The organism is Caballeronia zhejiangensis, from assembly GCF_022879815.1.
In the GTDB taxonomy this organism is placed as follows: Bacteria; Pseudomonadota; Gammaproteobacteria; order Burkholderiales; family Burkholderiaceae; genus Caballeronia; species Caballeronia zhejiangensis.
In genome coordinates this window covers 1,976,763-2,033,113 of the sequence record NZ_CP084283.1, presented here as the reverse complement: position 1 = coordinate 2,033,113, position 56,351 = coordinate 1,976,763, and the positions used below count along the sequence as shown (strand labels likewise).

Below are 56,351 nucleotides of genomic sequence, written 5' to 3'. Positions count from 1 at the left end.
CCACGATCGGTCTGCTCAACATCGGCGAAGAAGTCATCAAGGGCAACGAAACGATCAAGCGCGCGGGCGAACTGCTGCGCGCGAGCACGCTCAACTTCTACGGCAACGTGGAAGGCAACGACATCTATAAAGGTACGACCGATGTCGTCGTGTGCGACGGCTTCGTCGGCAATGTCGCGCTGAAGACCTCCGAAGGTCTCGCGAAAATGCTCGCCGACATGATCAAGGAAGAGTTCAGCCGCAACTTCGCCTCGAAGTTGATGGCGCTCGTCGCGCTGCCCGTGCTGAAGCGTTTCAAGAGGCGTGTCGATCCGGCGCAATATAACGGCGCGGCCTTGCTCGGCCTGCGCGGGCTCGTAATCAAAAGTCACGGTTCGGCCGAGGCCTTCGGGTTTGAGTGGGCCATCAAACGCGGGTATGATGCCGTCAAAAATGGCGTGCTCGAACGCCTGGTGCGCGCGATGGAAGAAAACGCTCCCGCCGCGCGCGAGGCGGACGCGAACGGTCCCGCGTCGGCGGCCGCGGATCAATCGATCCAGCAGGCCGCTTCACAGCTGAACCCACAGCCAAACTCGCAGCCGAACCCGCCGGGCGAGTCCGGTACTGCGCTACATTCGAAGGCATAATGGCTCAATCCAATCTTTACTCTCGCGTGCTGGGCACCGGCAGCTATCTGCCGTCCGAGCGTGTCACGAATCAGGACTTGGCGGACCGTCTCGCGAAGCAGGGCGTCGAGACCAATGACGAATGGATCGTCGCGCGCACCGGCATTCACGCGCGACATTTCGCAGCACCGGATCAAACCACGAGCGATCTCGCGCTGATCGCTTCGCAGAAGGCGATCGAGGCGGCGGGCATCGATCCGCAATCGATCGATCTGATCATCGTCGCGACTTCCACGCCTGACTTCGTGTTCCCGAGCACGGCGTGCCTGTTGCAAAACAAGCTCGGCATCAAGAACAACGGCGCGGCCTTCGACGTGCAGGCGGTGTGCTCCGGCTTCGCCTACGGCGTCGCGACGGCGGACAGCTTCATTCGCAGCGGCCTGAACCGCACGGCGCTCGTCGTCGGCGCGGAGACGTTCTCGCGCATTCTCGATTTCAACGATCGCACCACGTGCGTGCTGTTCGGCGACGGCGCGGGCGCGGTCATCCTCCAGGCGTCCGATGAGCCGGGCGTGCTGTCGAGCGCGCTGCACGCGGACGGCAGCTATTCGGACATTCTCTGCACGCCGGGCAACGTGAACGGCGGCGTGGTTCAGGGCAGCGCGTTCCTGCACATGGACGGGCAAGCGGTGTTCAAGCTCGCGGTCAACGTGCTCGAAAAGGTCGCGCTCGAAGCGCTCGACAAGGCGAAGCTCACGCCTGAAGACATCGACTGGCTGATTCCGCATCAGGCCAACATCCGCATCATGCAAAGCACGGCGCGCAAGCTGCATCTGCCGCCGGAGCGCATGGTCGTGACGGTCGGCGAGCATGGCAACACGTCGGCGGCATCGATTCCGCTCGCGCTCGACGTCGCGGTGCGCGACGGCCGCATCAAGCGCGGCGACAACATTCTCATCGAAGGCGTGGGCGGCGGCTTCACGTGGGGCGCGTCGGTCATCCGCTACTGATTCGCCGATCAGATCCCTCTACCCAATTCGTAACTGATCCCTCTTCATCGCTGACCCCGCGCGCTCCTCCAGCGCGCGGTCCATGAGGACATCGCGGATCATTCCAATCAACGAGGACGATATGAAATTTGCGTTCGTTTTCCCCGGACAAGGCTCGCAGTCCATCGGCATGCTCAACGCATTCGCCGATCACGCGATCGTGCGCGAGACCGTGCAGCAGGCTTCCGACGCGCTCGGCCAGGATCTCGGCAAGCTGATCGCCGAAGGCCCGGCAGAAGAGCTGAACCTGACGACGAACACGCAGCCCGTCATGCTGACGGCCGCGTATGCGATTTATCGCGTGTGGGAAAAGGAAACGGGCCTGAAGCCTGCGCTCGTCGCTGGTCACAGCCTCGGTGAATACACCGCGCTCGTCGCGGCGGGCGCGCTCGCGTTCGCGGACGCCGTGCCGCTCGTGCGTTTTCGCGCGCAGGCGATGCAGAACGCGGTGCCGGTCGGCGAAGGCGGCATGGCCGCGATCCTCGGCCTCGACGACGACACCGTGCGCGCCGTGTGCGCTGAAGCCTCGTCGGCGGGCGTCGTCGAAGCGGTGAACTTCAATGCGCCGGCGCAGGTGGTCATCGCCGGTTCGAAGGCGGCCGTCGAGAAAGCGTGCGAGCTGGCGAAGGCGAAGGGCGCGAAGCGTGCGCTGCCGCTGCCTGTGTCCGCGCCGTTCCACTCTTCGCTGCTCAAGCCCGCATCGGATCAGTTGCGCGACTATCTCGCCAAGGTCGAAGTGAAGGCGCCGCAGATTCCGCTGATCAATAACGTCGATGTCGCGATCGTCTCCGATCCCGCCGCGATCAAGGACGCGCTGGTGCGTCAGGCCGCCGGTCCAGTGCGCTGGGTGGAGTGCGTGCAGGCGATGGCGAAAGACGGCATCACGCACGTCATCGAATGCGGTCCGGGCAAGGTGCTCGCGGGCCTGACGAAGCGTATCGACGGTAATCTCGTCGGCGGCTCGATCTTCGATCCGGCATCGCTCGAAGAAACGCGCAAACTGATCGCTGGCTAAGGACGAACAACATGAATCTGCAAAACCAGGTAGCAATCGTCACGGGCGCGTCGCGTGGCATCGGACGCGCGATCGCGCTCGAACTCGCGAAGCAGGGCGCGACGGTCATCGGCACGGCGACGAGCGAAAGCGGTGCTGCGAGCATCATCGAAGCGTTGCAGCAAGCGGGCGGCAAGGGCCGTGGCGCGGTGCTGAACGTGAACGACGCCGCCGCGGCGGATGCGTTCATCGACGGCATCGTCAAGGAATTCGGCGGGCTGAACGTGCTCGTCAACAATGCGGGCATCACGAAGGATCAGCTCGCGATGCGGATGAAGGACGACGAGTTCGACGCCGTCATCGATACGAACTTGCGCGCGGTGTTCCGTCTTTCGCGCGCGGTGCTGCGCCCGATGATGAAGGCGCGCGGCGGCCGCATCATCAACATCACGTCGGTGGTGGGTTCGTCGGGCAATCCTGGCCAGGCCAACTACGCGGCGGCAAAGGCCGGCGTCGCCGGCATGACGCGCGCGCTCGCGCGTGAGATCGGCAGCCGCGGCATCACCGTGAACTGCATCGCGCCCGGTTTCATCGACACCGACATGACCAAGGTCCTGCCGGAAGAGCAGCGCACCGCGCTCACCGCGTCTATCCCACTTGGCCGACTGGGCGCGCCCGAAGATATCGCGCATGCTGTGGCATTCCTGGCCTCGCCGTTCGCCGGTTACATCACCGGCACGACGCTGCATGTGAACGGCGGCATGTACATGTAAGGCCTTAATAGGCATTTCGCAGAATTTCGCTTAATATCCGCGCCGGAACGGGCGCGCAAAATGCTCGAAGGAGCAACGTGCGTACCGCTTTCGCGCGGCAGTGAAGAATCGATGCAATGCCGGCCGCCGCCCTCTTGATGAAGGGCAGGACACGGTGGAGCATGGAACTGACGCGTCGTATTTTGCGGGTCCAAACCTGATAAAATGCGCGCACTTGTATTTTTGAACTTTTTTCCCCTCGGAGGGCTGCATGGACAACATCGAACAGCGCGTGAAGAAGATCGTCGCCGAACAACTGGGCGTGGCGGAAGCCGAAATCAAGAACGAAGCTTCGTTCGTGAACGATCTGGGCGCTGACTCGCTCGATACGGTCGAACTCGTCATGGCGCTGGAAGACGAATTCGGCATGGAAATTCCCGATGAAGAGGCCGAAAAGATCACCACGGTTCAGCAAGCGATCGACTACGCGCGCGCCAACGTCAAGGCCTAAGGCCGGACGCGCCAGCGACTCATCGTCAATCAGCTCGATGCATCGTCGCTGCAAACCGATTTGACAGCCACAGGGCACACAGGGCGGTTTCCTGTGGCCGCTGTGGCTTTTGTTTTTCGTCATTTTATGGATAAGGGGTTACCGTGAGCCGTCGTCGAGTTGTTGTTACAGGCCTTGGGCTCGTATCGCCTGTCGGCAATACTGTTGCCGACGGCTGGGCCAATCTGGTCGCGGGCAAGTCGGGCATCGCCAATATCACGAAGTTCGACGCGACGAACTTTTCCACGCGTTTCGCCGGTGAGGTGAAGGGCTTCAATATCGAAGACTACATGCCCGCCAAAGAGGCGCGCCATATGGATACGTTCATCCATTATGGTTTCGCCGCGGGCGTGCAGGCCATGCAGGACAGCGGCCTCGAAATCACCGATGAAAACTCGGAGCGCGTGGGCGTCGTGGTCGGCTCGGGCATCGGCGGTCTGCCGATGATCGAAGTCACGCAAACCGAACTGCTCAATCGCGGCCCGCGCCGTATTTCGCCGTTCTTCGTGCCGGCGTCGATCATCAACATGATCTCCGGCCATCTTTCGATCCGCTTCGGTCTGAAAGGCCCGAATCTGTCGATGGTCACGGCCTGCACCACCGGCCTGCACTGCATCGGCGAGGCGTCGCGACTGATCGAATACGGCGACGCGGACGTCATGATCGCGGGCGGCGCGGAAGCCACGGTTTCCCCGCTCGGCATCGGCGGTTTCGCGGCAGCGCGCGCGCTCTCGCAGCGCAATGACGATCCCGCGACGGCGAGCCGTCCGTGGGACACCGACCGCGACGGTTTCGTTCTCGGCGAAGGCGCGGGCGTGATGGTGCTCGAAGAGTACGAGCACGCGAAGAAGCGCGGCGCGAAGATCTACGCGGAAGTGCTCGGCTACGGCATGAGCGGCGACGCGTATCACATGACCGCGCCGCCGGAAGACGGCGACGGCGGCCGCCGCGCGATGGTCAACGCGATGAAGAACGCGCGCATCAATCCCGATGAAGTGAACTACGTCAACGCGCACGGCACGTCGACGCCGCTCGGCGACATCGCGGAGACGATCGGCATCACGCGTGCGCTCGGCGATCAGGCGAAGAAGGTCGTCGTGAACTCCACCAAGTCGATGACCGGCCACCTGCTGGGCGGCGCGGGCGGCCTGGAGTCGGTGTTCACCGTGCTGGCGATCCACAATCAGGTGTCGCCGCCGACCATCAACATCTTCAATCAGGATCCGAAGTGCGACCTGGACTACTGCGCGAACACCGCGCGGGAGATGAAGATCGACGTGGCGGTCAAGAACTCGTTCGGCTTCGGCGGCACGAACGGCTCGCTCGTCTTCAAGCGCCACTGAGCTCGGCGCGCTCGTCATCGCGGGGATCCATATGGCGAGCGTGTGTGTGAATCGGCCGCATCGTGACGCAGGCGTCGCGATGCGGCCGTCGCGTTTCTTGCGGGGCGCAATGCTCGGCTTCGTAGCCGTTGCGGGAGCGTCGGTGTTCCAGTGCGTTTTCGCGCATGCGGAGCACGCGGGGCACGCCGCCGTGGCTTGCGCGGCGGCGCTGGCGGTGCTCGGGCTGGCGTCGTACCGGTGGATGAACGCCCAGCCATCGGCGATTGGCCTTCTTTCCGACGGCATCACGATCTGGAACCGAAGCGGCGAGATGCGCCACACGAGCATCGCTGGGTGCGCGCAATGGAGCGGACGCCTCATCGCGTTGACGCTTTGCGATACGCGCGGGCGGCGCGAAACGCTCGTCGTCGCGGCCGATTCCGTCGATGCCGACACCTTCCGCCAGCTCTCGGTCCAGGCTCGCCGCGCCGCAGCGTCCCACCTGTAACGACTGTAACGGCGCATGAGCGTTCCGGTAGCCTTACAGGCGGTAACGCTACAATAGCCGTCCGCGCAACTTCCCCAAGCTAATCGGATTTCCCAGGTGAGTGAAAAAGAAATCGACCAATTGCTGGTCGAACGTGTCCAGAAGGGTGACAAGGCCGCGTTCGAACTGCTGGTCGCCAAATACCACCGCAAGATCATTCGACTGATCTCGCGCCTCGTGCGCGACCCCGCCGAGGTCGAGGACGTCGCCCAGGACGCCTTCATCAAGGCCTACCGCGCGCTGCCGCAGTTTCGCGGCGAATCGGCGTTTTACACCTGGCTTTACCGCATTGCTGTCAATACGGCAAAAAACTATCTTGCAACTCAGGGCCGCCGCGCTCCCACTTCTACCGAAGCCGATGCAGAAGAAGCGGAAACTTTCTCCGACGCGGACCAACTAAGGGATATCAACACGCCCGAGTCGATGTTGATGAGCAAGCAGATCGCTCAGACTGTCAACGCCGCGATGGCGTTGCTGCCCGAGGAATTGCGCACCGCCATCACGCTTCGGGAGATTGAAGGACTGAGCTACGAGGAAATCGCCGAAATGATGGATTGCCCGATCGGCACCGTCAGATCGAGAATTTTTCGTGCTCGCGAAGCCATTGCGGCAAAATTGCGTCCGTTGTTGGACACTCCCGAAGGCAAACGCTGGTAGGCGGCGAAAACCCTCGGGGCAGGGACGCGATATCTGGGTTGGTGGTGTCACAACGGGGTGTGGTCAAAGATGGGGAGCATCATGGGGTCGGTCTCGGTGCAGAATCAAACACAGGCGGGTTCGCGCGGCGAGCGCATGTCGGCTTTCGTCGACGGCGAAGCGCTCGGCGAAATTCACAGCATCAGCCAGTTTCTCGCGGATCTGAAAGGCGACGAACGCGCGGCGTGGTCGGAATATCACCTGATCGGCGACGCCTTGCGCTCCGACGATCTCGCGGTCAGCCCGGCGCGCAGCAGCGCGTTCATGGCCGCATTCTCCGAACGTTTCGAAGCTGAGGCGCACGTACTCGCGCCGGCTGCATTGCCGGGCGTGACGACGAAAGCGCGGGGCGGCATGTTGCGCCGTCGCGTGATGCCGGCCTTCGCGGTTGCCGCGGCGGCCGCTACGCTGACATGGATCGTCGTGCCGCAGCTGCAAGGCGTCGATCGCAACTCGGGCGCGCAGGTGGCGAGCGTCGCGCCGGCGGATTCGTCGATGCAGCGGGTGGCGCTCGCGTCGGTGCCCGCGGTGACCACGCGTACGCCGATCGTCGAAGCGAACATCATCCGCGACGCGAATCTCGATCAGTATCTCGAAGCGCATCAGCAGTTCTCCCAGCAGCCCGCGATGCCCGGTTCGATGCCCCTGATTCGCGCGGCGGCTATAACGCAAGGCCAATAATTTGATGCTGAGTGTGCGGTTGAATAAAACAAGATATTGGGGGCGGCTGCCGGCATTGATGCTCTGCGCAGCCGCGTTGTTGACGGCGGCAACGAGCTCGTTCGCTCAGGGAGACGATCCCGCCACCGCCCGCAAGACAGCCGCCACTCTGCTCAACCGCATCCACGAAGCGGCCCAGCAGCAGAATTACGAGGGCACGTTCGTCTACCAGCGTGGCGCGACGGTGCAGTCGTCGCGCATTACGCACGTCGCCACGCGCGGTGACGGCGAATACGAATCGCTCGAAAGTCTCGACGGCGCGCCGCGCAAGATGCTGCGTCACGACGACGACATGTTCACCTTCGTGCCGGAGCGTCATCTGCTCGTGGTCGAGCATCGGCAGAACCGGGATTCGTTCCCGGCGCTGTTGTCGACGAGTGGCGATCAGGTGCTTTCCGTCTACGATCCGAAGCTGTTGGGCACGGACCGCGTCGCGGGGATCGAAAGCCAGGTGCTGGAGCTCGATCCGAAAGATTCCTATCGTTTTGCCTACAAGCTGTGGGCCGATGCGAAAACCGGCTTGCTGCTGCGCGCGCAAACGCTCGATCCGGACGGGCAAGTCCTCGAGCAGCTTTCTTTCTCTCAGGTACGTATTGGCGGGCCGATCGACAAGGCGCCGATCGCGAACGGCATTCGCAACACGTCGGGCTGGACCGTCGTGCGGCCGCCCGTGCAGCCGGTCGACATGGAAGCGCAGGGCTGGCAACTGACGCCGACTATCGCGGGCTTTCGCAAGATTCGCGAGTTGCGCCGTCCGATGGCGTCGAGCCAGCAAGGCCAGCCGCCGATTCCGGTCGATCAGGCCGTGTTCTCCGACGGTCTCGCGACGATCTCGGTTTTCGTCGAGCCGGTGGAGAAAAATACGCGCAAGGAAGGCGCGGGCAATAGCGGAGCGACGCACGTTCTGGTGAAGCGCCGCGGGGATTTCTGGATCACCTTGCTGGGTGAAGTGCCGCAAGCCACATTGCAGCAATTTGCTTCTACCATAGAATACAAGCCTTCCAAGTAATCCAGATCCCGGCCTCCAACCTATGAGCAACTTCTCGCTGCGCAAGTTCATCGCGGCCGCGGCGCTCGCCGTGTGCCTGCCGTTCGTATCGCAATCTGCGTCAGCGGTGCCCACGGTGAACCTGCCGGACTTCACGACGCTCGTCGACAAGGTGGGGCCCTCGGTCGTGAACATTCGCACGACCTCGCGCGTCGGTTCGGGCAGCGATCTGCGCGGCCTGCCGCCCGGTCTCGATGAAGGCGACATGTCGGAATTCTTCCGACGCTTCTTCGGCATTCCGATGCCGGGTCAGCCGCCTCGTGGAGGTGGCGGCGGAAATAACGGCGGCGGAAGTCAGGGCGATCAGGGCAAGGGCGGCAGCCGCAACGCGCCCGACGACAACCAGGACAACTCGGAGCAGAGCAGTGGCGTCGGCTCGGGCTTCATCCTGTCGACCGATGGCTACGTGATGACCAACGCACACGTCGTCGACGATGCCGACACCATCTACGTCACACTCACGGACAAGCGCGAATTCAAGGCGCGTCTCGTCGGCGTCGACGAGCGCACGGACGTCGCCGTCGTGAAGATCAGCGCATCGAACCTGCCGGCGATCACCATCGGCGATTCGAACAAGGTGCGCGTCGGCGAGTGGGTGCTCGCAATCGGTTCGCCGTTCGGCCTCGACAACACCGTGACCGCGGGCATCGTCAGCGCGAAGGGGCGCGATACGGGCGATTACCTTCCGTTCATCCAGACCGATGTCGCCGTGAATCCGGGCAACTCGGGCGGTCCGCTCATCAACATGGCGGGCGAGGTGATCGGTATCAATTCGCAGATTTACAGCCGCACGGGCGGTTTCATGGGCATCTCGTTCGCGATTCCGATCGACGAAGCCATGCGCGTCGCCGATCAGCTGAAGACGTCGGGCAAGGTGGTGCGCGGGCGCATCGCGGTGGCGATCGGCGAAGTGACGAAGGACGTCGCGGATTCGCTGGGCTTGCCGAAAGCGCAAGGCGCGCTCGTGTCGAGCGTCGAATCGGGCGGGCCGGCCGACAAGGCCGGCGTGCAGCCAGGCGACATCATCCTCAAGTTCAACGGTCAGAACGTCGAGACCGCGACCGATCTCCCGCGCATGGTCGGCGATACGAAGCCCGGCACGAAGACCACGCTCACGATCTGGCGCAAGGGCCAGACGCGCGATCTGTCGATCACGGTCGCCGAAATGCAGCCGGACAAGGTCGCGAAGACCGAGCAGAAGAAACCGCCGCAGCCGAAGGAGCGCGCGAGCAATTCGCTCGGCATGGCGGTGAGCGACATTCCGGCAGATCAAAAGAAGGCGCTCAAGCTGTCGAGCGGCGTTCAGGTCGATGCCGTCGAGGGACCGGCGGCACGCGCGGGCTTCCAGAAGGGCGACATCATCATGCGTATCGGCGATACGGATATCACGAGCGCCAAGCAGTTCCAGGAAGTCGCGCAGGGCCTCGACGCGAGCAAGATGGTCGCGATTCTCGTGCGTCGCGGCGACAACACGCAGTTCGTGCCGGTGCGCCCGCGCGTGCCGGCGCAGAAATAAGCGCGATGACGTCGAAGCCAGGTGCGGCCTTTATTCTGTACGGGCGCGCCTGGTGTCATCTGTGCGAGGACATGCGGGCCGAACTCGAGCCGATCGCCGCGCAACACGGCATTCCGATCGAATGGATCGACATCGACGAAGATCCGCTGCTCGAAGCGCGCTACGACGAACGCGTGCCGGTTCTGGCGCTCGATGGCGTCGAGCTGTGCCAGTACCGGCTCGACGCCGACGCGGTACACGCAGCGCTGCTCGCGCGCGGTCGGTGAGGGCGGCGCAGGCGAAATCCGCCGGGGCACCCCCGTTTTCGGCTAAAATGCTCAAGTTTTCCCCAAATTTTCAAGGCGTGCTCCGCGTTGGTGAGGGCGCGCCTTTTTCGCTTTTTTTGGCACGATCGGCACTGAATGGATCATATTCGTAACTTCTCGATCATCGCGCACATCGACCACGGCAAGTCGACGCTCGCTGACCGCATCATCCAGTTGTGCGGCGGCCTGTCCGACCGTGAGATGGAAGCGCAGGTGCTCGATTCGATGGACCTCGAGCGCGAACGTGGCATCACGATCAAGGCGCAGACCGCGGCGCTGACCTATAAGGCGCGCGACGGCCGCGTCTATAACCTCAACCTCATCGATACGCCGGGGCACGTCGACTTCTCCTACGAAGTCAGCCGCTCGCTCTCCGCGTGCGAAGGCGCGCTGCTCGTCGTCGATGCGTCGCAGGGCGTCGAAGCGCAGACGGTGGCGAACTGCTACACGGCCATCGAACTCGGCGTCGAAGTCGTGCCGGTGCTCAACAAGATCGATCTGCCGGCCGCGAACCCCGAAAACGCGATCGCGGAAATTGAGGACGTGATCGGCATTCAGGCCGCGGACGCCGTCCATTGCAGCGCGAAGACGGGTCTCGGCGTCGAGGACGTGCTCGAGTCGCTGATCGCGAAAGTGCCGCCGCCCGAGGGCGATCCGGACGCGCCGCTGCAGGCGCTCATCATCGACTCGTGGTTCGACAACTACGTCGGCGTCGTGATGCTGGTGCGTATCGTCAACGGCACGCTCAAGCCGAAGGACAAGATCAAGATGATGGCGACCGGCGCGCAATACCCGGTCGAGCATGTCGGCGTGTTCGCGCCGAAGTCCACGAATCTCGCGCAATTGTCGGCGGGGCAGGTGGGCTTCGTGATCGCGGGCATCAAGGAACTGACGGCCGCGAAAGTGGGCGATACCGTCACGGTCGCGAGCCGTCCGGCCACCGAGCCGCTGCCGGGCTTCAAGGAAGTGAAGCCGCAGGTGTTCGCGGGGCTCTATCCGGTCGAGGCGAATCAGTACGACGCGCTGCGCGAATCGCTCGAAAAGCTGAAGCTCAACGACGCGTCGCTGCAGTTCGAGCCGGAAGTGTCGCAGGCGCTCGGCTTCGGTTTCCGTTGCGGCTTCCTCGGCCTTCTGCACATGGAAATCGTGCAGGAGCGTCTCGAGCGCGAATTCGACATGGACCTCATCACCACCGCGCCGACGGTGATCTACGAGGTCGAGCAGCGCGACGGCACGACCATCATGGTCGAGAATCCGGCGAAAATGCCGGAGCCGCAGAAGATCGAGGAAGTGCGCGAGCCGATCGTCACCGTGAATCTGTATATGCCGCAGGAATATGTCGGCTCGGTCATCACGCTGTGTACGGCCAAGCGCGGCTCGCAGATCAACATGCAGTATCACGGCCGTCAGGTGCAGCTGACCTACGAAATCCCGATGGCGGAAATCGTGCTCGACTTCTTCGACCGCCTGAAGTCGACGTCGCGCGGCTATGCGTCGATGGACTACGAGTTCAAGGAATATCGCGCGGCGGATGTCGTCAAGGTCGACATGCTCATCAACGGCGACAAGGTCGATGCGCTGTCGGTCATCGTGCACCGTTCGCAGAGCCAGCATCGCGGCCGCGAAGTGGCGTCGAAGATGCGCGAACTGATTCCGCGTCAGATGTACGACGTGGCGATCCAGGCGACCATCGGCTCGAACATCATCGCGCGCGAGAACATCAAGGCGCTGCGCAAGAACGTGCTCGCGAAGTGCTACGGCGGCGACATCTCGCGCAAGAAGAAGCTGCTCGAGAAGCAGAAGGCCGGCAAGAAGCGCATGAAGCAGGTCGGCTCTGTCGAAATCCCGCAAGAGGCTTTCCTGGCGATTCTGCGCGTCGACGAGTAACGCGCGCACGGCGAAGCAAACAACGATAACAACCGGAAGCGATTGATGAATTTCGCATTGATTCTTTTGATCCTCGTCGTATTGACGGGTATTGCCTGGGTGCTCGACAAGCTGGTGTTTCTGCCGCAACGGCGCCGCGCCGCCGATGCCGCGGTGGCCGAGTTCGATCGCCAACAGGAGCGCGTCGGCGAGCGTTTCGCCGATGAAAACGCCCCGCAGACGCGCGCCCGCCTGCACGACGACAAGCTGCGCCAGCCGTGGTGGCTCGAATACACGGCGAGCTTCTTCCCGGTGATTCTCGCGGTATTCGTCGTGCGCTCGTTCATCATCGAGCCGTTCAAGATTCCGTCCGGCTCGATGGTGCCGACGCTGCTCGTCGGCGACTTCATCCTCGTGAACAAGTACGAATACGGCCTGCGCATGCCGATCACGAACACGAAGATGACCAACGGCAGCCCGCTCAAGCGCGGCGATGTCGTCGTGTTCCGGTATCCGAAGGACGAATCGGTCGACTACATCAAGCGCGTGATCGGCCTGCCGGGCGATACCGTCGCGTACGAAGACAAGAAGCTCACGATCAACGGCAAGCCGGTGCCGGAGACGCCGCTGCCCGATTATTTCGACGACGAGCGCATCGGTTACGCGAAGCAGTTCGAGGAAGATCTCGACGGCCGCAAGAACGCGATCCTGAACAATCCGCAAGTGCCGCCGTTCATCGTCGGCGCGGACGATTTCCCGTTCCGCGACAACTGCAATTACAACGCTCAGGGCGTGACGTGCAAAGTCCCGCCGGGCAACTACTTCATGATGGGCGACAACCGCGACAACAGCGCGGACAGCCGCTACTGGGGCTTCGTGCCGGACAAGAACATCGTCGGGCGCGCCTTCTTCATCTGGATGAACTTCAGCAATCTCAAGCGCATCGGCGCTTTCCAGTGAACACACATCACGCCGGCTCGTCTCCTGAGACAGCCGGCGTTGCTCATTCTTAAAACAAGCTTCGAAACGGCGTGAAGAAGCGCGGCTAACACCGTCTCGCCACGCGTTTTCCGGCGCGGTCCGGCGGAATCGTCCGCCCGCGCGCCCGCGTTATACTCTCTCCATGCCATCTTCTCCGTTGGAAAGCCGGCTGCGGTACGAATTTCGCAATGCGGAATTGCTGCGCCAGGCGATGACCCACCGCAGTCACAGCGCCACGCACAATGAACGGCTCGAATTTCTCGGCGATTCCGTTCTAAATTGCGTGGTGGCCGCGCTTTTGTTCCAACGATTCAGCAAACTCGACGAAGGCGACCTGTCGCGCGTGCGCGCGAATCTGGTCAAACAGCAGTCGCTTTACGAAATCGCGCAGGCGTTGAACGTGTCCGAAGGCTTGCGGCTCGGCGAAGGCGAATTGCGCAGCGGCGGCTTTCGCCGTCCGTCGATTCTCGCCGACACGCTCGAAGCGATCTTCGGCGCCATCTTCCTCGACGGCGGTTTCGACGCCGCTTTCACCGTCATCAAGCGGCTGTACACGCCGGTGCTCGATCACATCGATCCGCGCACCATCGGCAAGGATGCGAAGACGCTTCTGCAGGAATATCTCCAGGGCCACAAGATCGCGTTGCCGACTTACACCGTTATCGCAACGCACGGCGCCGCGCACAATCAGCAGTTCGAAGTCGAATGCACGGTGCCGAAACTCGACGTGAAAGTGTCCGGTTCCGGCGCGAGCCGCCGCGCCGCCGAGCAGGCTGCCGCGAAGAAGGCGCTCGACGAAGTGATGGCCGCTGCACCGACGCTCGGCATGAAGCCGAAGCGCAAGGGCGCGCGCGCGGCGAAACAGGTCGAGCCCGAAGTGGTGCCCGGCGTCACCGGCATTCAGGCGGCGCTCGATCTGCGGTCGCCCGATCGTCGCGAGCGTCAACATGCACCGCACGGCACGCAGCAGGCGCCGCAGGAACGCCCGGCCACCGCGCCGCTCGCCGTGATTCGCGCGACGCACGTCGAGCCGTCGGCGGGCGCTTACGCAGCCGCCGACAAGCCCGAACGCGCCGTCATTCACCGGCCGGAGAAAGCGGCGAAAAGCGATGCGACGCAAACGTCCGAACGCAGCGCGAATGCGGACAAGCCCGCGCCGTCCGACGAACGCGACGACGACGCCGGCACGCGCAACAGCGCCGCCGCGGATGCGCCCGCGGGCCGCGTCGTGCGCGCCGCCGACGCCGGTCACTGACGCGCGCATCGAGCGCACATCGCGCCCCCGCGCCCCAACGACTTCTTGCCGCACACATCTATGAACGCTCCTACTTCTTCCGGTTTCCGCTGCGGCATGGTCGCGATCGTCGGCCGTCCCAACGTCGGCAAGTCGACGCTGATGAACGCGCTCGTCGGCCAGAAGGTGAGCATCACCTCGCGCAAGGCGCAGACGACGCGCCACCGCATCACCGGCATCAACACGTTCGACGACGCGCAGTACATTTTCGTCGACACGCCCGGTTTCCAGACACGTCACAGCGGCGCGCTGAATCGCTCGCTGAACCGCGCGGTGACGTCGACGCTCACGTCCGTCGATGCGATTCTCTTCGTGATCGAAGCGGGCCGCTTCGGTCCGGACGACCAGAAGGTGCTCGATTTGATCCCGACCGGCACGCCGACTTTGCTGATCGCAAACAAGCTGGATCGCGTCGGCGACAAGAGTTCGCTCTTTCCCTTCATGCAGCAGATGTCGGCCTTGCGGGACTTCCGCGAGATCGTGCCGCTGTCGGCGAAAAACGTCGACGACATCAAGCGCCTCTTGTCGGTCGTGAAGCCGTATCTGCCGGAAGGCGAGCCGATCTACGGCGAGGACGATCTGACCGATCGCAGCGAACGCTTCCTCGCCGCCGAAATCCTGCGCGAGAAGGTGTTCCGCTGGACCGGCGACGAACTGCCGTACACGAGCACAGTGCTCATCGACAAGTTCGAGACCGAAGGGCGTCTGCGCCGCGTGTTCGCGACGATTCTCGTCGATCGCGACATGCACAAGGCGATGATCATCGGCCAGAAGGGCGCGAAGCTGAAGCAGATCAGCACCGAGGCGCGTCTGGACATGGAGAAGCTCTTCGACGGTCCCGTGTATCTCGAAACCTTCGTCAAGGTGAAGAGCGGCTGGGCGGACAACGAAGCGGGCCTGCGCGCGTACGGCTACGAGTGATGCATGGACGACGGCCCGAACGACGCCCGGATGATTCCGCCCGCCGATGATCGTCCCGACGACGATTTCGACGCGGAAGAGCGCCCGGCCGCGCGCGCCGTGCCAAAGCGGCGGCGCGCGGCGCCGTCATCGACATCCGATGCCGGGTCTGCGCCGAGAAAGCCGCGTTCGGATTTTCGCGTCGCCGAGCAGCCGGGATTCGTGCTGCACAGTTATCCGTATCGCGAGACGAGTCTGATCATCGACGTGTTCTCGCGCGATCACGGGCGCGTCGCGCTCGTCGCGAAGGGCGCGAAGCGTCCGCATTCCGCGCTGCGCGGCGTATTGCAGACGTTTCAGCCGCTGGGACTTTCGTGGACCGGCAAGGGCGAAGTCCGCACGCTGACGACCGCCGAATGGGTCGGCGGCATGTTGCCGCTCGCCGGCGACGCGTTGCTGTGCGGCTTCTACGTCAATGAATTGCTGGTGAAGTTCTGCGCCCGCGAGGACGCGCATCCGGCGCTCTTCAACCATTACGTGCTGACGCTCTCGCGCCTCGCGCACGACGAACCCGCCGCTCAGGTGTTGCGTTCATTCGAATGCGTGCTGCTGCGCGAAACCGGCTACGCGATGAATCTCGTGCGCACGGTGACACGCCAGCCGGTCGCCGCCGACGCCCGCTATGTCTTCGATCCAGACCGCGGCGTGCGCGAAGCGTCGGACGATCTTCCGGCGCAATGGCCGATGATTTCGGGGCAAACGCTCATCGACATGGAGCGCGACGACTACACGAATCCGCAGACCGCCGCGCAGAGCAAGACGCTGATGCGCTTTCTGCTGAATCACTACCTGGGCGGCACGCCGCTCGCCACCCGTCAGATATTGATCGACCTGCAAAAACTATGAGCTTCTTCCTCACATCGCCTGCGAATGTGATCGATCTGGGCGTGAACATCGATCACGTCGCCACGTTGCGCAACGCGCGCGGCACGTCGTATCCCGATCCGATCCGCGCGGCGCTCGCCGCCGAGGAAGCGGGCGCGGACGCCATCACGCTGCATCTGCGCGAGGATCGCCGTCATATCGTCGATGCCGATGTGCGCACGCTGCGTCCGCTTCTCAAAACGCGCATGAATCTCGAATGCGCGGTGACGCGCGAGATGCTCGACATCGCGTGCGAGATCAAGCCGCACGACGTCTGTCTCGTGCCGGAAAAGCGTCAGGAAGTGACGACTGAAGGCGGCCTCGATGTCGCCGGCCGCTTCGAAGAGGTCAAGGCCACGTGCAGGCAACTCGCCGACGCGGGCGCGCGCGTGTCGCTTTTCATCGATCCTGACGAGACGCAGATTCGCGCCGCGAAAGAGGCGGGCGCGCCCGTCATCGAACTGCACACGGGCCGATATGCCGAAGCGCACGACGAAGCCGAACAGCAACGCGAATTCGAGCGCGTCGCGGCGAGCGTCGATGTCGGCAACGCGCTCGGGCTGAAGGTGAACGCGGGCCACGGCCTGCACTACACCAACGTGCAGGCGATCGCGGCGCTGCCGGGCATCGTCGAGCTGAACATCGGACATGCGATCGTCGCGCATTCGATCTTCGCGGGCTGGGACAACGCCGTGCGCGAGATGAAGGCGATCATGGTCGCGTCGCGTCTCGCGTCGGCCAACGCGCGCTGAGCGGGCACATCATGACGATCTACGGAATTGGCACGGACGTCGTGCAGGTGAGCCGCGTCGCGGCGGTCATGAGACGCACCAAGGGCCGCTTCGCCGAAAAGGTGCTCGGCCCCGACGAACTGCGCGTCTACCACGCGCGCAACGCGCGTTCGGAAGTGCGCGGTCTCGCGTTTCTCGCGACGCGCTTTTCGGCCAAGGAAGCGTTCTCGAAGGCGATCGGCCTCGGCATGCGCTGGCCGATGACGTGGCGCGCGCTGCAGACGCTCAACGAGCCGAGCGGCAAGCCGATGATCGCGGCCTCCGGCGAACTCGCGCAATGGCTCGAGCAACGCGGCATCACGGCGAAAATCACGGTCAGCGACGAGCGCGATTACGCGGTGTCGTTCGTGATCGCGGAAGTGGCCGACAGCGCGCCCGGCCAATCCTGAATTCAATCCAACCAAGACTAAAAGCCAATTGAATCCGATGAAACGCACTCCCGGCCCCGTCATGTTCGACGTCGCCGGCACGACGCTCTCCGACGCGGATATCGAACGCATCACGCATCCGATGACGGGCGGCATCATTCTCTTCGCGCGGCATTTTACCGACCGCGCGCAACTCGTCGCGCTGACCGATGCGATCCGCGCGGTGCGCGATGACATCCTGATCGCCGTCGATCACGAAGGTGGCCGCGTGCAGCGTTTTCGCACCGACGGCTTCACCGTGCTGCCCGCGCCGGGCAAGCTCGGCGAGCTGTGGGACAAGGACGTGCTCGCCGCGACGAAGGCGGCGACCGCGTTCGGCTACGTGCTCGCGTCGGAGTTGCGCGCGTGCGGCATCGACATGAGCTTCACGCCCGTGCTCGATCTGAACTACGGACAGTCGAAAGTGGTCGGCGATCGCGCCTTTCACGCCGATCCGCGCGTCGTGACAATGCTCGCGAAGAGCCTGAATCACGGCCTCGCGCTCGCGGGCATGGCGAACTGCGGCAAGCATTTTCCGGGTCATGGTTTCGCCGAAGCCGATTCGCACGTCGCGCTGCCGACCGACGATCGCACGCTCGACGAGATTCTCGCCGCCGATGTGCGCCCGTACGACTGGCTCGGCATGTCGCTGGCGTCGGTGATTCCGGCGCATGTGATTTACACGAAGGTCGACGACAAACCGGCGGGATTCTCGCGCATCTGGCTGCAGGACATCCTGCGCGGCAGGCTCGGCTTCAACGGGGCGATCTTCAGCGACGATCTGTCGATGGAAGCCGCGCGCGCGGGCGGCACGCTCACCGAGGCCGCGACGGCCGCGCTCACGGCGGGCTGCGACATGGCGCTGATCTGCAATCAGCCGGAAGAGGCGGGCAAGGTGCTGGAGCAGTTGCGCTATACGCCGCCGAAGGCGTCGGCGCAGCGTCTCAAGCAGATGCGTCCGCGCGGCAAGGCGCTGCGCTGGAGCAAGCTGCAGGCGCAGGCCGAATATCAGGCGGCGCGCGCGCTCGTCAAAGAGATGCTCGGGTAAACGAAAAACGCCACGGATCTCGTGGCGTTTTTTTGTGGCAGGTGAAATCAGGACGACTCCAGCTTCATCCGCTGCAGCTTGTTGTAGAGCGTCTTCGGGCTGATGCCGAGCAGCGTCGCCGCGCGGTGACGCGTGCCACCGACCGCTTCGAGCGTCGCGCGAATCAGCATGTCCTCGACGTCCGCGAGCGCGGTGCCGACCGTCACCTGCACGCTGCTGCCGTTGAGACCGCGACCGCCGAGGCCGCCCGGCTCATCGACGCGCAATGTCTCGATCGTCTCGCCCGACGCGTGATACGCGCGCCGCACGCGCTCACGCAGCTCGCGCACATTGCCGGGCCATTCGGTCGCGATGCACTCGCGGATAAACGCCGGGCTGATACGCTTCGGCGAGCCGCTCGTGATCCCGGCGATGTGATTCTCGCGGTTCAATTCGTCGACGAGCGTTTCGGCGATCAGCGCGATGTCGTCGTCGCGATCGGCGAGCGGCGGCAGCATGATCGACGACGCCGACAGACGCTGAAACAGATCCTCGCGCATCGCGCCGCTCGCGACGGCTTCGCGCATCGGCGTGCGGGACGCGGCGATCAGGCGGAAGTCCGTCATGATTCGATTGCTGCCGCCGACGCGCATGAACGTCTGCGAATCGAGCGCGCGCAGGAGCGCTTCCTGTTGCGCGGCGGGCAGCAGATCGATCTGGTCGAGGAACAGCGTGCCGCCGCCCGCCTGTTCGAGCAGACCCGGCTCGCGGTTCTCGGCGCCCGCGAAGGCGTTGCGCTCATGGCCGAAGAGAATGCTTTCCATCGAGCGCTGCGTGCCGTCGGGCGCCTGGCGGCTCGCGGAACAATCGAACGTGACGAACGGGCCTTTGCGACGGCGGCTCAATTGATGGATCGTGCGCGCCGCGATCTTCTTGCCCGTGCCCGGATCGCCGCAGATCAGCACAGCGGCTTCGGTCGGCGCGGTGTGCTCGATCAGATCGTAGACGTGCTGCATCGCTGCGCTGCGGCCGATCATGTCGCCGAAATGGCCGAGATCGCGCAGCGTCGTTCGCAGCGACTGGACTTCCTCGGTGAGCTCGTACGGCCGCGGAATGCGCGCAAGCAAGCTGCGCAAGCGCGGGATGTTCACGGGCTTCAGCAGATAGTCCCAGATGCCGTGTCGCAAGCCTTCGATCGCGCTTTCCACCGTCGCATTCCCTGTCATCACGATGACCGGCAGCGCGCCATCGGGCGGTTGCGAGGGCAGGCTCGGCAACAAGTCGAGACCGCTGCCGTCCGGCAGATTCAGGTCGATCAGCACGACATCGGGGATGAAGCGGGTCAGCGCGGAGCGCGCCTCGGCGAGCGTCGTCGCGGTATCGACGGAAAAGCCGTCTGCCGTGAGGATCGCGGACAGGCCGGAGAGGCTATTGGGATCGTCTTCGACAATCAGTGCGTGTGGCATGGCGGACCAACGTATCAAAGTGGACTGTAATGCGCCGTTTCCGCATGGGATCGGGCGTGTCGTGGGCGGAATACCGCGCCGCTTTCCGGCGTTCGGCGCGTACCCCGCTGCGGTTTTTTGTCCTGCGTTACTCGTTCGGCATCGTTGTGCTGCAAGCGCGTCATTGCGGTCTGAGATGCAGTTCGTTGCTGACCGACTGCACGCCCGGGACACTGCGCGCCACGGCCAGCGCTTTCTGAATCTGCACCTCCGAATCTGCGTATCCCGACAACTGCACGACGCCGCGATACGTCGCGACGCTCACCGGCAATGGCTTCAACTGCGGATCGGCGGCGAGCGCGGCTTTCACGCGAGCGGCGAGCGCAGCGTCGTCGGTTGCGATTTCGCCGCCGGTGTTCGCATTCGCCGATGTCGCCGGACTCGACTTGCAGCCGGCGATGAGAGCAAAGGCGGGCAATGCGAGCGCCGCGACGATCAGAAACCTGCTCCGGATGAAAGGCGTGCTTTGCATATCGGCTTGGAAATCTTGATCTGGTGACCGAGCAGAAACCGTGCCAGGCAGTTAATTTTTCCGATGTACGTCGCGCACGCGGGGCCAGCGCGGGCGGCTGGGGGAATCGGCGGTGGAGCGTGTCGGGGCGCGACCGGTAAAGTTTGCCTGAAATTGTCAAAAAATTCATGCAAAAGAAAAAGCGCCCGCGATGGGGCGCTTTTTTGAACCGATCGGGCGGTGCGCTGCACCGGCCGTTCGGCTTACGACACAGCGGCGTAAGGCTTACGCGCGGCTGCGATATTCATTCGTGCGGGTGTCGATTTCGATCTTGTCGCCGATGTTGCAGAAGAGCGGCACTTGCAGTTCGAAGCCGGTGTTGAGCTTGGCGGTCTTCAGCACCTTGCCCGACGACGTATCGCCCTTGACGGCCGGTTCCGTGTAGACGATCTCCCGAACCAGCGTGGTCGGCAGTTCGACCGAGATGGCCTTTTCGTTGTAGAACACGACTTCGCACGCCATGCCGTCTTCGAGGTAGTTGAGCGCGTCGCCCATCATTTCGGCTTCGACTTCGAACTGGTTGTAGTCGGCGTCCATGAAGACGTACATCGGATCGGCGAAGTACGAGTACGTCACTTCCTTGCGATCAAGCACGACGACGTCGAACTTGTCGTCAGCCTTGTAGACGGTTTCCATGCCCGCTGCCGTCAGCAGGTTCTTGAACTTCATCTTCACGACCGCGGCGTTGCGGCCCGACTTGTTGTACTCGGCGCGCTGCACGACCATGGCATCGTTGCCGATCATGACGACGTTGCCGACGCGGAGTTCTTGTGCGGTCTTCATAAAACTGGGTCCTGTACGAATGGATTTGGCTTGAATGCCTGAAATGAATCGATCCGACGGCGGCGGTGCCTCGGTTTTATGCCGCCGCCGTGCGAGTGTTCGGGCTAACGAGGGATCGGCCGCGAACGGCTTGAGCAAATGGCTTGATCTTCGCGGCGCAAAACTGGACGAACTGCGCCTTGCTTCCTCGGATAACCGCTTATTTTAACTGAGTTTTTGCTTGTTTGGCCAGTCGATTGGCGCTCCGGAAACGCGTCAGTGCGAGTTTCATCTGCTGATTCGCGAGGCCACATGCGCGGCGAGATTGCCGGCCAGATCGCCGATGCCCGCGAGTTCCTTCGCCCACTTCACGGCGCGGCGCTCCCATTCTCGCCGATGCGCCCAAAAGTCCGCCCAGTCGGGAACGCCCACGCCATTCCACGCGTGCCAGAAGCGTGCGGCCGCCTCGCGCGCGGACGGATCGAGCGTGCGCGTGTAATGCGCGAGCGCGGCGTCGAGCTTGGGCAGATGGGCGTCGTCGGCTTGCGGGTAGATGTGCCAGACGAAGGGCTTCATCGCCCATTGCGCGCGCACGAAGGAATCCTCGCCGCGCACGAAGTTGATGTCGGCGGCCCAGAGCAGTTCGTCGAAACGCGTTTGCTCGACGAAGCCGAGCGCGCGCGCCTCCAGCGCGCCGGCGCGCGCCGTCGTGCCGGCGATGAAGTTCGGCACGTCGAAAAAGCGTGCGACCGCGCCCGAGATGCGGCCTTCGGGAACGAGCAGCACGACGGGCACATCGCCGTCGCGCCATTGCGCGAGGAGCGCGTCGACAGCCGGATTCTCATATGCGAACAGCGACACGACCGTATGTTCGCCGCCCGGCCGCTCGATCCCGACGCGCTCGCGCCACCACGCGTTCGCATCGAAGCGCTCGTGGCGCGCGTCGAGATCGCGTTCCTTCAGCACGCCGCCCGTGCCCTTGCCGAGCCCGGGAAAGAAGAAGCTCTTGTCGAGCGGATAGCGCGGATGCGGCGACGGGCGCATGTGGAAATCGGCGACCCAATCCTCGCCGCTCAGATATTCGAGATTGATCCAGACCGGCTTCGGATCGCGGCGTGCCATCGCGGCGATGTACGCATGCGGCAATTCGCACGCGAACGCCTCGATCACGACATCGGCGATGGCAAGCGTGTCGCCCGCATGCGCAGGCTCGCGCCAGTGCTCGATCGCGATGCCCATCGCCTCCTGGCGCGGCAGCGTCGCATCGACGTCGGGGCAGAGCGCGTGAAAGACCGTCAGATCGTCGACGAAAAGACGCACGCGCCAGCCGTGCTCCGCGTGCAACTGCCGCGCGAGACGCCAGCACACGCCGATGTCGCCGAAATTGTCGACGACCGCGCAGAAGATGTCGCAGGCGAGTTCCTGATTGGCGGCAAGCGTAGTCATGAGGACGAAGGCGCGCAGTTTAATGTTCTAAACTGGCGATTCTAAGATAACGCTCCAGGCACGGCTCACCGTCGTGCCGATGCCTTTCGTCCCCTTGCTGCATGACTGACACCGACGCCCTCCAACCGGATTTCGACCCGAAAACGACGCTCGCGCAATTGCCGCATCTGCCCGGCGTGTACCGCTACTACGACGGCGACGGCAACGTGCTCTACGTCGGCAAGGCGCGCAATCTGAAGAAACGCGTGTCGAGCTACTTCACGAAGACGCTGCATTCGCCGCGCATCGCGATGATGGTCACGCGCATCCGCAAGATCGAGACGACCGTCACGCGCTCGGAAGCCGAAGCGCTGCTGCTCGAAAACAATCTGATCAAGGCACTCGCGCCGCGCTACAACATCCTTTTTCGCGACGACAAGTCGTATCCGTTTCTCAAGCTCACCGGCCACAAGTTTCCGCGCATGGCGTATTACCGCGGCGCGGTCGACAAGAAGAACCAGTATTTCGGCCCGTTTCCGAGCGCGTGGGCGGTGCGCGAGAGCATCCAGATCCTGCAGCGCGTCTTCCAGTTGCGCACCTGCGAGGACTCGGTGTTCAACAACCGCACGCGGCCGTGTTTGCTGCATCAGATCGGGCGCTGCACCGCGCCGTGCACCGGCTTGATCAACGAAGAGGATTACGCGCGCGACGTGTCGAATGCGTCGCGCTTTTTGCTCGGGCGTCAGGGCGAGGTGATGAAGGAGCTCGAGCAGAAGATGCACGCGTTCGCCGCGGATCTCAAGTTCGAACAGGCCGCGGCGGTGCGCAATCAGATGAGCTCGCTGTCGACCGTGCTGCATCAGCAGGCGATCGAAGTCGGTGGCGAGAGCGATGTCGATATCCTCGCGGTCGTCGCGCTCGGGGGCAAGGTGTGCGTGAATCTCGCGATGGTGCGCGGCGGCCGGCATCTGGGCGACAAGGCGTATTTCCCGGCGCACGTCGAAAGCGCGATGGCGCTCGGCGACGAAGACGAGCTTGCGGATGCCAACGAAACGGTAGATGCGCCCACCGAAACGGAAACCGAAACCGAGTCCGAAGAGCCACGCGAAAGCTCGCTGGAATCCGAAGTGCTGGAAGCCTTCATGGCGCAGCATTACATCGGCAATCGCGTGCCGCCGGTGCTCGTCGTGAGTCATGCGCCGTCGAGTCGCGAGCTCGTCGATCTGCTGATCGAGCAGGCGGGGCACAAGGTCACGCTGCTGCGTCAGCCGCAAGGGCAAAAGCGCGCGTGGCTCTCGATGGCCGAGAACAACGCCAAGCTCGCGCTCGCGCGCCTATTGTCGGAACAGGGTTCGCAGCAGGCGCGCACGCGCGCGCTCGCGGACACGCTGTCCATGGAGATGGACGATCTCGCGCAACTGCGCATCGAGTGCTTCGACATCAGCCATACGATGGGCGAGGCGACGCAGGCATCGTGCGTCGTGTATCACCATCACAAGATGCAGTCGGGCGAATACCGGCGCTACAACATCACCGGCATCACGCCGGGCGACGATTACGCCGCGATGCGGCAGGTGCTCACGCGCCGATACGAGAAGATGGTCGCGCAGGCCGCCGCGAACGCCAACGATGAAGCCGCGACCCTGCAACCCGACGATGCCGCCGATCCCAACGTCACGCCCGATGGCGCCGAACCGGTCGCGGCGGGCGGCACGCTGCCGAACATCGTGCTGATCGACGGCGGCAAGGGCCAGGTGGAAATCGCGCGGCAGGTGTTCTCCGAGCTCGGTCTGGATCACGGCATGCTGGTAGGCGTAGCGAAAGGAGAAGGGCGCAAGGTCGGCCTGGAGACGCTCGTGTTCGCCGACGGCCGCGCCGCGCTCGAACTCGGCAAGGAAAGCGCGGCGCTGATGCTCGTCGCGCAGATCCGCGACGAGGCGCACCGCTTCGCCATCACCGGGATGCGCGCGAAGCGGGCAAAGGCGCGCCAGACTTCGCGGCTGGAGGAACTGGAAGGCGTCGGCGCGAAACGGCGTCAGCGGCTCCTGTCGCGTTTTGGCGGATTGCGCGGCGTGCAGGCGGCGAGCGTCGAGGACCTGGCGAGCGTCGAAGGCATTTCGCTCGCGCTCGCGCAGCAGATTTATCGTCAGTTGCATTGAGCCGCAAAGCCGGCCGCGCGGCGCGCCACAGCGGTGCGCCGCCTTGTGAGCGCCGGATCGACGCGGCACAATGGCGGCTTCCTTACATGTCCCTCAACCGCTTTCGCCCATGCCGTTCAATCTACCGATCTTCCTGACGTGGCTGCGAATCGTGCTGATTCCGCTCGTCGTGGGCGTGTTCTATCTGCCGGACATGATGATGAGCCCGGAGCATCGCAACCTGCTCGGCATGGTCATCTTCGTGCTCGCCGCACTCACCGATTGGTTCGACGGCTTTCTCGCGCGCAAGCTCAATCAGACGTCGTCGTTCGGCGCGTTCCTCGATCCCGTTGCCGACAAGCTGATGGTCACCGCCGCGCTGCTCGTGCTCGTGCAACTGTCGCGGCTCAATGCGGTGATCGCGCTCATCATCGTTGGACGGGAAATCACGATTTCCGCGCTGCGCGAATGGATGGCGCAGATCGGCGCATCGAAGAGCGTCGCGGTGAATCAGCTCGGCAAGTTCAAGACCGTGTGCCAGATGGTCGCGATCCCGATGCTGCTGTTCTACGGGCCGCTGAAGATCGCCGGCACGCAATGGATCATCGACACGCGCGTGTGGGGCCTGTGGCTCATCTACGTCGCCGCGTTCCTCACCGTCTGGTCGATGCTCTACTACATGAAGCTCGCGTGGCCGCAGATTCGCGAGCGCGGCGGCATGCTTTGAGGCGGAAAACGCGCTCATTGCAAAAATTGCGTCGAAGCGAAAAAATCCTCTCACAAAACAGTTGACAGCCTTCTTTGGCTTCTACATAATCTCGTTTCTCTGATGCACGACGCGACGCAGCAAGCGAAGCAAGAGCAAAAGAAAGCAGTAAAAGAAAGCAGTAACACGCGGGAGTAGCTCAGTTGGTAGAGCGCAACCTTGCCAAGGTTGAGGTCGCGAGTTCGAGACTCGTCTCCCGCTCCAGATTTTGAAGGTTCTGAGGTCGTCGGCGCTGAATTGGCAAAGCGCAACGCGGCAGCAGTACCGGCAGTAGTTGTATCGCAGGATATTGCGGGAGTAGCTCAGTTGGTAGAGCGCAACCTTGCCAAGGTTGAGGTCGCGAGTTCGAGACTCGTCTCCCGCTCCAGTCAAAGGGGAAGCCAAGCTTCCCTTTTTGTTTGGTGGCTCAGCCGGTCAATTGCCGGTGGCACCAGAACCGCTTGTGGCGCGGTAGCAAAGCGGTTATGCAGCGGCCTGCAAAGCCGTTTAGACCGGTTCGACTCCGGTCCGCGCCTCCACTTGAAAAGCCCTGATCCGTCAGGGCTTTTTCTTTTTCGGAACGCCGGTAGCCACCGATTCTGCGTCCCGTGGCGGCACGGCATAATTGCAACGTTTCTGCCACACCTACTCCAATGACCGACTCACTCTCCCAACTCGAATGGCGCTGGAAGCGCTTCGACGATCTGTCGACGACCGAGGTCTACGACATGCTCGCGGCCCGTAGCGCCGTGTTCGTCGTCGAGCAGAATTGCGTGTATGGCGATATCGACGGCCTCGATGTCGACGCGTGGCATCTTCTCGCATATGGCGAAGGCGAGAAGCGCCCGGCGCTCGCGGGTTATCTGCGCGTGCTGTTGCCGGGTCATCCGGACGAGGGCGAGAAGGACGTGCGCATCGGCCGCGTGCTGACGACCGCGAAGTTTCGCGGCCTGAAGCTTGGCAATGCGATGCTCGAACGCGCGCTCGAGCAGATCCTGAAGCAATGGCCCGATCAGCCGGTCAGCCTTCACGCACAGGCGCACTTGCAGCGCTTCTACGGCGCGTTCGGCTTCGTGCCGTCGTCGGGTGTGCATGACGAAGACGGCATTCCGCACGTCTGGATGCGCCGTCCCGGTTTTCCTTCATGACGCGCTGACGTTGACGGGCGCCGCGATCGCGACGCTGCGTTCCTTGATGAGCCGCGAGCGCGCCGACAGCCGCAGCCAGTGACGCAGCGCAATCAGCGCGCCGATCACGCTCATCATCGATCCGGGAATCCACAGCAACAGGCCGCCGACCTGCTGATCGCGCATCGGCGTGATCCAGGTGAACGCGCGGCCGCAAATCGAATAGATCGGATACAGCTCGTGCGGCGTGAAGAAGATGTACGCGCCGAGAATGATCTGCGGCGGAATCGCGGCGATCACGACGAGAATCCGTCTGCCGGGCGCGAGGCGCGCGGGCGGCGCTGGCCGCGGGTCGAGAATGAACCACCAGAACAACAGGCCGTCGATCACCATGCTCCAGTTCATTACGCGATAGAGCCGGTAATCGAGCATCGCCTTGAAGTGGATCGGCGACAGCAGCCAGAAATAGATCAGCCCGACGAACAGCGCGACGGCGATCACGGGATTGAACACGACATCGCAAAAGACGCGCGCAATGCGCGTTTGCGCGGCCGGACGCAACCAGCGCTGCCGCCATCCGAACGGAATGCCCGCACGCAGCGCCGCGCCCGGATACGACAGCGCGATCAGAAACGGACCGAGATGATGCAGCACGAGATGCTGCAATCGATGCATGAAGAATTCGTGCTCGAAGAAGTAATCGAGCCGCGTGTGCAGCGCCACGTAAAGCGCAACGAGGCCGAACCAGAACGCGATGCGCCGCGACACCGACACGCGCGCATGCCGCGCCCCGCGCGCGAACAGAATCCCCGCGACGAGCACCGCGATCACGACCGTCGGCGACGGCTCCCACGGATCGAGCCAGTAAAGCAGCGTGCTCATCGTCAGGCGTCCTTTGCGTGGATCACGCGCTTCAGATCGGCCGCGATGGCGTCGATCGAATCGTGATCGGTCGCGAGCAGGCGCGCGTGACCGGCGGCATCGAAGATATAGACGGCCGAACTGTGCGTGACTTCATACGCGCCGTCCGGATCGCGCTTTTCCATCTGATACGCGACGCGATAACGCTGCGCGACTTTCTCGATCGCGCGATCCGTGCCGGTCAGGCCGACCGCGTGTTTGTCGTCGAAGGCGCGCACGTAGGAGCGCAAAAGCGCGGGCGTGTCGCGCGCCGGGTCGACCGAAACGAAGACGATGCGCGTCTCGTCCGCATCCGGCCCAACGCGTTGCAGCACTTGCATCAAGCGCGCCATCGTTTCCGGGCAGACATCGGGGCAATGCGTGTAGCCGAAGTAGACGAGCGTCGTCTTCCCGGCGAAGGATCGTCCGGTGACGCTCGCGCCGCCATCGTCGATGAGCGAGAAGTCGAGATCCGGCAGATGGCCCGATACATCCGTCAGATGCCACGGCTCGGCGGGCTTCGAACAGGCGGCGAGGGCGCACAGCGAGAGAAGGGCGACGAGGCGCCACGCGGGAAATTCGAGGAACGAAGCGTGCATCGGGAATGGCGTTGCAGGATGATTCGATTTGAACTTCGTCGCAAAATACACGCCTTTCACGCGTCTCCAGCGCATCATGTCGCTATCGGACTATTTTTGAGACGATTTGCCGCATGGTTCAAGCGCGCTGAAAGGCCGCACGTCGAAAGCTGAAAGTTCGGAGCTTTCTGAATTGAAAGCCTTCGCGCGGTAAGATTCGCACGCATTGCGTCGTCCAAAACGGACCGCGCGCCACATCACAGGCAAACCACAGGCCAAAGATCGATGCAAATTCTTCCCGATTCCCTGTCTCTTGCCGAGACCGCCTTTTTCTTCGATTTCGACGGCACGCTCGTCGAACTCGCCTCGACGCCCGATGGCATCTTCGTGCCGCGCTCGGTGCCCGACATCCTCGCCGCGTTGAGACGCGCGACCAACGGCGCGGTCGCGGTCGTATCGGGGCGCGGCATCGACAATATCGATTCGTTCCTGCAGATGGACGATCTGCCCGTCGCGGGCATGCACGGCGCAGAACGGCGCGATTCGAACGGCGATGTGCAGCGCATCGGCTTCAACGACGAGCGGCTCCTGCGCATGGAGCACGCGCTCGAGAAAGTCGTCAGCGCGAATCCGGGCATGCTGCTCGAAATCAAGGGCGCGGCGCTCGCGCTGCATTACCGCAATGCGCCCGACCGCGAGCCGGCGGCGCGCGCGGCGACGCAAAAGCTCGTCGCGGAATATGCCGATGCCTACGTGCTGCAGCCGGGCAAGATGGTCTACGAGATCAAGCCGAAGGACGTCGACAAGGGCCGCGCGGTGCGCGCGTACATGGGCGAGCCGCCGTTCACGGGGCGCAAGCCGGTGTTTATCGGCGACGATCTCACCGATGAAAAAGGTTTCGCGGTCGTGAACGAGTTCGATGGCCTGTCGATCAAGGTCGGCCCCGGCGATACGGTTGCGCGCGCGCGCATCGAATCGGTCGAGTTGCTGCTCGACTGGCTGCAAGTAATCGCGGGCACGGCGGGGAAGCACGCGTGAGCCGGCTGATCATCGTTTCGAATCGCGTCGCGCCGATTTCCGAAGGCGGGCCCGCGGCGGGCGGGCTTGCGGTCGGCGTCTACGACGCGCTCAAGGAAACCGGCGGCATGTGGTTCGGCTGGAGCGGGGACGTGCTCACGTCCGCACCTGACGACATCAAGCTCGAAGAGCACGGACCGGTGACGTTCGCGACCATCGGACTCGTGCGGCGCGATTACGACCAGTACTATCGCGGCTTCTCGAATGCGACGCTCTGGCCCGCGTTTCACTATCGGCCGGACCTGATCGAGTTCGACCGGCACGAATACGACGGCTATTGCCGCGTGAATCGCTGGCTCGCGGCGCAGCTCGCGCCGCTGCTCAAGCCCGACGACGTGATCTGGGTGCACGACTATCACCTGATTCCGTTCGCGCAGGCGCTGCGCGCATTGGGCGTGAAGAATCGCATCGGCTTCTTTCTGCACATTCCGTTTCCGGCGTCGCAGATTCTGTTGAGCGTGCCGCGTCATCGCGAACTGGTCGAGGCGCTGTGCGCGTTCGATTTGCTCGGTTTTCAGACGGAGCCGGACCTGCGCGCGTTCTGCGATTACATCGAAACGGAAGCGGGCGGCGCGTTGCAGCGCGACGGCGCGAAGCCGGTCGCGATTCGCGCGTTCGGTCAGACGCTGCGTGCGGCGGCGTATCCGATCGGCGTCTATCCGGATGAAATCGCCGCGCTCGCGAAAGACGGCGAGCGCGGACGCGACGTGGAAATCGTCAAGTCGACGCTGCATCATCGCAAGCTCGTGATGAGCGTCGATCGTCTCGATTATTCGAAAGGGCTCGTCGAGCGTTTTCGCGCGTTCGAGCGGCTGATCGAACACGATCCGCAGCAGCGCAACAACGTGTCGTTCCTGCAGATCGCGCCGCCGACCCGCTCCGATGTCGATGCCTATCGCGACATCCGCTTGCAGCTCGAAGCGGAATCGGGCCGCATCAACGGGCGATACGCCGAACTCGACTGGACGCCGATTCGCTATATCCATCGTCAGTACGAGCGGCCGGTGCTCGCCGCGCTGTTCCGCGAGGCGCACGTGGGTCTCGTCACGCCGTTGCGCGACGGCATGAATCTCGTCGCGAAGGAATATGTGTCGGCGCAGAATCCGGACGATCCCGGCGTGCTCGTGCTGTCGCAATTCGCCGGCGCGGCGCGCGAGCTGACGGCCGCGCTCATCGTCAATCCGCTCGATATCGATGGCATGGCCGATGCACTCGCCATCGCGCTCAGCATGCCTTTGAACGAGCGAAAAGCGCGCTACGAAGAGATGATGGCGCAATTGCGCGACAACAACGTCTCGGTGTGGCGCGACAACTTTCTGCGCGACCTCAAGACGTGAAAAAGGCCGCGTTCCTTTGGAAACGCGGCCTTTTTGCTTGATGACGCTTACGCCGGCTGCTTGTGCGGCGTCGCGACGATCGACGGCACCTTGCCGTGCTGCTTCGCCAGCAACTCGCGATACAGCCCCGGCCGCTCGCGCAATTCCTGCGGCGGGCCGTCGTCGATGACCTTGCCCGCGCTCATCACGATGATGCGGTCGAAGTTCTGCAGCGTCGACAGACGGTGCGCGATCGCGATGACGGTGCGGCCGACCATCAGCCGGTCGAGCGCCTGCTGAATCGCTTCTTCCGATGCGCTGTCGAGCGCCGACGTCGCTTCGTCGAGCAGCAGAATCGGCGCGTTCTTCAGAATCGCGCGCGCGATCGCGATGCGCTGACGTTGACCGCCCGACAGCTTCACGCCGCGGTCGCCGACGATCGTGTCGAATCCTTCCGGCATCGCCTCGATGAAGTCCGTGCAGCGCGCCTCGCGGGCGGCGGCGAGCACTTCCTCGCGGCTCGCATCCGGACGTCCGTACGCGATGTTCTCGAACACGGTGCGATGGAACAGCGAAATATCCTGCGGCACGAGCGCGATCGCGTGGCGCAGGCTGTCCTGCGTGATCGCGCTGATATCCTGGCCGTCGATCTTGATGCTGCCCTTTTGCGGCTCGTAGAAGCGTTGCAGCAGCGCGAGCACGGTCGATTTGCCCGCGCCCGACTTGCCGATCAGCCCGACGCGCTGGCCCGGCTCGATATGCAGATAAAAATTGTCGAGAATCGGACGGCGGCGCGGATAGGCGAACGTCACGCCCTCGAAATCGACGCGCCCGCCTTGCGGCACGAGTTCCGTCGCGTCCGAGCGGTCCGGCATGCCGTGCGGCTCCAGCAGCGTCTGCACGGCTTCGGCGAGACGCGCGACGTGTTGCGTCACATCGACGAGCGCCACGGCCAAGTCGCGCGTGCCGTGCAGGATCGTGAAACCGAGCGAGCTGACGAGCACGATATCGCCCGACGTCGCGCGGCCTTGCGACCACAGCCACAGCGCCCAGCCGAGCAGGCCTGCGGAAAGGATCGCCGTGACGACCGCGTGGAACAGGCGCAGCTTTTCGAGGTACAGCAGACTCTGCTGACGCGCGACCATTTCGGCCTTGACGGTCGAGCCGAAACGCTTCTGCTCGCGGAACGTCATGCCGAACGCGCGCACGAGCGCCATGTTGCCGATCACGTCGACGAGCTCGCCATCCACCGACGCCGCCTTCGACGCGAAACTGTGATGCCGCGCCGAGCCGCGCTTCGCGAGCCGGTACAGGATCAGCGCGAGGATCAGCGATGCGGTCATGAGACCGGCGGCCATCAGCGGATTGACGGAGACGATCATCACGATCGCGCCCAGCACCGCGATGCACGGCGGCAGGACGTTCCACGCCATCACGTTCTCGGAGGTGTAGATCGCGTTCGACGTCGCCGTGATCCGGCTCGCGAGCATGCCTGGCTGCTTCTCGGAGAAGTACGTCGGCGAGTGGCCGGACAGATACGAGAAGAGGTCCTTGCGCAAGTCGCCGGTAACGATCACGAAGACGTGCGCGCCGACCCAGCCGCCGACCCGCCACAGCAGGTTGTCGGCGGCGATCAGCCCGACCAGGATCATGAACGCGCCCCACAGCGGGCCGGGATGCCCGCGGCCTTGTCCGAGGACGTCGATCAGATGCTTGATCGCGTACTGCGAGGCGAGGGCGCAACCCACCGCGGCGAACACGCTGAAGAGCACGATGGCATGCGCGACGGGGTGACGGCGGATGTAGCGCATCAGGAACGCGAGCGGCCGATGCGCGTAGCTCGAAAGCTTCGCGTTGTGCGCGTTACGCTGGGAAACGGTGAGTTGGTCCAATGGTCTTTTTTGGTCGTAGAGCGGTTGAGCGTGTGTTGCGCCTTCGGGCAGTGCCATGCGCGGTACGAGATGCGACTGCCGGCATGCGATGCGTCGCCCGATCCGGCGCGACTGACGTCAAGCGAGGCGACGCTGCGCCGTCTCCATCACTGAATTGTAGCCAGTATCGCGCTGCGGCATCGCGACTTCGGGCATGTGACGCTCGGCGCGTGTGGCCATCCGAACATCATCCACGGCAAAAATCGGGCGTCGCCTCAGCCTTTCGGCCGCCGAGCGCGGCTGACGGCATGGGCGCGCATTGTAAGCACATTGCACGACTTTTTGCGATGGAACGCTCGTCTGAAGGATCTGCGCCAATCGCGCCAGCGAACACAAAAGCACGTGTCGCGCCCGATAACGCAGCCGGTGCCGCAATCCGGCCTACGCGGCGGGTCAGACGGAGCGGAGTGCGTGCTGCCGCCCGGGCATCGTCAAAGCCCGTGCTCAAATGTAGAACAACCTTAATAAACAGTGGTTTGCAAAGTGTATCCCCCTTGTAACAAGGTAAATAAGTTGAAATGACTGCCGGCGCCGCTCTGGAAAAAACTCCATAATCCGGGCCGGGTTTCCCCTTAGGCCATCGACAGGTTTTTGCAAGTTCGCGTCAACCGCCGCAGCAGATACGCGTTAATTGCTGGCGCGCGGCGATTTTGAGATATGGAACCGCAATTGCTAGATCGAATCGCCTGCGCGACGAACCGGTGATCAGCGACCCCGCTTTTTCACTCGAGCATCAGCCTTTGCGCCGCGGCCGCCGCGCCGCGGAAAGCTTCGCCCGAGCCGAGCGATTCGCTTTCCAACGTCAACATGACAGCAGTACTTGCCTGATTCTTTATTAGGAGTTTCACGACATGCGAATCGCTCAAATCGCGCCCCTCCACGAGGCTGTTCCGCCGAAGCTGTATGGCGGCACGGAACGCGTGGTGTCTTATCTGACCGAGGCACTCGTGGATGCTGGACACGACGTCACGCTCTTCGCGAGCGGCGATTCGCAGACGTCCGCGAAGCTCGAGGCGTTCTGGCCGCAGGCGCTGCGCCTCGACCCGACGATCCGCGACACGATGGCGCCGCATATGCTGCTGCTCGAAGAAGTCCGCCGCCGCGCCGACGAGTTCGACGTGCTGCATTTCCACATCGACTATTACCCGTTCTCGCTGTTCGCGCGCCAGCCAGTGCCGTTCCTGACGACGATGCACGGTCGTCTCGATCTGCCCGAACTGCAGCCGATCTTCAACACGTTCAACGACGTGCCGGTCATCTCGATTTCGGACAACCAGCGTCAGCCGCTGCCGCAGGCGCACTGGCTCTCGACGGTGTATCACGGTCTGCCGGAAAACCTGTTGAAGCCGATCCCGAACGTCAAGCCCGGCTATCTCGCGTTCCTCGGCCGCATCTCGCCGGAAAAGCGCGTCGACCGCGCGATCCGCATCGCGCAGGCGGCGGGCATGAAGATCAAGATCGCGGCGAAGCTCGACAAGGCCGACCGCGCCTACTACGAAGAAGAGATCAAGCCGCTCTTCGCGCTGCCGCACGTCGAGTACATCGGCGAAATCAGCGAAGCGGAGAAGACCGAGTTCCTCGGCAACGCCCACGCGCTGCTGTTCCCGATCGACTGGCCGGAGCCCTTCGGCCTCGTGATGATCGAAGCAATGGCCTGCGGTACGCCGGTGATCGCGTTCAACCGCGGCTCGGTGCCGGAAGTGATCGAGAACGGCGTGTCGGGCTTCGTCGTCGAAGATGAACTTTCGGCGATCGCCGCCGTGAAGCGCCTGGATCAACTGCCCCGCGAAAAGGTTCGCGCCGCGTTCGAGCAGCGTTTCTCGTCGAAGGTCATGGCCGCGAACTACGTCAACGTGTATGAAGAACTGCTGCGCCAGAAGCGCCGCACGGTTCTGCGCGAAGTCAACGCGAGCTAAGCAAGTCTTGCCGCTTCGCCGCGGCATGAGTTGAAAAACGACGCCCCGCGTGCCTCAAGGCACGCGGGGCGTTGTCGTAATAGCACATTCAGGCATGCCTTTCGCGCGACAGACCGCGCTGCGGATGTGAAACCTCTGACGACATCCGTAATCTCCCTATAATGACCGGGCTTCGCGATGCGCGGAGCGGCATGCATCGCACGTGGACAGGAGTGTTTCTTTTGGCGAGACCCAAGCAAATCAGCGCGAACCCGGCGCCGGGCGCCGGCACGGTGTTCGCATTGCGCGCCATCGGGCTGGTGCTCGCGGCGCGCTGGGCGTTCTCGATGTCCGAGATGGGCTATCTGTCCTCGCTGCGCGCGATGACGTCGTCGCCGTGGGCGTGCGTGAACCTCGTCCTGATCTTTCTTCTGATCGTGCTGCCGGGCGCGAAGGCGCGCACGGAGCGGCCGCTGCATCCGCTGCCGCAATGGCTGCGGCAGGCGTTGCGCTTCATTGCGCTGCTGGCTTTCGGCTTCGCGATGTTTTCCGTCGGCGCGTTCGTCTGGAGTTCCGGATGGCGGCGCTTCACGCAGGCGCTCGCCGAGACCAACGGCTGGCTGCTCGTCGGGCCGGCGCTTTATGCCATCGTCATGTGGATCTGCCGTCCGCGCGCGCTCTGGCGCACGAATATCGCGGCGCGGCGCTTCGCGATCGGGCGCTATGCGCTCTCGCTCGATCCCGTCACGCGTACCGCCGTCGTATGGGCGGAAAGCCGCAAGCTCGGCCAGTACGACGCGCGCGAGCTGTCGGTGAAATGGCCGGAGCCGGCGGAGACGTCGCCGTCGACGAGCATGCTCGCGCCGGCGACCGAGCCCGCCGCGCCTGCTATCCGCGCGAGCGGGGAAGTGCGGCACGGCCTGTTCGCGCGCCGGCCGAAAGTCGAATTGTTGTGGGACTCGCCGGCCGCGGCCGGGCACAATCGCACCACCGTGTTCCGCGCGCCGCTCGCGAGCGAAGGCGACCGCAACGCGGCGCGCGCGCTCGATGCGACGCTGCGTCAGGTCTGATCTAGCCGAAATTGCCGTACACGTCGTTCCTGTCTCTTCAGGGAGGAAAGGATGCTGATACGTTGGTTGCTGGCCGCGCTTCATCTTCTTGCTTTCGGTTTCGCGCTCGGCTCGGTGCTCGCGCGCGCCCGCGCGTTGCGGCGTCTCGATCCCGCGGAATCCATTCAGGCGAACGCACTGCGCCTGCGTGACGTCTTTCGTTCGGATTCCGTGTGGGGCGTCACGGCGATCGTGCTGATCGTCACGGGCGTGACGCGCGCGTTCGGCGGATTCGAAAAGGGCGGCGCGTTCTATCTGCACGAGCCGCTTTTCCATCTGAAGATGACGGCGCTCGTCGTGATTTTGCTGATCGAAGTCTCACCGATGCTCGCGCTGATCCGCTGGCGCATCGCGCTCGCGCAGGGCGGGCCGATCGATCTCACGCGGGCGCGACGCTTCGCATGGCTGAGCGATCTCGAAGCCGGACTCGTCATGTTGATGGTGATCGCCGCGAGCGGCATGGCGCGCGGCGTGTGGGCGTCGTGATGCCCGTTTCACCGGCTGAAAATGAAAAAGGCCCAAGTCGTGAGACTTGGGCCTTTTGATCTTCGGTGCTTGTCTTTACCAACACCAGAATTCTGGTGGGTAGTACTGGGATCGAACCAGTGACCCCTGCCGTGTGAAGGCAGTGCTCTACCGCTGAGCTAACCACCCGAAGAGAGACGAGATTATGTCAGGCGTTTTTGGTTTCGTCTAGTGCTTCGTTAAGCAAATTCGAAAAATTACGCAGGAACGGCTTCTCCTTCCGCGGGAGCCGGTTCCGTGCGCCAGACGCTCGTGCCTTTCATCGCCTTGTCGAGATCGCTCAGCAGGGCTTCGTGCGCGGCGAGTTCGTCGGCGCTCGCGGCGATCACCGGCAGATCGAGATCGTCGAACGCGATGCGCGACGTCGAAACCGAGCCCGACGCGGGCTGATCGCCGAGCATGTCGATGACGAGGCTTTCCTGGCCGCGCGTCATCGCGAGATAGACCTCGGCGAGCAGCTCCGAGTCGAGCAGCGCGCCATGCAGCGTGCGATGCGCGTTGCTGATGCCGAAACGATCGCACAGCGCATCCAGCGAGTTGCGCTTGCCGGGGAACATCTGCTTGGCTTGCGCGAGCGAGTCGATCACGCCCGCGCACGTCTCGGCGATTTTCGGCAGCCCGAGCAGCGCGAATTCCATATCGAGAAAGCCGACGTCGAAGGGCGCGTTGTGGATGATCAACTCCGCGCCCGCGATGAAGTCGCGAAGTTGCGCGGCGATCTCCGCGAACTTCGGCTTGTCGCTCAGGAATTCGGTGGTGAGGCCGTGCACGGCGAGCGCGCCGGGATCGCTGTCGCGTTCCGGGTTCACGTAGAGGTGCAGGTTGTTGCCCGTCAGCCGGCGGTTGACCAGCTCGACGCAGCCGATTTCGATGATCCGGTCGCCCGTCCTCGCGTTCAGGCCGGTGGTTTCGGTGTCCAGTATCAGTTGGCGCATAAGTTGGCGTGCGTTTCGTTCAGTTGTCCGCAAGCGATGTCACGCCGCGATTGGCGAGCGCATCGGCGCGTTCGTTTTCGGGATGTCCGGCGTGGCCCTTGACCCAGCGCCATTCGATCTCATGCCGCGCGACGAGTTCGTCGAGGCGTTTCCATAGATCGGCGTTCTTGACGGGCGTCTTCGCGGCCGTCATCCAGTTCTTTTTCTTCCAGCCGTGAATCCATTCGCTGATGCCTTTCTGCACGTATTGCGAATCGGTGTGGATGATCGCGTGACACGGACGTTTCAACGCCTCGAGCGCGGAGATCACGGCCATCAGTTCCATGCGGTTGTTGGTGGTCGCGGCTTCGCCGCCGAACAGCTCCTTTTCCAGCGAGCCGAAACGCAGCAGCGCGCCCCAGCCGCCGGGACCGGGATTGCCTTTGCAGGCGCCGTCCGTGTAGATGTCGATTACCTTGTTCGATGCGGATTCTTGAGTCATCAATGCTCTTTGCGAGTCTCGTTGCGCGTGTGCGGAGCGGCGACCGGAGCGAGGCCAGGCGCGAGCGCGGGTTTTTTGAGCTTGCGCGGACCGATGACGCGCATGCCGCGCACGCGTTTGACCGCCGTGATCATGTACGCCGCGCCGAAGATGGGCCACCAGCGATCGCCGGCGGCTTCCATGAATTGATAGCGTTGCAGCCATTTGTCCGTGACAAGCGGCGGACGATAGCAGCCGAAGCGCCCGCGTTCAAGGTCGAATCCGAGCAGCTTGATCCAGTCCTTGATGCGCGTGAACGCGATCATCTCGTGCGCCGATGGCACGAACGGCCGTCCCGCGACCTTGCCGAGCGACTGCCGCGCGCCCCACAAACTCAGCGAATTGAAGCCGAGGATGATCAACTGGCCTTCGGGCACCAGCACGCGCTCGGCTTCGCGCAGCAGGCGGTGCGGATCGGGCGAGAATTCGAGTGTGTGCGGCAGCACGAGCAAATCGACGCTCTGCGCTTCGAAAGGCAGGTCGAGCAGATCGCACCACACGGTGCTGCGGCCGTCGGGCGCGCTCGCCGCGGGAAGCGCGCTCACGCCGGGCGTCGTCGCGCGCGGCGGCGTGTACGGTGCGCTCGATGCGCTTTCGGCGTCGAGCACGAGCGCGCGCCCGGTCATGCGATTTTCGCGCAGCGCGTCGAGCTGCGGCATGCCGAGCTGCAGCGCGTGATAGCCGAAGATGTCGGACACGACGTGATCGAGCTGCGCCTGCTCCCATTCGAGCACGTAGCGCCCGGGCGCCGAGCTCGTCCAGGTGGGCCAGTCTATAATCGATCGGTCAGACATGTTCGGATTGCCGCATAGATGATCGCCATGAATTCGCTTGCCAAGAAATCGCCTGCCCAGGATGCACTCGATGCACTCGAATACGTGCCGGTCCCGGCATTCGAGGACAACTACATCTGGCTCGTGTCGGACTCGCGCGATGCGGTCGTGATCGACCCCGGCGACGCCGCGCCCGTCGAGGCCTATCTGGCCAAACGTGGTTGGCGGCTGACCGCTATTTTACTCACGCACCACCACCACGACCACGTCGGCGGCGTGAAAGCACTCATCGATAGCCGAACGGCAGAGGGTGGGATTCCCGTCTACGGCCCGGCTGGCGAGCGCATCGAGCATCTGACGCAGCGCGTCACCGGCGGCGACAGGGTGCGCATCGACAAGCCGGCGCTCGAACTCTCCGTGATCGACGTGCCGGGTCACACGGCCGGACACATCGCCTATTTCCAGTCGGGCGATCCGAACGGCACGCCGCATCTTTTCTGCGGCGACACGCTCTTCGCGAGCGGCTGCGGCCGTCTTTTCGAGGGCACGCCGCAGCAGATGCTCAGTTCGCTCGACGCGCTCGCCGCGCTGCCGGACAACACCCAGGTTCACTGCGCGCACGAGTACACGCTGTCGAACATCAAGTTCGCACGCGCGTGCGAGCCGGACAACACCGCGCTGCTGCGCTGGAGCGAGGACGCGCAGGCGTTGCGCGCCGCCGGCAAGCCGACTTTGCCGACGACCATCGGCCACGAAAAAACGGTGAATCCGTTCCTGCGTGCGGACGTCCCGGCGATCCACGCAACGCTTGCGTCGCAATTCGGCGCGCCCGTTTCGGACCGGCTCGAAGCGTTTCGAATCATGCGCGGCTGGAAGGATAAGTTCCGCTAACCCGAACCTATTTGGGGCTAACTTCAACCGAAACGTTGGAATCGACGTTAGATGCAGGATTTTGCAGGGGTTTTGCGCGCATTCTTATTGACGTCTTAAGTGCTGTTCCGTACTATCGGCTGCAAATTTCCAAGCATCATCTTTTGGAAGCAGAGACGTTCTCCATGCGACTAGCCCTTAGCGCGCTGTCCGTCCTGATGCTCGCCGCGTGCGCGAGCCAAGGACCTACGGCGTCAGATCCAATTACAGCAACAGCCAACTCCAACGCTTCGCCGCAACAAGTCGCCGACACGATTCGCCGCACCGCAGCAGCCAAGGAAACCATTAACGTCGACAAGACGCCCGTGACTTCGCTCGCGGGTTCGTCCGATCTCTGGAACCGCATCCGCGCCGGCTTCCAGATTCCCGATCTGCAAAGCGACCTCGTCGACATGCAGGTCAACTGGTACGCGCAACGCCCGGATTACGTCGAGCGCATGACCACGCGCTCGCAGAAGTATCTGTATCACATCGTCGAGGAACTCGAGCAGCGGCATATGCCGACCGAGCTCGCGCTCCTGCCGTTCATCGAATCGGCATACAGCCCGCAGGCGCTATCGGTCGCGAAGGCCGCGGGCATGTGGCAGTTCATGCCGGGCACCGGCCGCGATTACAACCTCAAGCAGAACATGTGGCAGGACGAGCGCCGCGACGTGCTCGCGTCGACGTCTGCCGCGCTCGACTACCTTTCGCGTCTGCACGACATGTTCGGCGACTGGCATCTCGCGCTCGCCGCGTACAACTGGGGCGAGGGCAACGTGCAGCGCGCGATCGCGCGCAACGAAGCGGCGGGCTTGCCGACCGACTACGAAAGCCTGCGCATGCCCAACGAGACGCGCAACTACGTGCCGAAGCTGCAGGCCGTGAAGAACATCGTGAGCAATCCGCAGATGTACGGTCTCACGTTGCCGGACATCCCGAATCACCCGTATTTCGTGACGGTCACGACCGCGCGCGACATCGACGTGACGATGGCCGCGAAGCTTGCCGGCATGAGCGTGGAAGAATTTCGCTCGCTGAATCCGTCGTTCTCGAAGCCGGTGATTCTCGGCGCGACCAATCCGCAGATTCTGCTGCCGTTCGATAACGCTGCTTCGTTTCAGCGCAACCTATCGTCGTACTCGGGCGCGTTGTCGTCGTGGACGACGTACACCGTCACCGAGCGCGCGCGTCCGGCGGCGATCGCCGAAAAAATCGGCGTGGACGCTGACACGCTGATGTCCGTCAACCGCATTCCGGCGGGCATGCGCCTGAAGCCGGGCTCGACGATCGTCGTGCCCCGCACCGACGATGACGACGAAGACATCAGCGCCGACGTCGCGGCCAATGCGATGCTCGCAATCGAGCGCGACGTGCCCGACACGCGCCGGCTCGTCATCCGCGTGCGCCGCAAGCAGTCGATCGGCACGCTGGCAGACCGCTACAACGTTTCGCCGGCACAGTTGCGCGCATGGAACCGCACGCGCGGAGACATGTTCATGCCGGGGCAGGTGGTCGTGCTGCATGTGCCGTATGGCCGACCGGTTCCGGCCGAGCCGGGTCCGGCGCGTGTGGAGACGGTGGCGGCGTCGAGCCGTTCATCGGGCGGCGTGTCGAAGATCGGCACGCGCGTACCTGAGCCGAAGACATCGCGCGGCGGCAAGACGAGTGCCCATACGTCGGGGAAGGTGACCAAGGTGTCGTCTTCTTCGGCATCGCATGCTGCAAAGCCTGCTGCCGCGGCCAAGACCGCGAAGCCGGCTGCCACGTCGAAGAGCAGCAAGAAGAAATAACGCACTCGGTTTTGCCGGCGCGATAACCCACGCCGTCACCAAGGTGACGGCGTGTTCTTTTGCGGACGCCGCTAAACTGTCGATCCGAAAGAATCGATGAAGCGTCCGTTTCATATGTCGTCCACCGTTCGTCTCCGCGTTTTCATCCTCTTTGCCGCCGGCTACTTCGTCTCGTACGTGTTCCGCGGCGTCAATCTCGGCTTCGCGCCGCTCATCACGCACGAACTCGGCTTGTCGGCCGCCGATCTCGGCCTGCTGACGGCGCTGTACTTCATCGGCTTCGCTGCCGCGCAGATTCCTGTCGGCGTACTGCTCGATCACTTCGGGCCGGCGCGTGTGACGGCCGGCATGCTCGTGTTCGCCGCGGCGGGCATTGGCGTGTTTGGGGCATCGAATAGCCTGGCAGGGCTGATGTCCGGGCGCCTGCTCATCGGCGTGGGCGTGTCGGTGTGTCTGGCGGCGGCGTTCAAGGCGTCGGCGCAGCATTTCCCGATCTGGCGCCTGCCGCTCATCAACGGATTCACGATGGCCGTCGGCGGATTGGGCGGCGTCGTCGTCGGATCGCCGCTGTCGGCGCTGCTGCAATTCGCAACGTGGCGTCAGGTGTGCTTCGGGCTCGCGGTGTTCACGCTCGTCGTCGCGGCGGCGATTGCGCTCTTCGCGCCGCGCAAGGCGGATACGCATCATCAGGCGGACATCGTCACGCAGTTCAAGGGCACGTGGCACATCATGAGAAGCGCCGCGTTCTGGAAGATCGCGTCGTTTCCGGTCGTCACGCAGGGCGTTTTCTTCGCGATGCAGTCGCTCTGGATCCGTCCCTATCTCATCGACGTGATGAATCTCACGCCCGCGCATTCGTCGGCGATCGTCTCCGTGCTCGGTTTCGCGATGATGTTCGGCTCGGTGGGCTTCGGCGCGGCGGCGCGCAGTCTGGAGCGGCGCGGCGTGTCGGTGTACGCGTTCTGCGGCGCGGGCATGGTGCTTTTCGTCGCCACGCAGTTGCTCATGGTGCTGCGCGTGCCGCTGCCGCCCGCGACGCTCATCGCCGCGTATGGCGTATTCGGCGGCACGGGCATCCTGAGTTATGCGGTCGCGGCGAAGTATTTCCCGTCGCACATGGCGGGACGCGTGAATACGACGCTCACGCTCGTCATCTTCCTGCTGATCTTCGGCTTTCAGGTCGGGGTCGGCACTATGTTGTCGCTTTGGCCTGCGGAAGCGGGGCGCTATCCGGCATCGGCGCATATTTCGGTGTGGGCGGCACTGATTGCGCTGCAAGTGGCGAGCGCGATCTGGTACATGTTGCCGGGCCGCGCGCTGCACGAACGCGAGGCGGAAGTGGAAAACGCGGCGTCGTGATCGGGGGGGGCGGGAGGCAAGCAGAGCGCTCCCAAATTTGGCAGATGTGTCAATTTAACGCTATAATTCGAAGGTTTGAGCACATCAACCCGCACCCTAGCGCCTACCTCCCACACACCGTCGTTCGCTGCGCCAGTCGGCGCGCGCCGCACGCCGCCAGTCGCCTGCTTCGTCACTGCGTTTGCCCATGCAAGCGAGCTGAACCGAACCGCGACGCGCGCCTCGCGAGCCGCCGCCACACTGCGCGAAGGAAACCCCTCGTTCTTCGAGCGACGGGAAGCCAAGCCTGAATTTCGGACAGACAGGTCGGTAACAGGGTGTTCCCCAAGGAGCTTCCCGTGTTGCCGTCATTTTCCCCCGCACTTCTCGCACTTGCCGACGGCACGGTCTTTCGTGGTCAATCGATCGGCGCGCCCGGTTCGACGATCGGCGAAGTGGTGTTCAACACCGCCATCACCGGTTATCAGGAAATCCTGACCGATCCGAGCTATGCCCGCCAGATCGTCACGCTGACCTATCCGCACATCGGCAACTACGGCGTGAACGCCGAAGACGTCGAAGCCACCAAAGTCCATGCCGCCGGCCTCATCATTCGCGACCTGCCGGTGCTCGCATCCAACTTCCGTTCCGAGCAGACGCTCTCCGACTATCTCAAGGCGCAAGGCGTCGTCGCGATCGCCGGCATCGACACGCGCAAGCTCACGCGTATCCTGCGCGAGAAGGGCGCGCAGAACGGCTGCATTCTCGCCGGTTCCGATGACGAAGCGAAAGCGCTCGAGCTCGCACGCTCGTTCCCGGGCCTCGCGGGCATGGACCTCGCGAAGGTCGTGTCGACGGACAAGCCCTACGAATGGACGCAGACCGAATGGCGTCTGGGCAGCGGCTACGGCAAGCAGGAAGCGCCGAAGTTTCGCGTCGTCGCGTTCGACTATGGCGTGAAGTACAACATCCTGCGCATGCTGGCGGAGCGCGGTTGCCACGTGACCGTGCTGCCGGCGAAATCGACCGCCGCCGATGCGCTCGCGCTCAATCCGGACGGCATCTTCCTGTCGAACGGCCCCGGCGATCCGGAGCCGTGCGATTACGCCATCGCGGCCACCAGGGAATTCATCGAGCGCGGCATTCCGACGTTCGGCATCTGCCTCGGCCATCAGATCATGGGTCTCGCCGTCGGCGCGAAGACGATGAAGATGAAGACCGGCCACCACGGCGCGAACCATCCGGTGAAGGACATGGACGACGGCCGCGTGGTCATCACGTCGCAGAACCACGGTTTCGCGGTCGATGCGTCGACGCTGCCCGCCAACGCGAAAGTCACGCACGTCTCGCTCTTCGACGGCACGCTGCAAGGCTTCGCGCTCACCGACAAGCCCGCCTTCTGCTTCCAGGGCCATCCGGAAGCGTCGCCCGGCCCGCACGACATCGCGTATCTGTTCGACCGCTTCATCAAGCTGATGGAAGCACAGAAGGTCGCAGCCTAAGAACAGAACATCGCAAATATACAGAGCACAGTTATGCCGAAGCGCACAGACATCAAGAGCATCCTCATCATCGGCGCGGGTCCGATCATCATCGGCCAGGCGTGCGAGTTCGATTATTCGGGCGCGCAAGCATGCAAGGCGCTGCGTGAGGAAGGCTACAAGGTCATCCTCGTCAACAGCAATCCGGCGACGATCATGACGGATCCGAACACGGCCGACGTCACGTATATCGAGCCGATTTCGTGGGAAGTGGTCGAACGCATCATCGCGAAAGAGCGCCCGGACGCGATCCTGCCGACCATGGGCGGACAGACCGCGCTCAACTGCGCGCTCGACCTGTTCCATCACGGCGTGCTGGAAAAGTACAAGGTCGAGCTGATCGGTGCGTCGCCGGAAGCGATCGACAAGGCGGAAGACCGCCAGAAGTTCAAGGACGCGATGACGAAGATCGGCCTCGGTTCGGCCAAGTCGGGCATCGCGCATTCGATGGAAGAAGCGCTCGCCGTGCAGCAGCAGATCGCCGAAGCGACCGGCAGCGGCGGCTATCCGACCGTGATTCGTCCGTCGTTCACGCTGGGCGGCTCGGGCGGCGGCATCGCGTACAACAAGGAAGAGTTCGAAGAGATTTGCCGTCGCGGTCTCGATCTCTCGCCGACGCGCGAACTGCTCATCGAAGAATCGCTGCTCGGCTGGAAAGAGTACGAGATGGAAGTCGTCCGCGATAAAAAGGACAACTGCATCATCGTCTGCTCGATCGAAAACCTCGACCCGATGGGCGTGCACACCGGCGATTCCATCACCGTCGCGCCGGCGCAGACGCTCACCGACAAAGAGTATCAAGTGCTGCGCAACGCGTCGCTCGCGGTGCTGCGCGAGATCGGGGTCGATACCGGCGGCTCGAACGTGCAGTTCGCGATCAACCCGAAGGACGGCCGCATGGTCGTCATCGAAATGAATCCGCGCGTGTCGCGTTCGTCGGCGCTGGCATCCAAGGCAACGGGATTCCCGATCGCCAAGGTCGCCGCGAAGCTCGCGTGCGGCTACACGCTCGACGAACTCAAGAACGAAATCACCGGCGGACAAACGCCCGCATCGTTCGAACCGACGATCGATTATGTCGTGACGAAGGTGCCGCGCTTCGCGTTCGAGAAATTCCGCGAAGCGGATTCGCGCCTGACCACGCAGATGAAGTCCGTCGGCGAAGTCATGGCAATGGGCCGCACGTTCCAGGAGTCCTTCCAGAAGGCGTTGCGCGGTCTGGAAGTCGGCGTCGACGGTCTCGATGAGAAGACCACGAGCCGCGACGAAGTCATCCGCGAAATTGGCGAGCCGGGTCCGGACCGCATCTGGTATCTCGGCGACGCCTTCCGTCTCGGCCTGACGATGGAAGAAATCTTCGAAGAGACGTCGATCGATCCGTGGTTCCTCGCGCAGATCGAACAGATCATCCTCAAGGAAAAGGCGCTCGAAGGCCGCACGCTCGCGAGCCTCACGCGTGACGAACTGCTGTATCTGAAGAAGAGCGGCTTCTCGGACCGGCGTCTGGCGAAGCTGACCGGTTCGACGCAAGCAGACGTGCGCAAGAAGCGTCACGAAATGAAGGTGTGCCCGGTGTACAAGCGCGTCGACACGTGCGCGGCCGAGTTCGCGACGAAGACCGCCTACATGTACTCGACGTACGAAGAAGAGTGCGAAGCGAATCCGACCGACAAGAAGAAGATCATGGTGCTGGGCGGCGGCCCGAACCGGATCGGGCAGGGCATCGAGTTCGACTACTGCTGCGTGCATGCCGCGCTCGCCATGCGCGAGGACGGCTATGAAACCATCATGGTCAACTGCAATCCGGAGACGGTGTCCACCGACTACGACACGTCCGACCGTCTGTACTTCGAATCGCTGACGCTCGAAGACGTGCTCGAAATCGTCGATCTGGAAAAGCCGGTCGGCGTGATCGTGCAGTACGGCGGCCAGACGCCGCTCAAGCTCGCGCTCGATCTGGAAGCGAACGGCGTGCCGATCATCGGCACGTCGCCGGACATGATCGACGCCGCCGAAGACCGCGAGCGCTTCCAGAAGCTGCTCAAGGATCTCGATCTGCGTCAGCCGCCGAATCGCACCGCTCGCGCCGAAGACGAAGCGCTGAAGCTCGCGGAGGAAATCGGTTATCCGCTGGTCGTGCGTCCGTCGTACGTGCTCGGCGGCCGCGCGATGGAAATCGTCCACGAGCCGCGCGACCTCGAGCGCTACATGCGCGAAGCCGTGAAGGTGTCGAACGATTCGCCGGTGCTGCTCGACCGCTTCCTGAACGACGCGATCGAATGCGACGTCGACTGCATCTCCGATGGCGACGACGTGTTCATCGGCGGCGTGATGGAGCACATCGAACAGGCGGGCGTGCACTCGGGCGACTCGGCTTGCTCGCTGCCGCCGTATTCGCTGTCGCAGGAAACCGTCGACGAACTGAAGCGGCAAACCGCCGCAATGGCGAAGGCACTGAACGTCATCGGCCTGATGAACGTGCAGTTCGCGATTCAGCAAGTCCCGCAAGACGACGGCTCCAAGAAGGACATCATCTACGTGCTGGAAGTGAATCCGCGCGCATCGCGCACGGTGCCGTACGTGTCGAAGGCAACCGGTTTGCCGCTCGCCAAGATCGCCGCTCGCGCGATGGTCGGCCAGAAGCTCAAGGCACAAGGCGTGACGAAGGAAGTCATTCCGCCGTACTTCAGCGTGAAGGAAGCGGTGTTCCCGTTCGTGAAGTTCCCGGCGGTCGATCCGGTGCTCGGACCCGAAATGCGCTCGACCGGCGAAGTGATGGGCGTGGGCCGCACGTTCGGCGAAGCACTCTTCAAGTCGCAGCTCGCGGCGGGCTCGCGTCTGCCGGAATCGGGCACGGTGCTTCTGACCGTGATGGACGCCGACAAGCCGAAGGCCGTCGAAGTCGCGCAGATGCTGCACGAGCTCGGCTATCCGATCGTCGCGACCAAGGGCACGGCCGCGGCCATCGCGGCGGCAGGCGTGCCGGTGAAGGTCGTCAACAAGGTGAAAGACGGCCGTCCGCACATCGTCGACATGATCAAGAACGGCGAGATCGCGCTCGTCTTCACGACCGTCGACGAAACGCGCGCCGCCATCGCCGATTCGCGCTCGATCCGCATGAGCGCGCAGGCCAACAAGGTCACGTACTACACGACGATGTCGGGAGCGCGCGCGGCGGTCGAAGGGTTGAGGTATCTCCGAGATTTGGAAGTCTATGATTTACAAGGCTTGCATGCTCGCCTAAACTAAGGCTTCGATTACTGGTCTAAGTATCACGAGCCGCGGTTAAGCGGCGTCTCCTGCTCTGTGGGAGATGCGCTTAACCGCGGTAATTTTTTTGACGAAATTGTTTGTGAGTGGTCTATGAGCACGATTCCTTTGACGAAGCGCGGCGCGGAGTTGCTGCGCGACGAATTGCAACGCCTGAAGGCCGTGGAGCGTCCGGCGGTCATCAACGCGATCGCGGAGGCGCGCGCGCAAGGCGACTTGTCGGAAAACGCGGAATACGACGCCGCGAAGGAAAAGCAGGGGTTCATCGAGGGCCGCATCGCGGAAATCGAGTCGAAGCTGGCCGCCGCGCAAGTGATCGATCCGACGCAGGTCGAAGCGGAAGGTCGCGTGGTGTTCGGCGCGACCGTCGAACTCGAGGACCTGGAATCGGGCGACATGGTGACGTATCAGATCGTCGGCGATGACGAAGCCGACATCGATCACGGCCTCATCTCCGTGAGCTCGCCGATCGCGCGCGCGCTGATCGCGAAGTCGGAAGGCGACGTGGCATCGGTGCAGGCGCCGAGCGGCGCACGCGAATACGAGATCATCGCGGTTCGCTACGTCTGATGGAGCACCGGCTCTTTCGCACCATCAGCATGGTCTGGGTCGGCAGTCTGCTGACCCTCGGCCTGGTCGCTGCGCCCGTGCTCTTTTCGATGCTCGACCGCACGTCGGCGGGCTCGGTGGCGGCGCAGCTCTTCCGCATCGAGGCGATCATCGGCGTGATCAGCGCGCTGGTGCTGATCCTCATCGGCAATCGCTTCGTGAAAAGCGGCATCGTCGATTACAAACGCGTGCGGTGGATCGTCGCGGTGATGCTCGTGTGCGTGCTGGTCGGCTATTTCGCCTTGCAGCCGTTCATGAACTCGCTGCGAATGGCGGCGCAGGAAGCGGGCACCGATCTCGCGAGCTCGCCGTATGCGAAGGAGTTCGGCATTCTGCACGGCCTATCCAGCGCGATCTATCTGATCGAATGCCTGTTCGGCATTGCGCTGGTGTGGCGCTTGCCGGGCGCGGCGCCCGTCAAGATCGTGCCGAAGGGGAAATCCGCCAAGGTGGCGGCGAAAAGAGCGCGGAGCTGAATCGCGCTTGCTCGGGACGGCGCGTGCGTTTCATTGGAAATGCACACGCCGTTCGATCATTTGACCGTCTGATGCTGGCGCTTCGAACTGGTCTGACGTTTCTTCGCGCGCTTCACGTTGCCGCCGGCGGTCACACGTTCGTTGCCCAATACCTTCAGCGTCTGCTTTTTGGGTTTCTTGAACGCGGGCGCATCGCGGGTGATTTTCACTGCCTTCACCGTGCGCGGCGCGCGGCCCTTCGTCTCGCGTTCGGCGGCTTCGCCTGCGCTCGGAGGCATCGTGCTGCGCGTGCGGGTGGCGCGGGTTTTCGGAGCGGCGCCTTCGGGTCTCCAGATCACGAGCAGCTTGCCGATATGCTGAATAGGCGCGGCGTTCAGGCGATCGCAGATTTCGTCGTAGATTTCGACGCGTGCTTCGCGTTCGTCGCCGAATACGCGGACCTTGATGAGCTGATGCGCTTCGAGGTGGACGTTGATTTCCTTCAGCACGGCATCGGTCAGACCCTCCGCGCCGACGAGCACGACGGGCTTGAGCGCATGGGCCTGGGAGCGCAGATCGGCGCGTTCGGCGGGGGAGAGTTTAAGAGCTGGCATGAGAAATTTCGGACTCGACTAAAATGTGGGCGGCGTGAGGTAGATTCGCGAGGCGGTTTGAACACGCTGCAGCGAAAGCGCACGGCTTCGTGCCGGATCTTCGGCGCATCGGTCGCGCCACCGCCCACCAGAAACAGAACAGGCCGGATGCACGGGTTTTCGGAGCGCGAGCGCGCCGAGGACCGGTCCGGCCGACAAGACGCGTATTATCCGCTAAAAGCCTCGCACGATGCAGCAAAATACGCACCGGGCGTGCTGTCAGCGCGCCACATGAGCTCAGTTTGAATGGCAAAGAACCGTTTTAATCATTCGTGGTTGCATGACCACATCAACGATCCCTACGTAAAGATGGCGCAGCGCGAGGGCTATCGCGCGCGCGCCGCATACAAGCTGAAGGAGATCGACGAGCAGGACAAACTCATCAAGCCGGGTCAGGTCATCGTCGATCTCGGCTCGACGCCCGGCTCCTGGAGCCAGTACGCGCGCAACAAACTCGCGCAGGGCGCGAAGCGCGATGCCGAGCGCCAGGGCGGCATCGACGGCACGATCATCGCGCTGGATATTCTGCCGATGGAGCCGATTTCGGACGTCACGTTCATCCAGGGCGACTTTCGCGAGGACGAAGTGCTTGCGCAACTCGATGAAATCGTCGGCGAGCGTCAGGTGGACCTTGTAATCTCCGACATGGCCCCCAACCTCTCAGGCGTGGCGAGTGCGGATGCCGCGCGCATCGAGCATCTATGCGATCTGGCGCTGGAGTTCGCGCAGAACCATCTGAAACCGGAGGGTGCGCTGCTGGTCAAATGTTTTCACGGCAGCGGATACAGCCAGATCGTTGAGAAGTTCAAGCAACAGTTCAAGGTGGTTGCGCCACGCAAGCCGAAAGCTTCTCGCGACAAATCGTCGGAGACTTTTATTCTCGGGCGGCGGCTCAAGCAACCGAACTGAACGGCCCGCTCGAGCGATTCGGCGAATTACGGCGATATTTTCGCGGAATATGCCGAAAAAAACCTCTCTGCCGCTATTTGTGCGGTAGTTAAACCTTATGGCAGGGGTTAGCGGTCTGGATTAGAATGCTTTGGTGGCGTCGCAAGGTTTATGTAGGCGCCCGTCTATGAGTGAGGAGTGGTGCTTTGAACAACAATATGTTCTCTAAAGCGGCAGTGTGGCTCGTGATCGCACTGGTGCTGTTTACGGTGTTCAAGCAGTTCGATAAGCCCCGCGTCCAGGAAGGTGTGTCCTATTCGCAGTTCATGGACGACGCGAAGAACGGCAAAGTCAAGAACGTCACCGTTCAGGGCCGCAATCTGACGGTCACTCCGAACGACGGCCAGAAGTACCAGATCGTGTCGCCCGGCGACATATGGATGGTCGGCGACTTGATGAAATACGGCGTTCAGGTCAGCGGCAAGGCTGACGATGAACCGAATGCGCTCGTCTCCGCGCTGTACTACCTCGGACCTACGATCCTGATCATCGGCTTCTGGTTCTACATGATGAGGCAGATGCAGGGAGGCGGCAAAGGCGGGGCGTTTTCGTTCGGCAAGTCGCGAGCGCGGCTGATCGACGAAAACAACAACGCAATCAATTTCACCGACGTCGCGGGTTGCGACGAAGCCAAGGAAGAAGTCTCGGAACTCGTGGACTTCCTGCGCGACCCGCAGAAATTCCAAAAGCTCGGCGGACGCATTCCGCGCGGCGTGCTGCTGGTCGGCCCGCCGGGAACCGGTAAGACGCTGCTGGCGCGCGCCATCGCGGGCGAAGCGAAAGTGCCGTTCTTCAGCATTTCGGGTTCGGACTTCGTCGAAATGTTCGTCGGCGTGGGCGCGGCTCGTGTGCGCGACATGTTCGAGCAGGCGAAGAAGCATGCGCCGTGTATCGTGTTCATCGACGAAATCGACGCGGTCGGCCGTCATCGCGGCGCCGGCATGGGCGGCGGCAACGACGAGCGCGAGCAGACGCTGAACCAGATGCTCGTCGAGATGGACGGCTTCGAGGCGAATTCCGGTGTGATCGTGATCGCGGCGACGAACCGTTCGGACGTGCTGGACAAGGCGCTGCTCCGTCCGGGCCGTTTCGACCGTCAGGTCTATGTCGGTCTGCCGGATATCCGCGGCCGCGAGCACATCATGAAGGTGCACCTGCGCAAGGTGCCTATCGCGAACGATGTCGATGCATCGGTCATCGCGCGCGGCACGCCGGGTTTCTCGGGCGCCGATCTCGCGAATCTCGTGAACGAGGCTGCGCTGTTCGCGGCGCGTCGCGGCAAGCGCATCGTCGAGATGCAGGATTTCGAGGACGCGAAGGACAAGATCTTCATGGGTCCGGAGCGCAAATCGGCTGTGATGCGCGAAGAAGAGCGTCGCAATACGGCATACCACGAGTCGGGTCACGCGGTGGTTGCGAAGCTGCTTCCGCATGCCGATCCGGTGCACAAGGTCACGATCATGCCGCGCGGCTGGGCGCTGGGCGTTACGTGGCAGTTGCCCGAGCATGACCGCGTGAACCTGTATCGCGACAAGATGCTGGAGGAAATCGCGATCCTGTTCGGTGGCCGCGCAGCGGAAGAAGTGTTCCTGAATTCGATGTCGACCGGTGCGTCGAACGACTTCGAGCGCGCAACGAAGATGGCGCGCGACATGGTGACGCGCTACGGCATGTCCGACGTGCTCGGCACGATGGTCTACGTCGATACGGAAGACAACGGCATGTTCGGCAAGATGGGCGCGAAGTCGGTGTCCGAAGCCACGCAGCAGAAGGTCGATGCGGAAATCCGCCGCATCCTCGACGAGCAATATGCGCTCGCCCGGAAGCTGCTGGAAGACAACCGCGACAAGGTCGAAGCGATGACCAAGGCGCTGCTCGAATGGGAAACCATCGACGCGGACCAGATTGGCGACATCATGTCGGATCGTCCGCCGCGTCCGCCGAAGAACATGCCGCCGCCGTCCGGCGACACGCCATCCGGTGGTAGCAGCGGCACCGAGGTCAAACCGGGCAACGCGCCGGCAACGGCCTGAGTTTCCTGCATGAGTTCATGGGCCGGTGTGCATAGCACGCCGGCCCATTTTCACTTTATGGCGTCCGTTTTTAATCAGGTGCTGAACGCGGCGCCGTCTCCGTCCCTCCGTTCCGTTCTATCCGCTTGGCCACTTCAACCCCATCCCCGATTTCAGCCGCGCCGCTCCAATGCGGACGCTTCACGCTGACCTTCGACCGCCCGCTCGTCATGGGCATTCTCAACGTTACGCCGGACTCGTTCTCCGATGGCGGCCGCTTCATTTCGCGCGACGCCGCACTGGCTCGCGCGGAGCAGATGCTCGCCGACGGCGCCGACATGATCGATATCGGCGGTGAATCCACGCGTCCCGGCGCGCCGCCCGTGCCGCTCGACGAGGAACTCGAGCGCGTGGTCCCGATAGTCGAGGCATTGCGCGCCGTTCGAGTGCCGCTTTCCGTCGACACGTACAAACCAGCCGTGATGCGCGCCGCGCTCGACGCCGGCGCGGACATGATCAACGACATCTGGGGCTTGCGTCAGGACGGCGTGATCGACGCCGTTAAGGGCAGCAACTGCGGACTTTGCGTGATGCACATGCTCGGCGAGCCGCGCACGATGCAGCTTCACGAGCCGGTGTACGAAGACGTCGTCGCCGACGTGCGCGCGTTCTTCGCGGAGCGCGTCGCCGCGCTCGGGCGCGCGGGCATTGCGACAGAGCGCATCAGTCTCGATCCGGGTTACGGCTTCGGCAAGACGGTCGAGCATAATTACGCGTTGCTCGCGCATCTCACGGACACGTCGCCCGCCGGGACGAACTTTCCGTTGCTCGCGGGCATGTCGCGCAAGTCGATGCTTGGCGCCGTCACCGGACGCGGCGCGGGCGAGCGGCTCGCGGCAAGCGTCGCCGCGGCGGTGTGCGCGGCAGAGCGGGGCGCGGCCATCATCCGCGTCCACGATGTCGCCGAAACCGTCGATGCGCTGAAAGTCTGGCAGGCAACAAAGAATGCTGCCGGGAATGGGCATTATTGACACTGGCCTCATTCATCAGCAATTTGGGCGCAGGCGCGCGCCGATAGAACTCATTAACTAAAATCGTGGACCGATACGATGCGCCGAACGGTCGCGAGGAGGGTCAAGCAACAATGGCACGTCAATATTTTGGAACCGACGGCATCCGCGGCCGCGTAGGCGTCGCGCCGATCACGCCGGATTTCGTACTCAAGCTCGGCTACGCGGCCGGAAAGGTGCTTGCGGGCGCCGACCGCGCACAGCAAAAGAAGGGCAATCGTCCGACGGTATTGATCGGCAAGGACACGCGCGTGTCGGGCTACATGCTCGAAGCCGCGCTGGAATCCGGCTTTTCGGCGGCGGGTGTCGACGTGATGCTGGCCGGCCCGATGCCGACGCCTGGCGTCGCCTATCTGACGCGGGCACTGCGGCTGTCGGCGGGCGTCGTGATCAGCGCGTCGCACAATCCGTACGACGACAACGGCATCAAATTTTTCTCGGCCGACGGCAACAAGCTGCCCGACGAAGTCGAACTGGAAATCGAGCGCCAGCTCGAGCAGCCGATGGAATGCGCGCCTTCCGAGCGCCTCGGTAAAGCCCGACGTCTGGATGATGCAGGCGGACGCTACATCGAATTCTGCAAGAGCACCTTTCCCGCGAGTTTCGACTTGCGCGGTCTGAAGCTCGTCGTCGATTGCGCGCACGGCGCCGCATATGACGTCGCGCCGCACGTTTTCCATGAACTCGGCGCGGAAGTCGTGTCGATCGGCGTGTCGCCGAACGGCTTCAACATCAACGACGGCGTCGGCGCGACCGCCCCGGACGCGCTCGTGCGCGCGGTGGTCGAGCACAAGGCGGATATTGGCATCGCGCTCGACGGCGACGCGGACCGTCTGCAGGTCGTCGATTCGTCCGGCCGTCTCTATAACGGCGACGAATTGCTCTACGTGCTGGTCAAGGATCGCATCGCGACCGATGGCAAGGTGGAAGGCGCAGTCGGCACGCTGATGACCAACATGGCCGTCGAGGTGGCGCTGAAGGAGGCGGGCGTGCAGTTCGTGCGCGCAGCGGTCGGCGACCGCTACGTCCTCGAAAAATTGCGCGAGAACGGCTGGCTGCTGGGCGCGGAAGGCTCGGGCCACATTCTTTCGCTGGACCGTCACTCGACCGGCGACGGCATCGTCTCGGCGCTCCTCGTGCTAGCAGCGATCCAGCGCAGCGGCAAGTCGCTCGCCGATCTGCTTCGCGGCGTCAGCCTGTTCCCGCAAAAGCTCATCAACGTGCGGATGAGCGCGGGCGCGGACTGGAAAGGCAGCGCCGCGATTCGCCGCGCGGTCGAGCAAGCCGAGCAATCCCTCCAATCGCACGGCCGCGTCTTGATTCGCGCGTCGGGAACCGAACCGGTCTTGCGCGTGATGGTGGAAGCATCGGCGCAACAGGACGCGGTTCGATACGCGGAAACGATTGCGCAGGTCGTAAAGGACGCGACTTCGTAGGCGTTCACTGAAGTTCATCGCGTTTCGCTAAAAGCGGGCTTCGGCCCGTTTTTTTATTTGCGCCACCGGCTTGACGGATCGGCTGTGATCAAACTTTCAGCGCGTAAGCGCATTGACATCCTGGCTTCACGATTAGTCATATTACTGTCACAGACTCCTCCTATATTGCGCGGTGTCGTCTACACGCTCACGCGACACACGCTCACTACTGGAGATTAAGAATGAAATTGATGCAAACCGCGCTGGCCGGCCTGATTGGTGCAGTGTTCGCCATCTCCGCTCAAGCAGCCGACATCACCGGCGCGGGTTCCACCTTTGCAGCGCCGATCTACACGAAGTGGGCGGACGCCTACCAGAAAACGGGCGGCGGCAAGGTGAACTACCAAGGCATCGGCTCGTCGGGCGGTATCAAGCAAATCATCGCGAAGACCGTGGATTTCGCGGGCTCGGACGCTCCGTTGAAAGACGACGAACTCGCGAAGAACGGCCTGTTCCAGTTCCCGACGGTCGTCGGCGGCGTGGTGCCGGTCATCAACGTGCCGGGCGTGAAGGCTGGCGAAGTGACGCTATCGGGCCAGGTGCTCGGCGACATCTACCTCGGCAAGATCAAGAAGTGGAACGACCCGGAAATCGCCGCGCTGAACCCGAAGGTCAAGCTGCCGGATACGGACATCGCGGTCGTGCGCCGCGCCGACGGCTCCGGCACGAGCTTCATCTGGACGAACTATCTGTCGAAGGTGAACACCGAGTGGAAGTCGAAGGTCGGCGAAGGTTCGACGGTCAACTGGCCGACGGGCACGGGCGGCAAGGGCAACGACGGCGTCGCGGCATTCGTGCAGCGTCTGCCGGGCGCGATCGGCTACGTCGAATGGGCGTACGCGAAGCAGAACAAGATGACCTACGTCGGCATGAAGAATTCGGCCGGCACGGTCGTCGAGCCGAAGACCGACACGTTCAAGGCAGCGGCAGCGGGCGCGGACTGGTCGAAGTCGTTCTATCAGATCCTGACGGACGAGCCGGGCAAGAACGCATGGCCGATCGTCGGCGCGACCTTCGTGCTGCTGCACGCGACGCAAGAGAAGCCGGCGCAGGGCACGGAAACGCTGAAATTCTTCGACTGGGCGTTCAAGAACGGCGGCCAGGCTGCGAACGATCTCGACTATATCTCGCTGCCGGATTCGGTCGTCGCCGAAATCAAGACGCAATGGAAGGCGAAGGTCAAGGACGCATCGGGCAAGGCGGTCGCGGAATAAGGGAAGCAAGCAGTCGTTTGAAACTGTCCTAAGCTTCTGATTCGCGGGACAGCAACGCAGCAAGGAAGCCGCGCGGCGAGCCAACGTTCGCCGCGCGGTCTGACACGTAGCGAAACCAAGGCTCCCATGTCGGACATCAACCTATCGTCGGCGGTGCCGGCGGCGCATACGCAGCGCGCGCCGAGCCGCATCGGCGACATCATTTTCGGCGGCGTGACGCGGCTTGCGGCTGTCATCACGCTGCTCCTGCTCGGCGGCATCATCGTTTCGCTGATCATCGCGTCGATGCCGACCATTCAGAAATTCGGCCTCTCGTTCCTCTGGCGTTCGGAATGGGATCCGCCCAGCGACTCGTTCGGGGCGCTCGTGCCGATCTACGGCACGATTGCGACGTCGATCATCGCGCTCATCATCGCGGTGCCGGTGAGCTTCGGCATCGCGCTCTTTCTGACCGAACTGTCGCCCGCGTGGCTGCGCCGTCCGCTCGGCGTCGCGATCGAACTTCTCGCGGCGATTCCGTCGATCGTCTACGGCATGTGGGGCCTGCTCGTGTTCGCGCCGATCTTCGCGCAATACTTCGAAAAGCCCCTCGGCAAGCTGCTCGGCGACGTGCCCCTGATCGGCATCTTCTTTCAAGGCGCGCCGATCGGCATCGGCATTCTGTGCGCCGGCGTGATTCTCGCGATCATGATCATTCCGTACATCGCATCCGTGATGCGCGACGTGTTCGAAGTAACGCCCGTGCTGCTGAAGGAATCGGCATACGGCATCGGCTGCACGACGTGGGAAGTCATGTGGAAGATCGTGCTGCCCTATACGCGCGCCGGCGTGATCGGCGGCGTCATGCTCGGCCTCGGCCGCGCGCTCGGCGAGACGATGGCTGTGACGTTCGTCATCGGCAATACGAACCTGCTCGACAACGTGTCGCTCTTCTCGCCCGGCAACAGCATCACCTCGGCGCTCGCGAACGAATTCGCGGAAGCGAGTCCGGGCCTGCA

At 63.3% G+C, this 56,351-nt stretch carries 53 protein-coding genes and 4 tRNA genes (2 of these 57 cut by a window edge); 45 read left to right on the top strand and 12 right to left on the bottom strand.

Annotation, left to right across the window (positions count from 1 at the left end; genetic code table 11):
- The 20 genes from plsX to nagZ form a co-directional block, all read left to right on the top strand.
- Positions 1-626: the 3' portion of a phosphate acyltransferase PlsX gene (plsX, locus tag LDZ23_RS09755; protein WP_033537090.1), read on the top strand. 526 nt of this gene lie to the left of the window's left edge; only the last 626 of its 1,152 coding nucleotides appear in the window; the start codon falls outside the window, past its left edge; its stop codon occupies positions 624-626.
- A complete protein-coding gene (locus LDZ23_RS09750; protein WP_008342249.1) occupies positions 626-1,615 on the top strand; it encodes a beta-ketoacyl-ACP synthase III in 990 nt (329 codons plus the stop codon). Before plsX ends, LDZ23_RS09750 begins: the two co-directional genes overlap by 1 nt.
- 121 nt (positions 1,616-1,736) lie before the next feature.
- Entirely contained in the window at positions 1,737-2,669 is a 933-nt protein-coding gene (gene fabD / locus LDZ23_RS09745; protein ID WP_008342248.1) for an ACP S-malonyltransferase, read from the top strand.
- A gap of 11 nt (positions 2,670-2,680) precedes the next feature.
- On the top strand, positions 2,681-3,421 hold the full coding sequence (gene fabG / locus LDZ23_RS09740; RefSeq protein ID WP_008342246.1) for a 3-oxoacyl-ACP reductase FabG: 741 nt from the start codon (positions 2,681-2,683) through the stop codon (positions 3,419-3,421).
- 250 nt (positions 3,422-3,671) lie between these two features.
- Positions 3,672-3,911, top strand: a complete 240-nt coding sequence (gene acpP / locus LDZ23_RS09735; protein ID WP_004197638.1) for an acyl carrier protein — start codon at positions 3,672-3,674, stop codon at positions 3,909-3,911.
- 143 nt (positions 3,912-4,054) lie between these two features.
- Positions 4,055-5,293 carry a beta-ketoacyl-ACP synthase II gene (fabF, locus tag LDZ23_RS09730; RefSeq protein WP_008342106.1) on the top strand — a complete coding sequence of 413 codons (1,239 nt, stop codon included), beginning with the start codon at positions 4,055-4,057 and terminating at the stop codon, positions 5,291-5,293.
- A 31-nt stretch (positions 5,294-5,324) separates the two neighbouring features.
- Positions 5,325-5,780 (top strand): protein YgfX, encoded by a 456-nt coding sequence (locus tag LDZ23_RS09725; protein ID WP_008342105.1) that lies wholly within the window; start codon positions 5,325-5,327, stop codon positions 5,778-5,780.
- A 96-nt stretch (positions 5,781-5,876) separates the two neighbouring features.
- The gene (gene rpoE, locus LDZ23_RS09720) at positions 5,877-6,476 is read left to right on the top strand and encodes an RNA polymerase sigma factor RpoE (RefSeq protein ID WP_008342103.1); all 600 of its coding nucleotides are present in this window, start codon (positions 5,877-5,879) and stop codon (positions 6,474-6,476) included.
- Positions 6,477-6,557: 81 nt separating this feature from the next.
- Positions 6,558-7,196, top strand: coding sequence for a sigma-E factor negative regulatory protein (locus LDZ23_RS09715; RefSeq protein ID WP_244807472.1), 639 nt, complete (start codon positions 6,558-6,560; stop codon positions 7,194-7,196).
- Between the two features lie 4 nt (positions 7,197-7,200).
- The gene (locus LDZ23_RS09710) at positions 7,201-8,244 is read left to right on the top strand and encodes a MucB/RseB family sigma factor regulatory protein (protein WP_008342097.1); all 1,044 of its coding nucleotides are present in this window, start codon (positions 7,201-7,203) and stop codon (positions 8,242-8,244) included.
- A 22-nt stretch (positions 8,245-8,266) separates the two neighbouring features.
- Positions 8,267-9,799 carry a DegQ family serine endoprotease gene (locus LDZ23_RS09705; protein ID WP_008342096.1) on the top strand — a complete coding sequence of 511 codons (1,533 nt, stop codon included), beginning with the start codon at positions 8,267-8,269 and terminating at the stop codon, positions 9,797-9,799.
- A gap of 5 nt (positions 9,800-9,804) precedes the next feature.
- Positions 9,805-10,065 carry a glutaredoxin family protein gene (locus LDZ23_RS09700; RefSeq protein ID WP_008342094.1) on the top strand — a complete coding sequence of 87 codons (261 nt, stop codon included), beginning with the start codon at positions 9,805-9,807 and terminating at the stop codon, positions 10,063-10,065.
- A gap of 135 nt (positions 10,066-10,200) precedes the next feature.
- Positions 10,201-11,991 carry a translation elongation factor 4 gene (lepA, locus tag LDZ23_RS09695; RefSeq protein ID WP_008342093.1) on the top strand — a complete coding sequence of 597 codons (1,791 nt, stop codon included), beginning with the start codon at positions 10,201-10,203 and terminating at the stop codon, positions 11,989-11,991.
- A 45-nt stretch (positions 11,992-12,036) separates the two neighbouring features.
- Complete coding sequence (lepB, locus tag LDZ23_RS09690) at positions 12,037-12,930, top strand: signal peptidase I (RefSeq protein ID WP_008342091.1); 894 nt, start codon at positions 12,037-12,039, stop codon at positions 12,928-12,930.
- Between the two features lie 163 nt (positions 12,931-13,093).
- Positions 13,094-14,206 (top strand): ribonuclease III, encoded by a 1,113-nt coding sequence (rnc, locus tag LDZ23_RS09685; protein ID WP_033537089.1) that lies wholly within the window; start codon positions 13,094-13,096, stop codon positions 14,204-14,206.
- Between the two features lie 60 nt (positions 14,207-14,266).
- Entirely contained in the window at positions 14,267-15,166 is a 900-nt protein-coding gene (era, locus tag LDZ23_RS09680) for a GTPase Era (protein ID WP_008342088.1), read from the top strand.
- A 3-nt stretch (positions 15,167-15,169) separates the two neighbouring features.
- Positions 15,170-16,051, top strand: a complete 882-nt coding sequence (gene recO / locus LDZ23_RS09675; RefSeq protein ID WP_008342086.1) for a DNA repair protein RecO — start codon at positions 15,170-15,172, stop codon at positions 16,049-16,051.
- On the top strand, positions 16,048-16,821 hold the full coding sequence (gene pdxJ / locus LDZ23_RS09670) for a pyridoxine 5'-phosphate synthase (protein WP_008342084.1): 774 nt from the start codon (positions 16,048-16,050) through the stop codon (positions 16,819-16,821). Before recO ends, pdxJ begins: the two co-directional genes overlap by 4 nt.
- Positions 16,822-16,832: 11 nt before the next feature.
- Entirely contained in the window at positions 16,833-17,249 is a 417-nt protein-coding gene (acpS, locus tag LDZ23_RS09665; protein ID WP_008342082.1) for a holo-ACP synthase, read from the top strand.
- A 37-nt stretch (positions 17,250-17,286) separates the two neighbouring features.
- On the top strand, positions 17,287-18,315 hold the full coding sequence (gene nagZ, locus LDZ23_RS09660) for a beta-N-acetylhexosaminidase (protein ID WP_008342081.1): 1,029 nt from the start codon (positions 17,287-17,289) through the stop codon (positions 18,313-18,315).
- 47 nt (positions 18,316-18,362) lie between these two features.
- On the opposite strand, the gene LDZ23_RS09655 is transcribed toward nagZ, so the two are convergent.
- The 3 genes from LDZ23_RS09655 to efp all read right to left on the bottom strand — a co-directional run bounded on the left by LDZ23_RS09655 (position 18,363) and on the right by efp (position 21,093).
- Entirely contained in the window at positions 18,363-19,760 is a 1,398-nt protein-coding gene (locus tag LDZ23_RS09655) for a sigma-54-dependent transcriptional regulator (protein WP_008342079.1), read from the bottom strand.
- Between the two features lie 160 nt (positions 19,761-19,920).
- On the bottom strand, positions 19,921-20,271 hold the full coding sequence (locus tag LDZ23_RS09650; protein WP_008342078.1) for a BON domain-containing protein: 351 nt from the start codon (positions 20,269-20,271) through the stop codon (positions 19,921-19,923).
- Positions 20,272-20,535: 264 nt separating this feature from the next.
- Positions 20,536-21,093 carry an elongation factor P gene (efp, locus tag LDZ23_RS09645; protein WP_008342076.1) on the bottom strand — a complete coding sequence of 186 codons (558 nt, stop codon included), beginning with the start codon at positions 21,091-21,093 and terminating at the stop codon, positions 20,536-20,538.
- 34 nt (positions 21,094-21,127) lie between these two features.
- Between efp and LDZ23_RS09640 the strand changes: the two genes are divergently transcribed.
- Positions 21,128-21,301: a hypothetical protein gene (locus tag LDZ23_RS09640; protein WP_160297413.1), complete on the top strand. Its 174-nt coding sequence runs from the start codon at positions 21,128-21,130 to the stop codon at positions 21,299-21,301.
- A 59-nt stretch (positions 21,302-21,360) separates the two neighbouring features.
- Here LDZ23_RS09640 and earP read toward each other — a convergent pair whose 3' ends face one another.
- Complete coding sequence (gene earP / locus LDZ23_RS09635) at positions 21,361-22,518, bottom strand: elongation factor P maturation arginine rhamnosyltransferase EarP (protein WP_008342075.1); 1,158 nt, start codon at positions 22,516-22,518, stop codon at positions 21,361-21,363.
- Positions 22,519-22,619: 101 nt separating this feature from the next.
- Between earP and uvrC the strand changes: the two genes are divergently transcribed.
- From uvrC to LDZ23_RS09605, 6 genes are all read left to right on the top strand, one after another.
- Positions 22,620-24,656 (top strand): excinuclease ABC subunit UvrC, encoded by a 2,037-nt coding sequence (gene uvrC / locus LDZ23_RS09630; RefSeq protein ID WP_008342073.1) that lies wholly within the window; start codon positions 22,620-22,622, stop codon positions 24,654-24,656.
- Positions 24,657-24,765: 109 nt separating this feature from the next.
- Positions 24,766-25,362: a CDP-diacylglycerol--glycerol-3-phosphate 3-phosphatidyltransferase gene (pgsA, locus tag LDZ23_RS09625; RefSeq protein WP_008342071.1), complete on the top strand. Its 597-nt coding sequence runs from the start codon at positions 24,766-24,768 to the stop codon at positions 25,360-25,362.
- Between the two features lie 167 nt (positions 25,363-25,529).
- Positions 25,530-25,605, top strand: a tRNA-Gly gene (locus LDZ23_RS09620).
- A gap of 87 nt (positions 25,606-25,692) precedes the next feature.
- Positions 25,693-25,768 (top strand) — tRNA-Gly (locus tag LDZ23_RS09615).
- A gap of 77 nt (positions 25,769-25,845) precedes the next feature.
- A tRNA-Cys gene (locus LDZ23_RS09610) sits at positions 25,846-25,919 on the top strand.
- Between the two features lie 114 nt (positions 25,920-26,033).
- Complete coding sequence (locus LDZ23_RS09605; protein ID WP_008342069.1) at positions 26,034-26,528, top strand: GNAT family N-acetyltransferase; 495 nt, start codon at positions 26,034-26,036, stop codon at positions 26,526-26,528.
- Here the strand turns inward: LDZ23_RS09605 and LDZ23_RS09600 are convergent.
- Both LDZ23_RS09600 and LDZ23_RS09595 read right to left on the bottom strand, forming a co-directional pair.
- Complete coding sequence (locus LDZ23_RS09600; RefSeq protein ID WP_008342067.1) at positions 26,523-27,389, bottom strand: cytochrome c oxidase assembly protein; 867 nt, start codon at positions 27,387-27,389, stop codon at positions 26,523-26,525. The genes LDZ23_RS09605 and LDZ23_RS09600 overlap by 6 nt on opposite strands.
- Positions 27,390-27,391: 2 nt before the next feature.
- Positions 27,392-28,006, bottom strand: coding sequence for an SCO family protein (locus tag LDZ23_RS09595; protein WP_051078882.1), 615 nt, complete (start codon positions 28,004-28,006; stop codon positions 27,392-27,394).
- A gap of 264 nt (positions 28,007-28,270) precedes the next feature.
- Between LDZ23_RS09595 and otsB the strand changes: the two genes are divergently transcribed.
- Together otsB and otsA are read left to right on the top strand one after the other, a co-directional pair.
- On the top strand, positions 28,271-29,023 hold the full coding sequence (otsB, locus tag LDZ23_RS09590; RefSeq protein WP_008342064.1) for a trehalose-phosphatase: 753 nt from the start codon (positions 28,271-28,273) through the stop codon (positions 29,021-29,023).
- Positions 29,020-30,399: an alpha,alpha-trehalose-phosphate synthase (UDP-forming) gene (gene otsA, locus LDZ23_RS09585; RefSeq protein WP_008342063.1), complete on the top strand. Its 1,380-nt coding sequence runs from the start codon at positions 29,020-29,022 to the stop codon at positions 30,397-30,399. Before otsB ends, otsA begins: the two co-directional genes overlap by 4 nt.
- Before the next feature lie 47 nt (positions 30,400-30,446).
- On the opposite strand, the gene LDZ23_RS09580 is transcribed toward otsA, so the two are convergent.
- Complete coding sequence (locus tag LDZ23_RS09580) at positions 30,447-32,327, bottom strand: ABC transporter ATP-binding protein (protein WP_235366332.1); 1,881 nt, start codon at positions 32,325-32,327, stop codon at positions 30,447-30,449.
- Positions 32,328-33,160: 833 nt separating this feature from the next.
- Here LDZ23_RS09580 and LDZ23_RS09575 point away from each other — a divergent pair.
- The 3 genes from LDZ23_RS09575 to LDZ23_RS09565 all read left to right on the top strand — a co-directional run bounded on the left by LDZ23_RS09575 (position 33,161) and on the right by LDZ23_RS09565 (position 35,799).
- Positions 33,161-34,225, top strand: coding sequence for a glycosyltransferase family 4 protein (locus LDZ23_RS09575; protein ID WP_008342061.1), 1,065 nt, complete (start codon positions 33,161-33,163; stop codon positions 34,223-34,225).
- A gap of 221 nt (positions 34,226-34,446) precedes the next feature.
- Positions 34,447-35,274: a hypothetical protein gene (locus LDZ23_RS09570; protein WP_008342060.1), complete on the top strand. Its 828-nt coding sequence runs from the start codon at positions 34,447-34,449 to the stop codon at positions 35,272-35,274.
- A 51-nt stretch (positions 35,275-35,325) separates the two neighbouring features.
- Positions 35,326-35,799, top strand: coding sequence for a DUF2214 family protein (locus LDZ23_RS09565; protein WP_008342057.1), 474 nt, complete (start codon positions 35,326-35,328; stop codon positions 35,797-35,799).
- A gap of 93 nt (positions 35,800-35,892) precedes the next feature.
- Here LDZ23_RS09565 and LDZ23_RS09560 read toward each other — a convergent pair.
- From LDZ23_RS09560 to LDZ23_RS09545, 4 genes are all read right to left on the bottom strand, one after another.
- Positions 35,893-35,967 (bottom strand) — tRNA-Val (locus LDZ23_RS09560).
- Positions 35,968-36,035: 68 nt separating this feature from the next.
- On the bottom strand, positions 36,036-36,773 hold the full coding sequence (dnaQ, locus tag LDZ23_RS09555; protein ID WP_008342055.1) for a DNA polymerase III subunit epsilon: 738 nt from the start codon (positions 36,771-36,773) through the stop codon (positions 36,036-36,038).
- 19 nt (positions 36,774-36,792) lie between these two features.
- Positions 36,793-37,254, bottom strand: a complete 462-nt coding sequence (gene rnhA, locus LDZ23_RS09550) for a ribonuclease HI (RefSeq protein WP_008342054.1) — start codon at positions 37,252-37,254, stop codon at positions 36,793-36,795.
- Positions 37,254-38,087 (bottom strand): class I SAM-dependent methyltransferase, encoded by an 834-nt coding sequence (locus tag LDZ23_RS09545; protein WP_008342053.1) that lies wholly within the window; start codon positions 38,085-38,087, stop codon positions 37,254-37,256. Before LDZ23_RS09545 ends, rnhA begins: the two co-directional genes overlap by 1 nt.
- An 18-nt stretch (positions 38,088-38,105) precedes the next feature.
- Here LDZ23_RS09545 and gloB point away from each other — a divergent pair, with 18 nt between their 5' ends.
- The 7 genes from gloB to LDZ23_RS09510 all read left to right on the top strand — a co-directional run bounded on the left by gloB (position 38,106) and on the right by LDZ23_RS09510 (position 48,002).
- Positions 38,106-38,957: a hydroxyacylglutathione hydrolase gene (gene gloB / locus LDZ23_RS09540; RefSeq protein ID WP_244807471.1), complete on the top strand. Its 852-nt coding sequence runs from the start codon at positions 38,106-38,108 to the stop codon at positions 38,955-38,957.
- Between the two features lie 164 nt (positions 38,958-39,121).
- On the top strand, positions 39,122-40,768 hold the full coding sequence (locus LDZ23_RS09535) for a transglycosylase SLT domain-containing protein (RefSeq protein ID WP_244807470.1): 1,647 nt from the start codon (positions 39,122-39,124) through the stop codon (positions 40,766-40,768).
- A gap of 96 nt (positions 40,769-40,864) precedes the next feature.
- The gene (locus tag LDZ23_RS09530) at positions 40,865-42,127 is read left to right on the top strand and encodes an MFS transporter (RefSeq protein WP_420912058.1); all 1,263 of its coding nucleotides are present in this window, start codon (positions 40,865-40,867) and stop codon (positions 42,125-42,127) included.
- A gap of 338 nt (positions 42,128-42,465) precedes the next feature.
- Positions 42,466-43,608 carry a glutamine-hydrolyzing carbamoyl-phosphate synthase small subunit gene (carA, locus tag LDZ23_RS09525; protein WP_244807469.1) on the top strand — a complete coding sequence of 381 codons (1,143 nt, stop codon included), beginning with the start codon at positions 42,466-42,468 and terminating at the stop codon, positions 43,606-43,608.
- A gap of 33 nt (positions 43,609-43,641) precedes the next feature.
- Positions 43,642-46,896 carry a carbamoyl-phosphate synthase large subunit gene (gene carB, locus LDZ23_RS09520; RefSeq protein WP_244807468.1) on the top strand — a complete coding sequence of 1,085 codons (3,255 nt, stop codon included), beginning with the start codon at positions 43,642-43,644 and terminating at the stop codon, positions 46,894-46,896.
- A 114-nt stretch (positions 46,897-47,010) separates the two neighbouring features.
- On the top strand, positions 47,011-47,487 hold the full coding sequence (greA, locus tag LDZ23_RS09515) for a transcription elongation factor GreA (RefSeq protein ID WP_008342047.1): 477 nt from the start codon (positions 47,011-47,013) through the stop codon (positions 47,485-47,487).
- Positions 47,487-48,002, top strand: a complete 516-nt coding sequence (locus LDZ23_RS09510) for a DUF4149 domain-containing protein (protein WP_008342046.1) — start codon at positions 47,487-47,489, stop codon at positions 48,000-48,002. Before greA ends, LDZ23_RS09510 begins: the two co-directional genes overlap by 1 nt.
- Positions 48,003-48,058: 56 nt before the next feature.
- On the opposite strand, the gene LDZ23_RS09505 is transcribed toward LDZ23_RS09510, so the two are convergent.
- Positions 48,059-48,595 carry a YhbY family RNA-binding protein gene (locus tag LDZ23_RS09505; protein ID WP_175980371.1) on the bottom strand — a complete coding sequence of 179 codons (537 nt, stop codon included), beginning with the start codon at positions 48,593-48,595 and terminating at the stop codon, positions 48,059-48,061.
- Between the two features lie 285 nt (positions 48,596-48,880).
- Between LDZ23_RS09505 and LDZ23_RS09500 the strand changes: the two genes are divergently transcribed.
- The 6 genes from LDZ23_RS09500 to pstC form a co-directional block, all read left to right on the top strand.
- Positions 48,881-49,543: an RlmE family RNA methyltransferase gene (locus LDZ23_RS09500; RefSeq protein ID WP_008342044.1), complete on the top strand. Its 663-nt coding sequence runs from the start codon at positions 48,881-48,883 to the stop codon at positions 49,541-49,543.
- A 185-nt stretch (positions 49,544-49,728) separates the two neighbouring features.
- Complete coding sequence (ftsH, locus tag LDZ23_RS09495) at positions 49,729-51,615, top strand: ATP-dependent zinc metalloprotease FtsH (protein WP_008342043.1); 1,887 nt, start codon at positions 49,729-49,731, stop codon at positions 51,613-51,615.
- A 209-nt stretch (positions 51,616-51,824) separates the two neighbouring features.
- Positions 51,825-52,625 (top strand): dihydropteroate synthase, encoded by an 801-nt coding sequence (folP, locus tag LDZ23_RS09490; RefSeq protein WP_244808128.1) that lies wholly within the window; start codon positions 51,825-51,827, stop codon positions 52,623-52,625.
- Positions 52,626-52,738: 113 nt separating this feature from the next.
- Positions 52,739-54,100, top strand: a complete 1,362-nt coding sequence (glmM, locus tag LDZ23_RS09485; protein ID WP_008342040.1) for a phosphoglucosamine mutase — start codon at positions 52,739-52,741, stop codon at positions 54,098-54,100.
- Between the two features lie 221 nt (positions 54,101-54,321).
- Entirely contained in the window at positions 54,322-55,353 is a 1,032-nt protein-coding gene (pstS, locus tag LDZ23_RS09480; protein WP_008342038.1) for a phosphate ABC transporter substrate-binding protein PstS, read from the top strand.
- A gap of 126 nt (positions 55,354-55,479) precedes the next feature.
- A protein-coding gene (pstC, locus tag LDZ23_RS09475; protein WP_008342037.1) for a phosphate ABC transporter permease PstC crosses the window boundary here: on the top strand, positions 55,480-56,351 show its 5' portion. 112 nt of this gene lie beyond the right edge of the window; the window shows 872 of its 984 coding nt (coding positions 1-872); its start codon is at positions 55,480-55,482; the stop codon falls past the right edge of the window.

Excerpts from the sequence above, each read along its gene's own strand:
- LDZ23_RS09750 (WP_008342249.1), top strand. The coding sequence starts at position 626 with ATGGCTCAATCCAATCTTTACTCTCGCGTGCTGGGCACCGGCAGCTAT.
- fabD (WP_008342248.1), top strand. The coding sequence starts at position 1,737 with ATGAAATTTGCGTTCGTTTTCCCCGGACAAGGCTCGCAGTCCATCGGC.
- fabG (WP_008342246.1), top strand. The coding sequence starts at position 2,681 with ATGAATCTGCAAAACCAGGTAGCAATCGTCACGGGCGCGTCGCGTGGC.
- acpP (WP_004197638.1), top strand. The coding sequence starts at position 3,672 with ATGGACAACATCGAACAGCGCGTGAAGAAGATCGTCGCCGAACAACTG.
- LDZ23_RS09725 (WP_008342105.1), top strand. The coding sequence starts at position 5,325 with ATGGCGAGCGTGTGTGTGAATCGGCCGCATCGTGACGCAGGCGTCGCG.
- LDZ23_RS09715 (WP_244807472.1), top strand. The coding sequence starts at position 6,558 with ATGGGGTCGGTCTCGGTGCAGAATCAAACACAGGCGGGTTCGCGCGGC.
- LDZ23_RS09710 (WP_008342097.1), top strand. The coding sequence starts at position 7,201 with ATGCTGAGTGTGCGGTTGAATAAAACAAGATATTGGGGGCGGCTGCCG.
- LDZ23_RS09705 (WP_008342096.1), top strand. The coding sequence starts at position 8,267 with ATGAGCAACTTCTCGCTGCGCAAGTTCATCGCGGCCGCGGCGCTCGCC.
- LDZ23_RS09700 (WP_008342094.1), top strand. The coding sequence starts at position 9,805 with ATGACGTCGAAGCCAGGTGCGGCCTTTATTCTGTACGGGCGCGCCTGG.
- lepA (WP_008342093.1), top strand. The coding sequence starts at position 10,201 with ATGGATCATATTCGTAACTTCTCGATCATCGCGCACATCGACCACGGC.
- lepB (WP_008342091.1), top strand. The coding sequence starts at position 12,037 with ATGAATTTCGCATTGATTCTTTTGATCCTCGTCGTATTGACGGGTATT.
- rnc (WP_033537089.1), top strand. The coding sequence starts at position 13,094 with ATGCCATCTTCTCCGTTGGAAAGCCGGCTGCGGTACGAATTTCGCAAT.
- era (WP_008342088.1), top strand. The coding sequence starts at position 14,267 with ATGAACGCTCCTACTTCTTCCGGTTTCCGCTGCGGCATGGTCGCGATC.
- recO (WP_008342086.1), top strand. The coding sequence starts at position 15,170 with ATGGACGACGGCCCGAACGACGCCCGGATGATTCCGCCCGCCGATGAT.
- pdxJ (WP_008342084.1), top strand. The coding sequence starts at position 16,048 with ATGAGCTTCTTCCTCACATCGCCTGCGAATGTGATCGATCTGGGCGTG.
- acpS (WP_008342082.1), top strand. The coding sequence starts at position 16,833 with ATGACGATCTACGGAATTGGCACGGACGTCGTGCAGGTGAGCCGCGTC.
- nagZ (WP_008342081.1), top strand. The coding sequence starts at position 17,287 with ATGAAACGCACTCCCGGCCCCGTCATGTTCGACGTCGCCGGCACGACG.
- LDZ23_RS09655 (WP_008342079.1), bottom strand. The coding sequence starts at position 19,760 with ATGCCACACGCACTGATTGTCGAAGACGATCCCAATAGCCTCTCCGGC.
- LDZ23_RS09650 (WP_008342078.1), bottom strand. The coding sequence starts at position 20,271 with ATGCAAAGCACGCCTTTCATCCGGAGCAGGTTTCTGATCGTCGCGGCG.
- efp (WP_008342076.1), bottom strand. The coding sequence starts at position 21,093 with ATGAAGACCGCACAAGAACTCCGCGTCGGCAACGTCGTCATGATCGGC.
- LDZ23_RS09640 (WP_160297413.1), top strand. The coding sequence starts at position 21,128 with ATGCCTGAAATGAATCGATCCGACGGCGGCGGTGCCTCGGTTTTATGC.
- earP (WP_008342075.1), bottom strand. The coding sequence starts at position 22,518 with ATGACTACGCTTGCCGCCAATCAGGAACTCGCCTGCGACATCTTCTGC.
- uvrC (WP_008342073.1), top strand. The coding sequence starts at position 22,620 with ATGACTGACACCGACGCCCTCCAACCGGATTTCGACCCGAAAACGACG.
- pgsA (WP_008342071.1), top strand. The coding sequence starts at position 24,766 with ATGCCGTTCAATCTACCGATCTTCCTGACGTGGCTGCGAATCGTGCTG.
- LDZ23_RS09605 (WP_008342069.1), top strand. The coding sequence starts at position 26,034 with ATGACCGACTCACTCTCCCAACTCGAATGGCGCTGGAAGCGCTTCGAC.
- LDZ23_RS09600 (WP_008342067.1), bottom strand. The coding sequence starts at position 27,389 with ATGAGCACGCTGCTTTACTGGCTCGATCCGTGGGAGCCGTCGCCGACG.
- LDZ23_RS09595 (WP_051078882.1), bottom strand. The coding sequence starts at position 28,006 with ATGCACGCTTCGTTCCTCGAATTTCCCGCGTGGCGCCTCGTCGCCCTT.
- otsB (WP_008342064.1), top strand. The coding sequence starts at position 28,271 with ATGCAAATTCTTCCCGATTCCCTGTCTCTTGCCGAGACCGCCTTTTTC.
- LDZ23_RS09580 (WP_235366332.1), bottom strand. The coding sequence starts at position 32,327 with ATGGCACTGCCCGAAGGCGCAACACACGCTCAACCGCTCTACGACCAA.
- LDZ23_RS09575 (WP_008342061.1), top strand. The coding sequence starts at position 33,161 with ATGCGAATCGCTCAAATCGCGCCCCTCCACGAGGCTGTTCCGCCGAAG.
- LDZ23_RS09565 (WP_008342057.1), top strand. The coding sequence starts at position 35,326 with ATGCTGATACGTTGGTTGCTGGCCGCGCTTCATCTTCTTGCTTTCGGT.
- dnaQ (WP_008342055.1), bottom strand. The coding sequence starts at position 36,773 with ATGCGCCAACTGATACTGGACACCGAAACCACCGGCCTGAACGCGAGG.
- rnhA (WP_008342054.1), bottom strand. The coding sequence starts at position 37,254 with ATGACTCAAGAATCCGCATCGAACAAGGTAATCGACATCTACACGGAC.
- LDZ23_RS09545 (WP_008342053.1), bottom strand. The coding sequence starts at position 38,087 with ATGTCTGACCGATCGATTATAGACTGGCCCACCTGGACGAGCTCGGCG.
- gloB (WP_244807471.1), top strand. The coding sequence starts at position 38,106 with ATGATCGCCATGAATTCGCTTGCCAAGAAATCGCCTGCCCAGGATGCA.
- LDZ23_RS09535 (WP_244807470.1), top strand. The coding sequence starts at position 39,122 with ATGCGACTAGCCCTTAGCGCGCTGTCCGTCCTGATGCTCGCCGCGTGC.
- LDZ23_RS09530 (WP_420912058.1), top strand. The coding sequence starts at position 40,865 with ATGAAGCGTCCGTTTCATATGTCGTCCACCGTTCGTCTCCGCGTTTTC.
- carB (WP_244807468.1), top strand. The coding sequence starts at position 43,642 with ATGCCGAAGCGCACAGACATCAAGAGCATCCTCATCATCGGCGCGGGT.
- greA (WP_008342047.1), top strand. The coding sequence starts at position 47,011 with ATGAGCACGATTCCTTTGACGAAGCGCGGCGCGGAGTTGCTGCGCGAC.
- LDZ23_RS09510 (WP_008342046.1), top strand. The coding sequence starts at position 47,487 with ATGGAGCACCGGCTCTTTCGCACCATCAGCATGGTCTGGGTCGGCAGT.
- LDZ23_RS09505 (WP_175980371.1), bottom strand. The coding sequence starts at position 48,595 with ATGCCAGCTCTTAAACTCTCCCCCGCCGAACGCGCCGATCTGCGCTCC.
- LDZ23_RS09500 (WP_008342044.1), top strand. The coding sequence starts at position 48,881 with ATGGCAAAGAACCGTTTTAATCATTCGTGGTTGCATGACCACATCAAC.
- folP (WP_244808128.1), top strand. The coding sequence starts at position 51,825 with ATGGGCATTCTCAACGTTACGCCGGACTCGTTCTCCGATGGCGGCCGC.
- glmM (WP_008342040.1), top strand. The coding sequence starts at position 52,739 with ATGGCACGTCAATATTTTGGAACCGACGGCATCCGCGGCCGCGTAGGC.
- pstS (WP_008342038.1), top strand. The coding sequence starts at position 54,322 with ATGAAATTGATGCAAACCGCGCTGGCCGGCCTGATTGGTGCAGTGTTC.